This is a genomic window from Companilactobacillus mindensis DSM 14500 (assembly GCF_001434275.1).
Classification (GTDB): Bacteria; Bacillota; Bacilli; order Lactobacillales; family Lactobacillaceae; genus Companilactobacillus; species Companilactobacillus mindensis.
The window spans coordinates 1-49589 of the sequence record NZ_AZEZ01000008.1; the positions used below are offsets into that span (position 1 = coordinate 1).

Consider the following 49589-nt stretch of genomic DNA (forward strand, 5'->3'; position numbering starts at 1 on the left):
AAACTTTGTTCAGTTTTCAAAGGTCTACCAGCTAATTAAGTGTTTACACTTATTAGTACTTAAACATTTTATCAAGCCGACAATTTAATGTCAAGAACTTTTTTTAAATGTTTCTTCTAAGTATTTAATAAATAAATTCATTAAATACTTAGAAGTTGTCTCAAGAGACAACTAGATAATCATATCAAGTTCAAAACATAATGTCAAGAAAATATTATAATTATCTTTTCATTAATTTAACGATCTTACTCGCTGAATTAATGATTTGTTTGTTTCTTTGTGACAACAGGTAATATCATACCGTTAATGGCAAACCAATGCTAGTACTTTTTCACTTTTTTTTGAAAAAGATCAATTTTCTTTTATCTTTTCAATATCTAAGACCTTATCGATCCAATCACTACTATAGAAATCCTCTTCGTGGGTAACAAGAATCATTGATCCATCATAGTTCTTCAAACCTTTACGCAAAGCGGCCTTTGATTCATCATCCAAATGGTTAGTTGGCTCATCCATGAATAAGAAGTTCGTCGTATCAAACATCAGATCAGCAATCTTAACCTTAGTCTGCTCTCCACCAGACAGAGACTTCATAGGCGACATGATCTGTTGATTAGTCAATCCTGTTCTGGCTAATACTCGTCTGACTTCTTTACCATCCTTGTCAGGGTGTTCGCCACTAATGTAGTGGAATGGTGTCTCCATGTTGTTTTTCCAAACTAGATCCTGCTTAAAGTAACCAATCTTGACTGTCTCTGAGAAATCATAGTTTCCGTCGATTGGTTTAAGGATACCTAGCAAAGTCTTAATCAAAGTAGATTTACCGATACCATTGAATCCTTTAATAACCATCTTTTCGCCGCTGACGATTGAGAAGTTCAAAGCTTTATCAAATAGAGCTTTCCCATCATAACCGACTTTAAGATCATTGACTTCCAAAAGCATCCTTGAACTTGGTACTTCGACATATGGGAAACCGAAACTTGCGGCAGTCTTGTTCCCTGGAGGCGTGAGAACTTCCATATGTGATAGTTGTTTTTCCCTACTCTTGGCACTCTTCGAACGTGAACCAGCCTTGAACTTTCTAATATAAGCCTTAGTCTTTGAGATTTGTTCTTGTTGCTTGACGTAGGCCTTCATATAAGTTTCTTTGTTAGCAGCCTTTTGCTTGAGAGCTTGATTCAAAGTACCAGTGTACTTAGTGATCTTACCGAACTCGAAATCAGCCACACAGTTAATAATGCGGTCTAAGAAGTTATAATCATGGGAAATAACGATAAAGGCACCGGCAAAGTTATTCAAATAGTCGGCCAGCCAGTCAATATGGTTCGTATCTAGGTAGTTAGTAGGTTCATCTAGAAGGATCATATCTGGATGTTCCAAAAGAATTTTAGCCAAAATAATCTTTGAACGTTGACCACCACTTAGTTTGGAAACATCGTGTTCATATCCAATCGCATCGAGACCTAAACCTGTTGCTACTTGCTGAATCTTAGTATCCAATTCATAAAAGTCGTTGGCATCCAAGATTTCTTGAAGCTTTCCAGCTTTTTCAAGGTCTTCATCCGTAGGGTTATTCATGTAAATCTCATTTAGTTTGTCGCTTGTTTCATATAACTTTGAAAATGCTGTTTGAAGGTACTCGTAAATCGTCAATCCGGGAGCTAATTTAGCTTGTTGATCCAAATAACCAACTGTTAAATGCTTCTTCCATGAAATTTTTCCTTCATCAGGTTCAATTTGGCCAGTCAAAATCTTGATGAAAGTTGATTTACCCACACCATTTTGACCAATGATACCTAAATGGTCTTCTTTGTTAACTTGTAAATTGGCTGAATCATACAGCTTTTTATCCAAAAACTGCTGTGATAAGTCGTGTACTTCTAAAACACTCATGTCTTTCTCCTTTTATACATAAGAAAAGACTGAAACAAATTCGTCCCAGTCTTTATTATTCAAAATCTTATTCAGACGTTTGATTTCTGGTAAAGATTGTATAGATTTGATTGGAATTCTCTGACTTAAATGAGAATCCACGATCTTCATTCAATGTATTTAATCTTGTCTCTTCATTATCCACTTCTTCTTGCGATAAACCTAATTGTTTGCGTAATTTATCTGAAGCACGTTGGATCTCCTTAGTTGGTACGACTTCATATGAAGAACCGTTGATCATTGAACCGTATCCTTGAACGTGATTGGAATCAATACTCTTAGCTGCACCACGATAATTAAAGAAGATCGATTGCATATCGTTGAAACTTAAATTAGTTGTCATTGAACTAGATATACTATCTAACACTTTTTGATAGTGAGTAAACGTATTGGCACTTGCTGCACTCTTAATGATTGCTGTGATAACTTGACGCTGACGTAATTGTCGACCGTAGTCACCTTTAGGATCTTCATAACGCATTCGTGAGTAATCCAAAGCTTGTTTACCATTCAAGTGCATCTTACCTTTGGTAAAGTGAGACTCTTTCTCACCTGTATCACCATATGAGAAACTGAATGGAACGTTGACATCTACACCACCAACGGCATTTACGATCTGTTTCAGTGAATTAAAATCAACTTTAACATAATAATCGATCGGTATGTTCAAGAACTTCTCGGTTGTTGCAACGGCACTCTCTTCATTACCGATATTATAAGCTGAATTTATTTTTTGAATCTTCTTCGTATTATTAGTGCTGCTCTTCCAAATTTGGGCCATTGAATCTCTAGGTACGGAAACCATCGTTGTCTTATTAGTCTTGGGATTGACTGTTACGACGATCATTGTATCCGAATTACCACGATAATCCGTCTCAGTATCTCTGACACCATTATCAGTAGTATCGACACCTAGTAATAAGATGGAGATTGGCTTTTTATCGCTGATACGCGTTGAAACCTTTTTGCCATCCAAAGCTCTATAAGTCTTGCCCAAAGAATTCTGAGCTTGAGCATAAAGTCTAAAACCATAAGCGCCGGTCACAAAAATCATAACTAAAAACACTAAGCCGATGATCTTCAAAAACGGACGTTTGATCTTTCCACTGTTATTTGAAGCTAAGGCGTTGTTACGAGTTCTTTGACGACGCTCTCTAGTATTATTATTATTGTTATTCATAAATTAACTCCAATTAATTTGCCATCTACGTTTAAATTAAATCTCTCTATCATTATATAGTAGACAGAATGCAATTATACATCTTGATTTTATCGATTCAAATTCTTCTTTTATAAGACTGTATTCCTAAATTATAATTTTTTGCTGACATCTGTCAATTTTATCAAAAAAATTTTACCTAAATATAATCTCCAATATAATCAGAAAACTATCTTATTATTTCGAAGTTTTACTGAAAATTTTCCTGTATAATCACTTTCGTAGGAGGATTTGAATATGTCAGATGCAAGCAACGCTAAGACATTCAGGTGGTGGAACATTGCCTTATTAGGTTTTACCACCGTTTGGGGCCTTAACAATGTTATTAACAACTTTGCCAATCAAGGCTTAGCCGTTGTAACTTCATGGATTTTAATCATGATTCTATACTTTGTTCCTTACACTTTGATGGTAGGACAGTTAGGATCAGCGTTTCAAGAGGAAGGTGGGGGAGTTAGTTCTTGGGTCAAAATGTTATCCAACAACAAACTAGCCTACTTTGCAGCGTGGACTTACTGGGTTGTTCACGTGCCATATCTTGCTCAAAAACCACAGATCATTATGGTCAGTTTGAGTTGGTTGTTCAAGGGAAATGGTTCATTCATTAAAACGGCATCCCCTCTAGTAGTTCAAGGTGCCAGTTTGATTATCTTTTTAGCCTTTGTTTGGTTAGCCAGCAAAGGAACGGCAACTTTGAATAATCTCGGTAGTATTGCTGGTATTGCAATGTTTACTATGTCAATGCTCTTCATTATTCTTGGTGTCAGTGCTCCATTTATCACTCATGTGCAAATTGCTACACCAAACATGACTGATATTCACACATACATTCCGAAATTCGACTTTCAATATTTCACGACAATCTCGATGTTAGTCTTCGCCGTTGGTGGTTCCGAAAAGATCTCCCCATACGTTAACAAGACTAAGAATGCTTCCAAAGAGTTCCCACTTGGTATGATCATCTTGGCCGTTATGGTTGCTGTGTCAGCCATCCTAGGATCATTTGCTATTGGTATGATTGTTAACTCAAATCATATTCCAGCTGATCTTATGGCCAACGGTGCTTATCAAGCTTTCCAATTCCTAGGTAACAGTTTCCACGTCGGTAACTTGTTCGTCTGGGCCTTTGCTATCACTAACACGATTGCTTCAGCCGCTGCTCTTGCTATTTCTATCGATGCTCCACTGCGTATGCTTTTGGGTGACGCCGATAAGAAATTCATCCCTAAGAGTTTGTTGAAGAAAAACAAACGTGGCGTTAATATCAATGGTTACAAGATGACTGCTATTCTTGTTTCAATCTTGATCGTTGTTCCTGCCCTTGGTATCAATGGTATGAATGACCTTTACAACTGGTTGTTGAACTTGAATTCAATCGTTATGCCTATGCGTTACCTTTGGGTATTCTTCGCCTATATGATGCTTGCCAAACAAATGGACAAGTTCAAGTCAGATTACATGTTCGTTAAGAACAAGTATGTCGGCTTTGGTTTCGGTCTCTGGACTTTCTTCTTAACTGCCTTCGCATGTATTTTGGGAATGTTACCTAAGATGAACATGGCTCAAGACCCATCATCATGGTGGTTCCAATTAGCACTTAACATCATCACGCCACTTGCTTTACTCGCACTTGGTTTGATTTTACCTGCTATTGCTAAACGTACTAATGGCGACATGGATGAAGCCTAAACTTTAATTATCTTCTGCACAGATAATTATCAAAATACCCCTCGACGACTGTCGAGGGGTATTTTTGTACTCATTTTAATCATCATCAGTTGATGAATTAGCTGAACTATTATTATTTGAACCAGAACTAGTACCGGAATTATTCGAACTAGAACTAGAATTCGTGCCAGAGCCTGTCGTTGACGACCCTGAATTTGAACTCGAATCAGAACCAGTTGAATTAGAACTAGAAGTGGAGCTCGAATTGCCACCTGAACTCGAATTTGAGCTAGTTGAGCCAGTCGAACCTGAGGAGCTCGAACTACTGCTGTTGCCACTATTGGAAGAGGTTGAACTGCCAGTAGCAATTTTTACATCAGGAACATTTCCACCATAGCTACGAATCTCATTCATAATGTCGATCAATTTTTGTCTTTGATCAGCTTTATCGGAATCATTATTCTTATAGGCTGATTTAACTTTCTGTAATTGTGAATTGTACTGTGGCATCAATTTGTCGACCATTGCTTGACGTTTCTTAGCCCGCTGCGTCTCAATTGCTTCCTTTTCGGACTCATACTTAGCCACTTTCTTGTTATCTTTAGCGGCTTGGAACATAGCCTGACTCATATTGAGATCCTTTTGAAGTTGCAAGATCTGGCGGTTGAAACGAATCTTAGCACTCTGGCGTTTGACATTAGCGTTCAAATAACGAATCTTCTGCAAAGCGCTGAGTTTCTTATCATACTGTGACTCCTTGATGATCGGCTTCTCATTGTACTTATCGATTGCTTTTTGAACTTTATCCTCACGACTGAATTCTTCTTTCTTAGTCAAATGATAGATAATTCGATAATCCAAATTATAGAGACGGTTGGTATTCTTGTTTTCCTGGTCGGTATTGTACTTGTTAAAGTTCAAATCGATGACATCTTGAATACTTGGTTTTTCATTTTTGGAATTGACAGAAAGATTGCTGCCACTGACCGTTACCGTACTTGGTTTTTTAAAGTTAGTTTCTTTCTGCTTAGTATAGTCAACTAAATATTGACCCTCAGCCTTGAAAGCCTGCATAGTCAAGGCATCCTCACTCGCTGTCAAAGTAGATGGTTGATCATTACCAGTCCAGTTGGCGATGGTAAAGTTAGGCGTCATCCCAACAAAGTAAGAATCCTTAGTATCATCAGTCGTACCAGTTTTACCAGCAGTATATTTGTAATTATCTAACGCCGCTGCCTTCCCTAGTCCATCACTAACAACTGACTGCATAGTATTCAGCATCATATAACTGGCATTTTTCGTATAAACGTCTTTTTTCATATGGGTATTTTGATAAATGTAACGACCATTGTCATTATCATAAATACTCGACAAATTACTTGGATGGATAAATTGTCCCCCACGTGAGAATGAACTGTAAGCCGAGGCCATCTCCGTCGTTGTGACACCATATGTAAATGAACCCATAGCTAAACGTGGATCATCCTTTTGTGTCGGATCCAAACGGGCAAATTCCATTTTGACCATATCGTCGTAATAAGTATGTTTCGTATCTTGAGCTGCTAATTTATAAGCAACTGTATTGATCGAGTTTTCCAGCGCATGTCTAACTGTAGTACTACCAATGTAGCCACTGTACCAGTTAGGAATAACCGGGGTTCCCACAGCAGAATCGACGACTGTACTCTGTGGCAAATACCCCCGTTCAAACGCTGGTGCATAAGCTACGATTGGCTTAGCAGTTGACCCTGGTTGACGGTAGCCACTGATAGCTCGATTAACTTGGTCGCCTTCAGTTGTCCGACCACCAACAATAGCAATAACGTTACCAGTCTTATTGTCGATAACAGTACTAGAAACTTGCGGTGCCAACTTACCATGAGCATCCCTACCGGTGTAAGACTTATAAGTGTTGTTGACCAATTCTTCAATTTTATTTTGCAAGTCCATATCGATCGTCGTTCTGATCGTATAGCCACCATCCATCAACTGACCATGAGCCCGTTCATAAGCTTGTTCATAACGAGCACCGTATTCTTTTTGATCAGCTTTATTTTTGAAATCGTAACGCATCGTAAAGCCAGATGACTTCATCAACTCTTCAGTCGCATTAAAGACGGCATAGCTTAGAGCATAGTTATTCGATACATCGTTATCATAACGTTTCTCATTGATTTTTAATCCTAAAGGTCGTTTCCGAGCTGTTAAATAAATCTTTTCGGAAATCAAACCTTGTTGATGGAAAATGTACAAGATCATGTTACGGCGTTTTATTGTTCGATCAGGACTAGCAACTGGATCATAGTAGACCGGATTGTTGGGAATACCAACTAGCACCGCTAATTTATCGATTGATAAATCCTTTTGATCTTGGGAAAAATAGTAGTTAGCTGCGGCACTGAATCCATATGACCCGTGTCCCATATAGACATTGTTGATATAAAATTCCAAAATTTGTTGCTTAGTAAACTTCTTCTCAAGTTGTTGAGCAATTACCATTTCTTTTAACTTACGCGTCATATTCTGTGACTGATCTTTCAGAATAACGTTCTTCACCAATTGTTGCGTTAAAGTCGAACCACCTTCGGTCCTACGATGAAGCAGTTTGGAACCGATCGAACGCAATATGGCGTACATATCGACACCGTGATGAATGTAAAAACGTTGATCTTCAACATCGACCAATCCCTTACGTATCTTAGGATTGATTTCTTTTATCGGCGTATAATTGGAACTCGATTGCGAGAGCTTTTTTATTTCTTTACCGTTACGATCATATATAACGGTTGAATTTCGGGGATGAAAGTCTGACTTCTTCAATCCCTGACTGTAAGAATAGCCATCAGCAATCGTATTTCTAATATCATAGCCATATTTCCACCAGAAGGCTCCGACGCTCAAAACGATTAGGAGCACAATGGTCAATAGGATCCACGGCCACTTTTTTCTTTTTTTGATTAACTTGTGTTCTAATTTTTTCTTACGCATATTAGCCCCTAATTAACATAGAATGTTATTCCAGAAGAGATTTGTGACATCAAATTAGACAAGTCTGATGAACTAATTTGCATACCATTATTGTAACTTGAACCTCCAGCATAAATAAATCCAATATTAGAGCCATCGCTGAAGTAAATCGACCGATTCAAAGCTGAATTATTTTTAAGCCAGAATACTGGTGTAGCGGAATTGAAGTTGGCCGTAGAATTCTGTGGATTAGAAATTCCCATCGAACTCAATTCACTCTCACTGGCATTAGTTACGTATTGACCAAAGTTGTCGCTGCTGCTGTCGGTAATTACTGCATCTGAACTGCCAGAACTAACAACCTTCTTGATCGTGTATCGACCTGAACTGACTTGTGAGTCGATGACATTGATATAGCCGTCTTCTGCCACATATTGACCGCTTGTTCTCGTCATCAGAGCAAGGTCATTACTATTGGAATCATAGTAAAGCACATACTTGCTAGTTATCCCTGCTTGACTGAGAACATCTGTTGCATCGCCTGACTGATTAAGACTAGAGACGATATCCACATTAGCCGGTGTATACTTTTGCGTTAATGGCGAATTCTTCAAAGCTTCCAGCTCTTCTTTAACTGCTGCTACTCGCGAACTCTCACCTTTATTGTTAGCAAAGTATTGGTCCATCTTAGCCACGGCACTTTTCCACCGCTTATCAACAGTCTTATTCTTAATTAATTTGTAATACGTATTGACCATTGAGATCTTCTTGAAACTTAAACTGCTATTATCAGCAGTAAAGCCACTCCAAGTTTTACTCAAATATTTATCAGCATCTTGAGTCTGTTCATACCAAATTTGGATCGTATCTAATTTGTTACGTTGTTTTTGGTAGACATCTTGATTCTTTTCTTTTAATAACGTCTTATCAAGTTGATTGATCTTTTCACTCGTCACATCATCTCGATAATATTTTTTGCCATCATAAAGCGAATTGACTTCTTTAGTTCGATTCTTTCGAGCTTGAATATATTGTTCCAACTCATCGTACTTTTTAACATTGCTAGCTGATACGACGTATCCATCGCTGACATCGATCAATTTACCGATAAAATCCAGCGACTTGTAATTCAAATCAGTTTTTAATACTTCCAATTCTTTGTCTTGATACTGACTAGATATTTTGGAAGTCACGACCGCATTGACGACGCCACGTGAAAGCATCAGAAAAAAGATGATGGCAGTGATTACGCCGACAACACCTGCACTCAATAATAAATAGTGCTCTGATTTGGTACTACTCTTTAAATCTTTCTTATCTTTCATCATTTTCCCCAAAAATCTAGTTCATCTTGTTATTATATATAGTAAATTATCCTGCAAATAAAGGGTGGAAATTTTGAAAAAATTAAACAAAAAATATATTAAGTGGCTCGTTATCCTGCTCTTATTGATAATAATTATTTCTTCGTATGCCCTTAATTTGGGAAAGATCAAGGATAAAACTATCGACAGTATCGCGCAGATAACGATTCCTTTTTCTTTGATCGTCAATCCTAAAAATATCGACGAGGATATCGCTCCAAAATCAGTCAACATCAACGATGGCGATTTGACTAAAGCTAAACAGCAAGCTCTCAACTTAGTCAGCACTATCAATGAAGACTATGATAATACAAAAGAATTATCATTTTTATCCAATGACCAAGAGAAATCTTTGTTGAAAAAGGTTCACAAAGAACCCCACCGCTATATCGCCAAAATGACCTTACTCAATTTTGGAAAAGACAATCATGGTACTTATATTACCATCAGCTGCAACCGATATGATGATACCAAAAACATCGTCAGTTATCGCTACCGTCTCTATCACAAGGGCGATTCGATCCATTCAGCCAAATTTCTCAACACGAAAACCAATAAATATCCACCAAGATATGTCCTAGATGGCGTACTGATGGGCAAATCAGGTACCGATCAGGCCAAAGCCTTCATGCAACGTCTAAAGACCGCTATCATCAACTCCAATTTGACTGCCACCAATGCCACTGATCCAGGTAATTTCAACCAAATATCAATCAACTTGGGCTTGAACCCCGACAAGAGCAACAGTGGTCTCTATGCTTTAGCCAAGAATTCTAACTCTCGCGTCAGCAACTCCAGCATCGTCGGTTATCAAGTTTCCGATGTTCCTCGATATACGCGAGTTTATATCAAGCAGTTGAGTAAAAACAATAGCTATTACTATACCTTAACTTTCAGCCGCAATAGTGGACGTTTCATCAATTTTCAAAAGGGAATTATTTCCACCGATACTAAGAATTAATGCACATGTATCAATGTAATATTTCAGTTTTTTTATTTGATTGCATAAAAAAAGGCCATCCATAAGCTGGATGACCTTTTTTTAGAATCTAAATATTTTTAATATAACTAATAGAAAAATAAAAAAACTGTTTAGTCTGGAATGAAAAACGGGAAGCAAAAGCAGCCTCCTTTATTTAATATCCTAATTATCCTTTTTATTATCCTCTTTTACCAAAATATCATCGATGATACTTTGCAAAGTCACTTTGGCCATACTTTGTTCGGCTTCATTCTGAATGTTTTGATAAATTCCCCGCAATGTATCTTGAATGCTTCCACCGACAATACACTTGGGATTAGTTTTCTCATCAACATGCAGCAAATTTTGATTATCCTCGATAGCTTTATACACATCTAACAAAGTAATTTCATTAGCTGGACGACCGAGCTTTGGTGCAACAACGCCTGGTTGACTTTCCAACAGGCCAAATTTTTTCAATCGGGCCATCATTCTACGTACCAAACTAGGATTCGATTCGATACTACTGGCAATGGCGTTACTCGACAGGTCACCGTCTTTACAAATATCAACGTAAGCCAAGATATGCACCCCATCGCTTAATTTATTGGAATATTTCATAATTGCCCTCCTAGTAACACTTCTTAATATCATAAAGCATTCCGAGAGCGGATAACAATTTTTATTTGGCAAGTACCAACTTAATTGCTTCAGCTAATGGCGTCAATTCACGACCTAAAACGTCGCTTAAATCAGTCGTATTTTCTTTTAACTGGTCGTTAGCAATCAAATCTTGGATCGACAAGATGATTCCAATTGTACCTTCATCCATACCAGCAGCCTTGAGAACTTTTCCATATTCAGCATCGCTTAAAGATTCAACTTTAAAATCGCCTGCAATCGCATTTGCCAATTCTTGATAAGTCCGACTCTCACCTGCAAATTCATAAACTTCTTTAGGATCTTTCGTAACTAAAACTTTGGCAGCAGCTTCAGAATATTCACTCTCCAAAGCCCAACCAACTTGACCATTCCCGGCTGAATAAATAAAGTCGTTACCATTTGCGGCACCTTTTAAAGAAGTAAGTTCATTTTCAAGATACCAGTTATTCCGCAAGAAGGAATGTTTTAAACCTGAATCCACGATAAATTTTTCAGTTGCCTTGTGGTCAGCTGCCAATGGAGCAGTTGCGATATCCGCATGTGGAAAACTTGTGTATAAAATTAAATCGACTCCGGCCTTTTTGGCAGCCTTCACGACATTTTCATGTTGAGTTAAACGTGGCACTGGACCACCAGGTTGAGATGACACTAATAATAGCCGATCGATTCCTTGCAAAGATTTTTCTAGTCCATCGATATCAGTGTAATCGCCAACACGAACCTCTACTCCATTTGGTACGATTTTCTCAGCTTTTTTGATGTTTCTAGCCAAAGCCACAACGTCTTCTGCAGGTACTAATTTAACTAATTCCTTAATAGCATTGCTGCCAAAATGGCCAGTAACGCCAGTAATTGCATATTTTGTCATAAAAATATCCTTCTCTCTTTTAAATGTTACTTTATTATTAACTTGTTATTTATATAATAACACCATTTTTCTAAGAGACAATTATTTAGTCTTGGAAGATAAAAAAACAGCCACCGTGAAGTTTATCCACAGTGGCTGTTCATAATTGTTGAATTCAGTTAAATTATTTTATATATGCAGTTTGATTGAAAAGAGCTAACCGTCACTTTCCACTCTCTTTGTTCTCTAGTTTTTCCAAACGTCGTTTACTTCAATTGTTTGTTCTCTATCAGGACCAACTGAAACAGTGGCATATTCAACGCCTAATTGGTCTTTGATGAAGTCAAGATAATCTCTGGCTGCTTGTGGCAATTCTTCTAAGCTCTTAGCTTGAGTCATATCTTCAGTCCAGCCTGGGAATGTCTTGTAAACTGGCTTGCATTTAGCTAAAACGTTCAAGTTAGCTGGGTATTCATCGATGATCTTGCCATTCAAATCGTAGCCTGTGCAGACTTTGATTTCTTTGAGACCAGTCAAAACATCCAAACAGTTTAGTGACAAGTGAGTTACCCCTGAAACGTTACATGAGTGTTTAAGCACAACAAGGTCCAACCAGCCAACACGACGAGGACGGTGTGTAACTGTACCATATTCGTGGCCAGCTTCACGCAAGAAATCTCCAGTGTCATTTAATTGTTCAGTTGGGAATGGACCGGCACCAACACGTGATGTATAAGCTTTAACAACTCCAATCACGTTGTCGATCAATGGAGCACCGACACCGGCTCCAGTAGTTACACCACCAGCAGGATTTGAAGAAGTTACGTATGGGTAAGTACCGTGGTCGATATCAAGCATGATACCTTGGGCACCTTCGAATAATACGTTCTTGCCATTCTTTAATTCTTTGTTCAAATATGCAGATGTGTCGATAACACGGTCTTTAAGATCTTGGCCAATTTGATAATATTTTTCAAAAATATCATCGAAGTTCATTGGTTGTGCATCGTAGATCTTTGTAAATAGTTCATTCTTTTGTTTAAGATTTTCTGTCAATAATTCTTTGAACAAGTCTTTATCAAGGATATCAGCCATTCTGATACCAACACGTGAAGCTTTGTCAGTATAAGCAGGTCCAATACCACGGTTAGTTGTACCAACTTTAGAGTCGCCTTTAGCAGCTTCTTGAAGTTTGTCCAATTCGATATGGTAAGGAAGAATCAACTGTGCGCGATTAGAAATCTTTAGGTTAGTTGTATCGACCCCTTGTTCGTGAAGACGACCAAGTTCTTCTTGAAGAGATTCGAGGTTTAAAACAACCCCATTTCCAATAACACTAGTCTTATCTGAATACAAAATACCTGAAGGAACGGATCTTAATTTGTAAACGTGGTTATCGATGTTTAGTGTGTGACCTGCATTATCTCCACCTTGGTAACGTGCAATAATGTTAGCTTCACCACTGAAATAATCGGTAATCTTACCTTTACCTTCATCGCCCCATTGGGTACCTACTACAACAACTGTCGTCATTTCTTCTACACCTACACTATTTAATTTTCTGGAATATTCGCTATCGATGAAAACTTATTATAAGATTTCACGAACAATAACTTAGCTGTACCACGCGGACCCGAACGGTTCTTACTGATGATGACTTCTACTTCACCAACATCTTGATCCTCCGGTTCCTCTTGGTCATTGTTATCGCCATCGCCATCTTCATCACGATAATAATCATCACGATAAAGGAAAGCTACGATATCCGCATCCTGTTCAATTGAACCAGATTCACGGATATCTGACAACATCGGACGTTTGTCCTGACGCGCTTCAACACCACGAGAAAGCTGTGATAGCGCGATTACGGGAACATGAAGTTCCTTTGCTAATTTTTTTAGATTACGAGAAATAACTGAAACTTCTTGTTGTCTATTTTCTTGACCAGTACCTTCGATCAATTGCAAATAATCGATGATAATGAGATCCAAATGACCACTTTCCTTCAAAAGACGACGGCACTTGGATCTGATTTCAGCTACTTTGATACCGGGAGTATCGTCAATATAGACGTTCGTCCGTGATAAACTTCCCATCGCTACAACTAGACTGTTCCACTGATTTTCATCAAGCTTACCAGTTCTCAGAGCGTTAGCATCAATACTTCCTTCTGAACAAAGCATACGATTGACCAATGATTCAGCACCCATTTCAAGTGAAAAGATTGCTACAGTCGCATTTGATTTAGTGGCTGCATTTTGAGCCAAATTAAGGGCGAAAGCTGTTTTACCAACACCAGGACGAGCTGCCAAAATGACTAATTCATCTTCATGCAAACCAGTCGTCATCGCATCGAGGTCCTTGTAACCTGTGGAAAGTCCGGTAACATCACTATCTTGATCATATAACTTGTCGATTTCTTCAAAAGAAGACTTAACGACATCAGAAATTCTTCGGAAACCTTTGTGATTACGATTTTCGGAGACTTCCATGATATCTTTTTCAGATTGGTCGATAATATTGTCTACTGGTTCATCTTCTTCAAAACTTCGCGTAACAATATCAGAGGCCGCATTGATCAGACGTCTCAAGATGGATTTATCCTTAACGATCTTAGCATAGTAAGACGTATTGGCCGCCGTTGGCACAGCACTAGCTAGTTCAGCTAAGTAACTTACGCCACCGATATCTTCGATCTGATTGGCACGATCAAGTTCATTTTGAACCGTCACTACATCGACTGGTTCTTCTTCATCGTTTAAATTCAACATAGCTTGGAAAATCAGTTGATTGGCATGTTGATAAAAATCATCTGCATCAACGTATTCCATGGCTTCAATTAAAGCATCTTGACTTAGAAAAACCGCTCCTAATACGGCTTGCTCGGCATCCTTATCATTGGGCGGTATTCTTGAAGTTATATCATTATTCATTTATATCCTACTTCTTTTCAACAACATGAACTCTAATCGTAGCTTCAACGCCTTCGAACAACTTAACTGGAACGTTAATGTATCCTAGGGCCTTGATGCCATCAGATAGCACCATCTTGTGCTTATCTACTTTGATTTCATATTGCTTGTTAAGTTCATCTGCAATTTTTTTAGTTGTTACGGAACCGAAGAGACGACCATCAGCACCTGATTTGGCAGAAATTTCAACGACTGTCTTGTCATCTTCGATTTGTGTCTTGAGTACTTTGGCCTCTTCTTTTTCGGCTGCATAATCTTTGGCTTCACGGTTTTGTTCAGCCTTTAGTTTAGCAATATTAGCCTTAGTAGCTTCGATTGCTTGCTTGTTTTTAATTAAGAAGTTTTGAGCATATCCTGCTGCAACATTCTTAACCTCACCTTTTTTACCTTTACCTCTTACATCTTCTAGGAAAATAACTTTCATAATCTAATGATCCTCCTCTTAGCTCTTCTTTTTAGAATCAGTCAATACAGCAATCAATTGATTTTTGACATCTTCCACCGTTGAATCAGAAATTTGAGTTGCAGCGTCAGACAAGTGTCCACCACCACCAAGTTTCTCCATGATTACTTGAACGTTAACATTACCCAAACTACGTGCTGAAATACCTACACGACCATCTGGACGTTTGCTAATTACAAATGATGCTTCAACATTATCTAATGATAACAATGTATCGGCCGCTTGGGCAACAATAACTGGATCGTAACTCTTATCTTCTTCACCAAAGCAGACTGCCATATTGCCGTTGATCATCGTAATTGTTTCGATCAAATGACTCTTTTGAATAAATGAATCGATATTCTCTTTCAAAACATTTTGGATGACCGCTTCGTCAGCCCCCACCGAACGCAAGTAACTAGCTGCGTCAAAAGTTCTCGTACCAGTTCTGAGTGAGAATGACTTCGTATCGACTGTAATACCAGCCAACAAAGCTGTAGCTTCGATTTTTTCGATGGCTTTTTTGTTCTTAGGTTGATATTCAAGCATTTCGGTAATCAATTCACTGGTTGACGATGCGTATGGTTCAATGTAGATCAACATTGGATTCTCAGGGAATTCCTCACCACGTCTGTGGTGATCGATAACAACAACTTTATTATTATCGCCTCTAAAGAGATCCGGATTGATCGAGATACTTTGTTTAGAATGGTCGACCATCACGATCAAAGTCTTAGGAGTTTTGATCTCCTCCGACTCAGCTGGTGAAATAATATCCTTTTTAATATCAGGATCTTCATCGATCATGCCTAATAGTCGACTGACATCTGAATGCAAGGTATTGGGATTGATAACGATCTTACATGAGGTGTTGTTCATCATTGCGATTCGTCTAATACCTAGGGATGACCCCAAAACATCCATATCGGGATGTGAGTGCCCCATAACGATAACTTGGTCGCTATCCTTCAATAGTTCTTGAAGTGCTTCACTGATCATTCTGGCACGGACACGAGTTCTCTTTTCCATTGGGTCAGTATTGCCACCGTAGAAACGAGCCTTTTCACCAATTTCCTTAACAACAACTTGATCGCCACCACGACCTAAAGCCAAATTGAGGTTCTTTTGCGCCTCATCATTCAACTTGTGCAAATCATCAACACCGTATGAGAATCCCATACTCAAGGTCAATGGAACGTTTTGCTGCGAAGTATATTCACGAATGACATCCAAAATCTTGAAGCCATTCTTTTCCATATCAAAAATTTTTCCAGTGTAAGCCATGATGAAGAAGTGATCATCGTCGATCCGTTTCAAGAACATCTGTTGCTCAGAAGCCCAATTCGATAATTCATTAGTAATGTAATTATCCAAATTAGAAATATCCCGGTCACTCATCGATTGAGTGATTTCGGCATAATTATCCAAATAAACTTGTCCGATAACGGAACAATTGCCTTCATATCTTTTTTCAATTTTTGAATAGTGCGTAATATCCATCAAATAAATAACTTTGAGTTCTGTTTGAACTTGAACTAAATAATACTTGTCATCAATTTGAATCGTTTTATTGCCAGCATGCTCTTCATCATCAATCAAACTAGATAGTTCTGATGATATATCTCCGATAGTCATACTGTTGGATGGATTGAATCCTGTCTCTTCAACAAAATAAGGATTTACCCATTGGACTTGTTTGTCAGTATCGTAAAGTAAAATACCCAATGGATACTCAACAAAACTATTGTCCGTTCCCCGATCAATTCGATATTGTAAATTATTCGTATACTTCCCGGCTTTTTCACCTAATAGCAAGAATAAGTATACGAACAAGATCAACGAAATTATTATCAAAATAGCTTGGATATACCCCGCAACGGAACCGCGGATCAAACCTACTATTAATATAGATAACAACATAACAATCAAAGAGACCGCTGTAAGTTGAGTTGAATGGTCAACTCGTGAAAGGAAGAATTTCAGATTAGCTTTTATCTTTTTCATATTAGTCCCCTCTTAGATATACCCCTTAATTTTATCACAGCCGAATTGTTCTTTCCGCATATTATCGGCCTGAAAAAATTCAAATGATAGCGATAACAAAAATATAATCCATAAAGCTTAAAAACACTAACATAATTTCCTATCGTTGGAAAATGTTAGTGTCTTTTTTGTTTATATTAAGTTGTTGTAAAAACAGTTGTTATCATACAACTTTATTTAGTAAATGAAAAATTAAAATGATTGGATTTTCATAATGCTTAGTTTTGAGAACTTTCTATTTTCAGAAATTATTTCAAAATAAGCATCAGTTTTAATTATCTTTTTTCATAAAAATACATTGTCGAATAGAAGAATAAATCGATGATCAAGACACTCGTATTTGTTTTACCACAGCCTGTTGATTACCTGTGGATATTTTATTTGAAACGATCGATAGCAATGAACTAAGTAATAGTTCAAAAATAACCGCTCCTATCGATTCTTTAGTTGATGTTCATTCCATTTGTTCTTTAGCTTTTTCTCTCCAAAATAATGTATTCAAATCCGTCTCTAAATTCCAAGCAATTTTTAAACATAGATCCAACGATGGATTGTATTTATTATTCTCAATCAAATTAATTGTTTGGCGGGCCACTCCAACTTTATTTGCTAAAGCCATTTGTGATAACTCTTTGGCTCGGCGATACTCTCGAACTCGATTCATATTGTAACCTGCTTTTTATGTGTCATATATATATTACATGCAGAGTATAAAATAATTAATATATTATGTCAATTATATATGACATTTAATTATTTTTTAGAAAGCGCTGTCAAGATAGTTTTGCACATGTTATCCACAACTGTTCTTATCTCGTTTTCTAAAATATTTATGGAAATAAAAAATCCGATGAATGACCTTCATCGAATTTTTATTTGAATGGTTTAATAATTTTATAGTAGTTTTTAAGTAATCTAGTTACGGTTATGGTTCGTGATTATCCTTTCGGATAATCGCATAATGCTCTCTAATCGCTAAAACCACTTAATGGTTCGCAGTTATCCTCCGGATAACTGCATAATACGTTCTAACTGCTAATGCAGTAAGAACGCATAAAAAAAAGACCACCTGAATGTGATCTTTAATATGAAGAATTAGTCTTCAGCAACGAATGGTAATAGAGCCATGATTCTTGCACGCTTGATAGCGATTGTAAGTTTACGTTGGTTCTTAGCACTTGTACCTGTAACACGTCTAGGTAGAATCTTACCACGTTCTGAGATAAATCTCTTTAGTAATTCTGTATCTTTGTAATCGATGTATTCGATGTGGTTAGCAGCGATGAAGTCAACTTTACGTCTTCTACGTCCGCCTCTTCTTTGTTGGGCCATTATTAATTGCTCCCTTCTATTTTAAAATGGTAGATCATCATCAGATATGTCGATTGGTTTACTGTTGTCAGCAAATGGATCGCTCATATTGGTGTTGGAACTGTTAGATTGATTGTTGTTATTGTTACTATTTGAATTGTTACTGTTATTACTATTATTGTTGTAATTGTTACCGTTACTTCCATTATTGGAGTAACTGTTGTTATTACTGTTATTGTTTCCGTAAGAAGACGAATTAGATTGGTTTGAATTATTGTAGCTAGGTGCTTGATTTGAATTATTGTTGCCTTCAGAAGAATTTCGTCTTTCACTTTCAGCACGAGATTCAAGCAATGAGAAGTTCTCAACTACTACGTCTGTTCTGTAAACTCTTTGACCTTGTTGGTTGTCGTATGAACTTGTTTGAATACGTCCATCGATACCTACAAGAGAGCCCTTCTTAGTGAAATTAGCGAAGTTCTCGGCAGCTTTTCTCCAAATAGTACAACCGATAAAATCGGCATCACGTTCACCATTTGAATTGGTAAATTGACGGTTTACAGCAACTGTAAAACTGGCAACCGCTGCACCATTGGCAGTGTATCTCAATTCAGGATCACGTGTCAGGCGTCCAACTAAAACTACTCGATTAATCATTTATCTGCCTCCTTATAATGTTTCACGTGAAACAAGTCTAGTCTTCACGTCTAACGATCATGTGACGAAGAATGTTATCGTCGATCTTTGAAAGACGGTCGAATTCGTTAATTGCTGCATCATCGTTTGAAGTTGCGTTTACAATGTGGTAAATACCTTCTTTGTAGTTTGCAATTTCATATGCTAAACGTTTCTTTTCCCAGTCTTTTGAGTCGATTACTTTGGCGCCGTTGTCAGTAAGAATCTTATCGTAACGATCGATCAATACTTTCTTTGCGTCTTCTTCCATATCAGGTTTAATGATATATGTGATTTCGTAATGTGCTTCAGCCATTGACTGTACACCTCCTTATGGTCTAATGGTTCCAATTGAGGAACAAGGAGCATAAATTAACTACATTTTATACTCACGGCTTATTAGTTTATCATAAATTCTGTCTAATTACTAGAACAAATCAAAATAAAAATCGTTTCTGCCTGACACGTATCCCTTTTGGGTTACAGATTAAAATACGCAGAAACGATTATTTTTATTTACTCTTCGTTATTTTCATTGTCTGAAGGTTCTTTAGCTTCATCAGTTGAGTCTGCTTCATCATCTTCATGGGCAACCTTTGTCATTGTTGAAACGATTGAATCGTCATCAACCTTGATCAATCTGACACCAAGAGTAGCACGGCCGGTTTGCGATACACTCTGTACCTCGAAACGGATCATGACACCTTTGTCAGTGATCAACATAATATCTTCAGTTCCATCAACCACACTCAAGCCGGCGATAGGACCATTCTTTTCAGTAACGTTAGCAGTCTTGATACCTTTACCGCCACGTCCCTTTACAGGATATTCTTCAACAGCAGTTCTCTTACCATAACCCTTTTCAGAGATAGTTAAGATTTCTTGGCCTTCTTTGGCAATTGATGAACCGATAACATAATCTTCATCACGAAGTTTGATACCACGAACACCGGCCGCAGTTCTTCCCATAGGACGAACATCGGATTCGCTGAACGTTACGGCATAACCTTTGTGAGTACCGATAATGATAACTTTACTGCCATCAGTTAAGAAGACGTTGTTGAGTTCATCTTCATCCTTCAAAGTAATGGCACGCAAACCTGAATGTCTAATATTCGCAAAGTCATTAACTGGTGTACGTTTAACCGTACCGTATTTAGTTACGAAGAATAAGAAGGAGCTGTCACGATCGACATCTTTATCAACATTGATAACTGTTTCGATCTTTTCACCCTTTTCAATATTCAACAAGTTAATAACCGGGATTCCTTTGGCTGTACGGCCATATTCAGGAACCTCGTAACCTTTGATCCGGTAAACTTTACCAGCGTTGGTAAAGAACAAGAGACGGTCATGGGTTGATGTGTAGATCATTTGTTCAATGAAATCATCATCATGAATTCCCATTCCTTGAACACCACGACCACCACGATTTTGAACACGGAATTCATCCGCAGATAAACGTTTGATGTAGCCATTGTGCGTCAAGACGATCAAGATATTTTCTTCTTCGATCAAGTCTTCATCTTCGATGTTAGCAACTTCACTAGCACGAATTTCCGTTCTTCTGGCATCCCCGAATTTCTCTTGAATTTCCAGCAATTCATCATAAATGATCTTATCAACACGTTCTGGTTTAGCCAAAATATCTTCGAAGTCAGCAATTTTAACTAACAAGTCTTGATACTCTGCTTCGACCTTTTCACGTTCCAAACCTGTCAAACGAACCAAACGCATATCAAGGATAGCTTGAGATTGTTTGTCAGATAACTTGTAGTTATCCATCAAGGTTTGTTTAGCAACAGCAGAAGTCTCTGAACTACGAATGATCTTGATGATTTCATCGATGTGATCCAAAGCAATTCTCAAACCTTCAAGGATGTGAGCTCGAGCTTTGGCACGTTTCAATTCAAATTCAGTTCTTCTTCTGATAACAATTTCTTGGTGCTTCAAGTATTCAACTAAGATGCCTTTCAATGAGAAGACCTTAGGCGTCTTACCCACGATAGCAACCATGTTGATACCATAAGAAATTTGAAGTTGTGTCAACTTATAAAGGTTGTTCAAAACAACCGAAGCACTCATATCACGACGAAGATCAATGACGATACGCATACCTTCACGGTCAGATTCATCGTTTAGATCAGTAATACCTTCAAGCTTCTTTTCACGAGCCAATTCAGCAATTCTTTCCACAAGACGAGCTTTATTAACCATGTATGGAAGTTCAGTAATAATGATTTGTTCAGCGCCACTCTTTTTAGTAACAACGTCAACTTTAGCCCGAAGAATGATCGTACCTTTACCAGTTTCATAGGCTTTTCTAATACCTGAACGGCCCATGATGATACCACCAGTTGGGAAATCAGGTCCGGGAACAACTTTCATCAAATCAGCGACAGTTGCATCTTTATCTCTCATCAAGATGTGAAGCGCATCGATAATTTCTTTTAAGTTGTGCGATGGAATATTGGTTGTCATACCAACGGCGATACCAGTTGCTCCATTGACCAAAAGGTTTGGGAAACGAGCAGGAAGTACCATTGGTTCTTTTTCTTCACCATCATAGTTAGGCACAAGGTCAACTGTGTCCTTGTTGATATCTCGCAACATTTCCACAGCCATCTTGCTCATACGTGCTTCGGTATAACGCATAGCAGCAGGTGGATCACCATCGATTGATCCAAAGTTACCGTGTCCATCAACTAGTGGATAACGATAACTGAAATCCTGCGCCATTCTAACCATTGATTCATAAATAGCCGAATCCCCGTGGGGGTGGAACTTACCCATGATATCCCCAACGAAACGGGCACTCTTCTTGTATGGCTTGTCAGGTGTAACACCCAACTCGTTCATACCATAAAGAATACGGCGATGAACTGGTTTGAGACCATCACGGACGTCAGGTAACGCACGTGACACGATAACACTGGCAGCGTAGTCAACGAAAGAGTTCTTCATGACTTCTGTCAAGTTAACATTTTCTATTCTGTGATCTGCCATTAAATTGCCATCCTCCCTAATAATCTACTTCTGCATAACGCGCATTAGCTTCAATGAATTCACGTCTAGGTTCAACTTTGTCACCCATCAACATGGAGAAGATCTTGTTAGCTTCAATCGCATCATCGAGATTTACTCGATCCAATCTTCTCTTGTCAGGATCCATAGTAGTTTCCCACAATTGATCCGCATCCATTTCACCAAGACCCTTGTAACGTTGGATCTTTGGTTCTGGCTTAGGTGGTAGTTGTTCCACAAAGTCATCTTTTTCTTTATCTGTATCGAAGTATCTCATCATCTTACCTTGACGCACTTGATACAAAGGTGGCTTGGCGATATAAACGTATCCTGCATCAACAACCGGACGCATATATCTGTAAAGCAATGTTAATAACAATGTTCGAATGTGAGCACCATCGACATCGGCATCGGTCATGATAATAACCTTGTGATAACGAGCTTTGGAAATATCAAAGTCCTCACCGAAGCCAGTCCCCATCGCTGTGAACAAAGTTCTAATTTCTTCGTTAGCCAAAATCTTGTCCATTGAAGCTTTTTCAACGTTCAAGATCTTACCTCTAATTGGCAAGATGGCTTGGGTCAAACGTGAACGACCAGTCTTTGCGGAACCACCGGCTGAATCACCCTCGACGATAAATAATTCTGAAATTTCAGGATCTTTACTGGCATTGTCAGCTAACTTACCAGGCAAGTTACTGATTTCCAAACCGTTTTGTTTTCTCGTAACTTCACGGGCACGCTTAGCAGCTAAACGCGCCTTAGTTGCTAGAGAACCTTTTTCAACAATCTTTTTAGCAACGTCAGGATTTTCCATCAAGAATTTACTGAAATGTTCACTGAACAATCTATCCGTAATAGTTCTGGCATCACTGTTACCAAGTTTTGTCTTCGTTTGACCTTCAAATTGTGGATCTGGATGCTTGATCGAAACAACGGCTGTCATTCCTTCACGAACATCTTCACCAGATAATTTTTCAGTATCTTTTAATAGTTTATTTTTGTGAGCGTAATCGTTAATAACTCTTGTCAAAGCCGTCTTGAAACCAACTTCGTGCGTTCCACCTTCATAGGTGTGGATATTATTAGCGAAAGTCATCAAATTAGTGTGATATTCATCAGTATATTGGAGTGAAACTTCAACTGTGATACCGTCTTGAACACCTTCAAGATAAATTGGTTGATCGAACAGAACTTCCTTGTCCTTGTCCATGAACTCAACATAACTCTTGATTCCACCTTCATAGTGGAAAACTAATTTTTCAGCTGTATCTGCTCTTTTATCTGTAAATGTTAATTTTAAGCCCTTATTTAAGAAAGCTAGTTCACGAATTCTAGTTGTTAACACTTTGTCATCGTAAACTGTGGTTTCGGTAAAGATATCTGGATCGGGCACAAAGTGAACTCTAGTTCCATGTTCAAATTCACCCGCATCACCGATGATGTGCATAGCGTGATTGACTTTGCCACGTTTGAAGTCAATACCGTAACGTTTACCGGCACGAACAACTTCAACGTCCAATTCACTACTTAAAGCATTAACAACCGACGCACCAACACCGTGAAGTCCACCAGATACTTTATAACCGCCACCGCCGAATTTTCCACCGGCGTGCAAAATTGTATAAACTGTTTCCAAAGCTGGCTTGCCTGTTTTCTTTTGGATATCCACAGGAATTCCACGGCCATCATCAGTAACAGTAATGGAGTTATCTGGTTCAACAGTAACTTCGATCTTCGTAGCGAAACCAGCTAGAGCTTCATCAATACCATTATCAATAATTTCCCAAACAAGATGGTGTAAACCTTGCTTGCTAGTAGACCCAATATACATACCAGGACGTTTACGAACAGCCTCTAGTCCTTCAAGAACTTGAATTTGACTCGCGTCATATTCTTCGACTTTTTCTTCTTTCTTTTCCAGCTCAGCTTTTCTGTCTTCAGCCATTAAATCTCCTCCTGTTGAACTTTGCCATTATTTATAATTAAGATATTAGGATTTTTAACTAATTCAGGATCCACATCGTCGATTGACGTTGTTGTAATGAAGGTCTGAATTCCATGCTTGATCGATGACAATAAATGGGTTTGTCTTTTGTGATCCAATTCGGATAAAACATCATCCAATAAAAGTATCGGATAATCGCCAACCTGATCTTTGATCAACTCAACTTCTGCCAGTTTCAAACTCAAAGCCACTGAACGTTGCTGACCTTGAGAGCCAAAATCTTGTACATTCTTACCATTCACTAGAAATTTAATATCGTCACGATGAGGCCCATAGAGCGTCACGCCACGTTGAATTTCTTTTTGAACATTTTTAGTGAAATTATCTTTGAAAACGTCATAGATATTTTCAAGAGTTTTCCCATCAGTTTTGAAAAATGTATTGTAAACAATTTTTAATTTTTCATTGCCTTCAGTTATGTTTTCATGAATGGTTTCAATATGTTCTTGCAGCTTTTGTAAAAATTGCAAACGCGAAAAAACAACTTCCGCACAAAAAGCTGAAAACTGATCGGATAAAACATCCAAGTAGATCATATCGGTAGCTTGACGATGCTGAAGTTTTTTTAAGTATGCATTCCGTTGTTTTAAAACTGACCGAAATTGACTCATTGTCTTCAAATATTGTGAAGACATCTGGCCAAATTCCATATCAATGAATTTGCGGCGAATACCGGGGTTTCCTTTCACGATCGAAAGGTCTTCTGGCGAAAAAAGAACAACATTTAAATTACCGATATAACTGGATAATTTACGTTGTTCTAAATTATTCAATTTAGCTTTTTTACCAGACTTGCTAATGACCAAAGATAATTTCAGACGACTGGAATTATCTTTGATCACTGTGCCGGAGATTCTTGCAAAATCACTGCCCCACTTAATTAAATCCTTGTCATTTGATGTCCGATGGCTTCGAGTTAACGCTAAAAAGTACATAGCCTCTAATAAATTAGTCTTGCCTTGAGCATTCTCCCCTAAAAATACGTTGATACTTGGGGAAAAATCGACGTTTAAGGATTCGTAGTTGCGATAATTTTGAAGTTTGAGTTCTTTGACGTACATCTAATTATTCAATTTCAAAAGATTGATCACCGACAACAACTACATCACCTGTGCGTAATTTCTTACCACGACGATCCTCAGGACTGCCATTAACTAGCACTGAATTCTCACGTAAGAACCACTTGGCTTGTCCACCAGTTGCGATGACACCTTCGTCTTTTAATAATTGACCTAACGTAATAAATTCAGTTTCTAGTTTGATTTTTTCAGACATTTTCAACACCCTATTTATTAGATTTATCCATTAATGACATACTAATATTATAGTTGTTTTCACAATGAAAAACAACTCAGAACCAAATATCGTACGATTTGAGCGATTTTAGCTGATATGAGTATCCACCCACTAAAATCACTTCTAAAAAGTCCCAGCGCAAATTTCTCGCTTTCAAGCAAATAAAGCAAAAAAAATAGACTGAACCGAAAAGTCAGTCTATTTTTGCTATTTCACATTAAAATGTCCGGACTGGAGTGATTAATTGTACAAAATTATCACTATCTTCCACTGGTCTCAAAGTAAATGGGTGAAGTGGCGATGTGAAACTCATTTCAATCATGGTATTGCTGCCGAATGATCTCAATGCATCTTTTAGATAATCAGGGTTGAAGGAAATTTCCAAATCGTCCCCTTCGATGCTTTCACAGTCGAGAACTTCTTCAACAGTACCAACTTCTGGTGAATTACCGTAAAGAGTAGCTTTTTTATCAACAGCCTTAATTTCAAGTTTGATAACGTTGTTGCGACTTTCATGTGAAAGAAGTGAAGCACGTTCAACTGAAGATAACATCTTTGATGAATCGAATGTCAAACGAGTATTTGATTCGTCTGGAATCAAACGATCAGTTTCAGGATATCTTCCGTCTAGCAATCTTGAGTAGAACATGATGTTGTCAAAACTGAAGAGTACTTGGTTTTCAGAGATGGACATTGAAACTTCTTTGACAGAATCGTTAAGCGTTCTAACTAATTCAGTCAAACTCTTACCAGGAATAATTAAATTATAATCTTCGTCACTTGTAAGGTTGATCTTACGTTGTGATAAACGGTGACTGTCGGTAGCAACGGCTGTAAGACCTTCACTGGTGATCAAGAAATTAACACCTGTTAATACTGGACGGCTTTCTTGTGTAGAAACAGCGATAACTGTTTGGTTAACAACTTCTTTGAACACATCTGTGGGTAAAACTAATTGATTGTCAGTTTCAACATCCGGTAAATGTGGATAATTAACGGCATCTAATCCGTTGATAGTAAATTCAGATACACCGGATGTGATCAAAGTTTGATTGTTGTCTAAAACTTCGAGCTTAAAGTTATCCCCAGGAAGCTTTTTAATAATTTCGTTAAAGAATCTAGCTGGTAAAACAATTGAACCAACACTTTCAATCTTCAAATCGTTATCTGCATCGTCTTTAGAAATAAATGATGTGATTGAAATATCAGAATTGCTACCAGTAATTGTTAGACCTGTTTCCGTAAGGTCCAATTTCATACCTGTCAAAATAGGAATAGTAGTCTTAGTAGAGATTGCTCTTTGAACATTACTTGTTTGATTTATGAATCTAGCACGGTCAATAGAAAATTTCATTTGGTAACTCCCTTTTTTAATTAATTAATATAAAGATAGAAGTAGTAATAGGCTCTGTTAATTCTGTGGAAAACTGCTGTGAGCCTAGAGAGGCTTTGAAAAAAAGATGTTATTAACAATTGTGGATAACTGTGGAAAAGTTCTGAGTTATTCACATGTTAATTTCTGAGGTCATCTTTCAGTTCATTGATGGATCGTTTCAGATCGACATCTTTTATGAGCAACTCGGATATTTTATCACAAGAATGCATCACAGTGGTGTGATCTTTTCCACCAAATTCCATGCCAATCTGTGGAAGAGACCGATCAGTCATCTCTCGCGACAAGTACATGGCGATTTGCCGAGGGACAACGATCGATTTAACCCGTTTCTTTCCTTTGAGATCTTGGACGGAAACGTGATAGAACTTAGCAACTTTGCTTTGGATCTTAGAAATCGATAAGCCCTTCTTGTCGTTGGATAATTTGAAAGCCTTCAAAGCATCTGCCGCGACTGACTTAGTAATATCGGTATTTTTGGTTGTGGAATAAGCTTGGACCCGGATCAAGGCGCCTTCTAATTCACGCACGTTAGTGTCGATCTGGGCTGCAATATAGGATAAAGTGTCATTTGGAATTTCGAGATGTTCGGCTTTAGCTTTATTGCGTAAAATAGCGATTCGGGTCTCCAAATCAGGTGCAGTGATGTCAGCAGACAAACCGCTAGTGAATCTGGAAACCAATCTAGCTTGTAATTCAGGGATTTCATTAGGTAAACGGTCGGAAGTCATTACGATTTGCTTGCCGTTTTCGTAAAGTTCATTGAAGGTATTGAAAAACTCTTGTTGAGTCCCCTCTTTTTTGGCAAAGAACTGAATGTCATCTATTAATAGTAGATCGACGTTGCGATATTCTTGGCGAAAGGCCTCTTGAGTCCCCATCTGAATAGCATTGATGAAGTCATTCGTGAAGGTCTCACTGGTAACGTATTTAACTTTAGCCAATGGATCAAGTTTGATCATTTGGTGTCCGATAGCTTGCATCAAATGTGTCTTACCAAGACCAACGCCACCGTAGATAAATAATGGATTATAGACGCCACCTGGATCTTCGGCCGCAGCCAAAGCTGCCGCATGTGCCATTTGATTGCCACTACCGACAATAAATGATGAGAAAGTATACTTAGGATTCAAGTGTGAGTTATGAAAGACGTGCTTTGGCACACCGGAGTCAGAAGAATTCTTTACTTGAGGAGTGATTTCTTGCTCCTCTTTTTTTGTGTTGTCTTCATCGTTTTCAATGATGGGATTTAATTCAAGACCATTGAATTCATATGAATAGATAGCAATTTTTTCCGTATAATTTCGTTCCCAATAGTCCTTATGGAGCTTAGTAGGTACGGAAATATAAATATTGTTGCCTTCAATATGCAAAGGATTGGCACTTTCAACCCAAGTTGAGTAGCTGACAGATGTCAATTCGGATCTGAGCTTGTTTGTAAAATAATCCCAAAATTCAGTTAGTTTTGGATCAGTAGAATTATTTATATTTTGCATTATTTCCCCCCAATCTGTGGTTGTGGATAATTTTTTCCCTAAAATGACATTTTATAGTCTATCATTTTATCAATCAGTTTTCCACAGAACACATGTTTATTTTTGAGAGAAATAACAGCTGGTGATTAGTAAATACACAGCCCTGTGGATAATATGAAGAGGTAAAATCCGTCCACAAAGTTATCAACAATTCACAAGTATGTAGAATCCTTTGTTATCAAGTGTTACAAAGAAAAAACAAGATATCCACTGCCCTGTGGAAAACAAAATCACAGTAAAACTTTTTGTTGGAAAAGTTTGTTAATAGCCCTGTGGATAATGTGAGTTATTAAATTGATTAACTTTTTTCCACAATAATTTTGCGAAAAACTTCTTCAAAGAAAATTACATTAATAGGGAAATAGTTATTTAAAAATTTGCAATAACATGATATTATAGTTAAGCAATTGTCTGAAGAAGTGTAAGAAATTTAATATAAAAAAGAGTCAGGAGGTTTATTGATGACTACAAAGAGAACATTCCAACCTAAGAAACGCCATCGTGAACGCGTCCATGGTTTCATGAAGAGAATGAGTACTAGCAATGGTCGCAAGGTTCTAGCAAGACGTCGCAGAAAAGGTAGAAAAGTATTATCAGCTTAGTTTTGAAGGATCACTGAACATTTTGGTGGTCTTTTTTTATTACAAAGCAAAGGTAGTCTGGTGACATATGAGAAAAAGTTATCGTATTAAAAAAGAAAATGAGTTTCAATATGTCTATTCCAACGGGGATTCCGTTGCTAATCGCAACTTTGTTCTATATAAGATGCCTAAGGATGATCAAAAGCATTGGCGTGTAGGACTTTCAGTCGGGAAGAAAGTTTCGCATACAGCGGTAGGCCGTAATCGTATCAAACGATACGTGCGTCAATCACTCTTGGAATTGAAACCTGAGATCCCAGCCGAATTGGATTTTTTGATCATTGCAAGAAAGCCATCTGTCGATTTAGATATGTTTGAGACAAAAAAGAACATCGTGCATTTATTGAAATTAGGTAATGTATTAGAATAGAGTAGTAACTTAATAAAAAACTATAAGGTGCAAAAGTGAATAAAAAAAGCTTAAAGAAATACATAGGTATCGCGCTGCTACTTAGTGTTGTCTTGGTTTTGAGTGGATGTTCCAACTTAAATGAGCCGATCACAAGCAGTAGTACAGGATTCTGGGATCACTATATTCTGTATAGTTTTTCGAGATTTATCCTCTGGTTGGCTTCATTAGTTAATAATAGCTATGGTTGGGCCATCATTATCTTTACTCTAATTATTAGAGTTATCTTGTTGCCACTTAACTGGTTGCAAATCAGAAGTATGAATAAGCAAATGAAGATCCAACCACAAATGAAGGCTCTTCAAGACAAATATTCTGCTAAAGATACTGACACTCAACAAAAACTACGTGAAGAAACGCAAAAGCTATACAGTGAAGCTGGAGTAAATCCGGTTGCTGGATGTTTACCATTAGTCGTTCAGTTGCCAGTTATGTTTGCTTTGTATCAAGCCATTTACAAGACTACGCAATTGCGTAATGGTACTTTCTTGTGGATGCAACTTGGTAAAGCTGATCCATATTACATCATGGCTATCCTAGCGGCTGTATTTACTTTCTTGAGTACATACATCTCCAGCTACTCACAGCCAACTCAAAATGCTACAACGAAGATCATGACTTGGGTTATGCCGATTTTTATCTTCGTGCCAGCGTTGACATTCCCATCAGCGATTACTATTTACTGGGTAATCACTAATGCGTTCCAAGTTCTTCAGACATTGGCTTTCCAAAATCCGTTCAAGTATCGTCGTGAACAACGTGAAGCTGCTGAAGCTGAGAAAGAAAAAGAACGTCGACTTAGAAAAGCTAAGAAACGCGTATATAAGAAACGTAAATAATTGACAATTAACTAAAATGCCGTTAAGATATTTTAGAAATTAATTGCTCATAGTATATAGAAAAGTAGTCAAGGTGCTTTTCCGTCAAATAATTGGCGGATTATGCACTTTTTTTATGCTCAAAAATAGAGAAGGGAGCTTATTATGCCAAGTTCAGTAACTGAATATGACACGATTGCAGCTATTTCGACTCCTCCTGGGGAAGGTGCTATTTCCATCGTCCGCTTATCCGGAGATCAGGCGATAACAGTTGCTAAAAAGATTTTTAAAGGACGTGACTTAGCTAAAGTAGCTAGCCATACAATAAATTACGGACACATTATCGATCCTGCTGATAATACTTTAGTTGATGAGGTAATGGTCTCAGTAATGCGGGCACCAAAGACTTTTACCTGCGAAGATGTTGTGGAAATAAATACCCATGGGGGTATAGTTGCAACTAATAAAGTTCTCCAACTTTTGCTTGGATATGGAGCAAGAATGGCCGAACCAGGTGAATTTACCAAACGTGCCTTCTTAAATGGGCGAATCGATTTGACTGAAGCTGAATCGGTTATGGATTTGATCCGTGCCAAAACTGACAAAGCTATGCAAGTTGCTGTCAATCAATTGGATGGAAATCTACACCATTTGATTTCTAATTTGCGTCAAGAGATCCTAGATTCTTTGGCTCAAGTGGAAGTTAACATTGATTATCCTGAATACGATACTGACCAAATGACTACGAAGATGCTCTTAGAAAAGGCCAAAACAGTCAGCACAAGTATCGACAGCCTGTTGAAAACTGCTGACAGTGGGGAAATCTTGCAGCATGGGTTAGCCACAGCCATTGTGGGTAAACCAAACGTAGGTAAATCTAGTCTTTTGAACCGTCTTTTGGATGAGGATAAAGCTATCGTAACTGATGTCGCTGGAACGACCCGGGATGTGGTCGAACAATATGTCAATATCGACGGTGTACCTTTGAAATTGATCGATACAGCCGGAATTCGTGATACAGATGACAAAGTCGAAAAAATTGGGGTTGAACGTTCGAAGAAAGCTTTGAATGGAGCTGATTTAGTGATCCTAGTTTTGGATTCCAGTCGCGAATTGGAAGATGACGATATCGAATTGCTCGATGCAACAGCTGATAAACGTCGAATCGTTATTTTCAACAAGAATGATTTGATGCCAATGATCACACCTAATTCAGTTGTGCAATTAAAGGCTGACGATATCATTTTGCAAACTTCGGCTATTAAAAATGATGGCATCGAGTTGATCAAACAGACGATCAGTAAAATATTCAATGCTGGTATTGAAGAAAACAGCAGTACTAACGTCATTATTACAAGTGCTCGTCAAGCAGGCTTGCTTCGTAAGGCTAAAAATAGCCTCAATGACGTTATTTCAGGAATTGAAGCAGGAATGCCTATCGATCTCGTACAAATCGATATGACGGCTTGCTGGGACACTCTAGGAGAGATTACTGGTGAAAGTTATCAAGATGAATTGATCACACAGTTATTCTCGCAATTCTGTTTAGGAAAATAGGTATAGGTGAAAAGATGGAAATTAAGGAATTTGATTCAGAGACTTATGACGTCATCGTTGTAGGTGCTGGTCACGCGGGTTCAGAAGCTGCTTTGGCATCTGCTCGTATGGGCCAAAAGACATTATTAGTAACAATCAATTTGGATATGGTAGCTTTCATGCCATGTAACCCTTCAGTTGGTGGACCAGCCAAAGGAATCGTTGTCCGTGAAATCGATGCTCTTGGTGGCGAAATGGGTCGCAATATCGATAAGACATACATTCAAATGCGGATGTTGAATACTGGTAAAGGCCCTGCTGTTCGTGCATTGCGTGCCCAAGCTGATAAAAACATGTACCACCGTGTAATGAAAGATGTTTTGGAAAACGAACCTAATTTGACTCTTCGTCAAGGTATGGCTGAAAAGTTGATCGTTGAAGATGGCGTCTGCAAAGGTATCGTAACGGCTACAGGGGCTAAATATCACGCTAAATCAGTTGTTTTGACAGCTGGAACATCATCACGTGGCAAGATCATCATCGGTGAATTGATGTATTCATCAGGTCCTAACAACAGTATCCCTTCAATCAAGTTGTCAGAAGATTTGGAAAAGCATGGTTTTAAACTTACTCGTTTCAAGACTGGTACGCCTCCACGTGTTAACAAGAACACGATCAACTTTGATGATACGATCGAACAACCTGGTGACAAGGAACCAAATCACTTCTCGTTCGAAACACCAGATTCAAGTTATCTTCAACACCAAATTTCATGTTGGATGACTTACACCAACGCTGAAACCCACAAGATCATCCGTGAAAACCTTAACCGCGCTCCAATGTTCTCCGGTGTTATCAAGGGTGTTGGTCCAAGATACTGTCCTTCAATCGAAGATAAGGTTGTTCGTTTTGCTGACAAGCCAAGACACCAAATCTTCCTTGAACCAGAAGGCAAGGATACTCAAGAGTATTACGTTGGTGATTTCTCGACTTCAATGCCTGAGGAAATCCAATTGAAGATGTTGCACTCTGTTGCTGGTTTGGAGAATGCCAAATTGATGCGTCCTGGATATGCGATTGAATATGATGTCATCGAACCATGGCAATTGAAGTCAAATCTTGAAACAAAAATCGTTAAGAATCTCTTTACCGCTGGTCAAATGAACGGAACATCCGGCTATGAAGAAGCTGCTGGCCAAGGTATTATGGCTGGTATCAACGCCGCTTTACGTGCCCAAGGCAAAGATCCATTCGTATTGCGCCGTGATGAAGCTTATATCGGTGTTTTGATCGATGACCTTGTTACTAAGGGTACTAACGAACCATACCGTCTCTTAACAAGTCGTGCTGAATATCGCTTGATCTTGCGTCACGATAACGCTGATCTTCGTTTGACTGACAAAGGTTATGAATTAGGTTTGATCAGCCAAGAGCGTTATGACGCCTTTAACAAGAAACGTGAGACTATCAAAAAGGAACTTGACCGTTTAGCACACAAGATGATCACACCAAAACAAGCCTTGCCATTCTTAAAGGCACATGACTTGAAACCATTGAAAGATGGTATTTTGGCCGATCACTTCTTGAGAAGACCTGAAGTACACTATGCTGATATCATTGATATGGTAGGCGAAGCAGACTATCCAGTTGACAACCGTGTCGCTGAGCAAGTTGAAATTGCTACGAAGTATGACGGTTATATCAAGAAGGAAAAGATGCGTATCGAACGTCTCAAGAAGATGGAAGCTAAGAAGATCCCTGATCGTATCGACTATACAAAGATCGATAGTTTAGCTACCGAAGCGGTTCAAAAGTTGACGAAGATCAATCCTTCAACTATCGCCCAAGCAAGTCGTATCAGTGGAGTCAATCCAGCTGACCTTGGTATTTTAAGCGTCTATATCGAACGTGGTAAAATTGCTAAATTACCTGAAGCAAAATAATAAATAATTTGAAAACTTGTATTAAAACAGCTTATCCAGTTTTTTTGGATGAGCTATTTTTTTGTCCATTTTTACTGTGGTAATTTTGGAAATATGATAGTCTGATGGAAAAGAGAGCAACAACAAGGGGAGAACTCATTATGACATCAAAAAGGCAGCACAAGAATAGCGTTATAACGATTGTAGCAACCACAATTATTGTATTTATTCTCGCCAGCATAATTATTGTCAGTGCTGTTGCTAAACGGGGGCCACAATTAACTGTCGTCACAGCAGAAAGTTCTAAAGCAAAGCTGGGTGAAAATGTTTGGAATCCGTTTGAAAAGAAGACCAAAATAAAAATAAATGGGATCATTGAACCCAAGCTATCGTTACAAAATAACTTTAAAATTTCTTCCAAAAAAGCTGATGTGATTGAATTTTTGCAGAGTAACGCCGTTACAAATAATGACGATGGCAAGTTAGAAAAATTAGATTTTAAAAAGTTACGGAATTTCAAATATTTATCAAGTGATAATCAAAAATTAGCTAGAAAAACTAATAGTATTCCTTATATGGTAGAAGCCACTAATATAATTTACGATCCAGAAACGGCTAGTGCAGTCGACTTCTTAGGCGAGTTGTGGGACCAAGCAAACTTTCAAAAGATAGCTCTTCCGGACAGTACGTTGCCTTTGGAATCAGCAATGATCTACATGGGGGATGACTATGTAAAATATAAAAGTACCAGTTCCTATGTTGGCCACTCTATTGAAGATGATGGAAATCCAGCTTTTGGGGCTTTGAAGTTATTGCAACCCAATGCAAAACTTTATCGAAATATGGCAGATTTAAAGAAACAATTCGAGACTAAGCAAATTAATATGGCAATTGTTGATAGTACAACCGCTATAACGATGAGACAAGATAATCCTAAATTAAAATTATCCGTCTGGGGTCCTGACAATTATGCAAATTATCGGATGCTCTCAATTGTAAAAGGAACTAAGAATAAGGCCGCAGCTTACAAGTATTTGGATAATCGTATTGCCCAATCAGTACAGAGCCGGGTTTCTAAAACGATGAATGAGTTGCCAGTCAATCAAGAAGCACAAAAGAGTGACGCCAATTTTTCTACATATGGATTGGATGCGCTTGTGACGCTTGATTACAGTTATTTGAATGAACATCGGACGACTTTTAATAAACGTTGGAATGAAATTTTTGTATAAAAAATCGGAAGGGCCGTGTCGCTTGCGACACGGCCCTTCTTTACCCTGAACAACTTAAAAAGAATCGATATTCCGCCGTTTATCGATTGATAAACAATTTGTAAAAATCCAATGATAGCAAATGGTTGAACATAGAATGGCCTCTGGACAATGTTATAATCGACCTATTATTTGGAAGGGAGAAATTATGACAATTAGACATAAAAATTATATTCCTGATGATATTGAAGTTATCGGTGCTAATGCCAACAATCTCAAGAATATCAACGTGAATATTCCATTGAACTCATTTGTAGCGATAACAGGTGTTTCGGGATCAGGCAAGTCGTCTCTGGCAATGGATACGATTTATGCAGAAGGTGCTCGCAAGTATCTCAATGCTTTATCGACTTACACTAGAAGAAGGATTACCCAAATCGGACGTTCTGATGTCAAAAATATCAAAAATCTACCCTCAACAATTGCTTTACGTCAGCGCCCAACTGTTCCTAGTGTTCGTTCTACTGTGGGGACAATGACGGAGAGTTTGAATATTTTAAGATTGATGTATTCAAGATTAGCATCGATCGTTTGTCCAAATGGTCATCGTTTAGACCCAACGCTTAAAATCTCTGAAGTTATGGATCTGCCGACTTCAGATGAAGAAATGGGCATGATGACTTGTCCAGTCTGTAACGCTAAATTTATGGCTTTCAGTGCCGAAGATTTTGCCTTTAACTCTGAAGGGGCTTGTCCAACTTGCCAAGGAACTGGATTTTTGAAGGAAATCGAATTAGATAAAATTATTCCCGATAAGACGTTATCGATCGATGAAGGAGCCATCAAATCTTGGGGTTTACCAGGAAGAACTTTGCAGCGTGACATTATTAAAGAATTAGGTGTCCGAACCGATGTCCCATATCAAGATCTAACTGCCAAAGAAAAAGATATTATTGTCAACGGTAAAGAGCAGAAAAAAGAGATCTTGGTTCCAACTAAAACGGGACGTTCCTTTAGACTGAACGCTTTGTATGAGAATGCCGTTACAGCGGTTAAAAATAGTTTAAAGAGTACGAAAAATGAAAATACTTTAGTTCGTTTGGAGCGATTTTATTCGGAGAAAGTTTGTCCAGATTGTCACGGTAGTCGATTCAATCCTAAGTTGTTTAGCAATGAATTAGTTGGCAAAAATATTGCTGAAGTTTCACAATTTACGATTTCAGAATTGCAAAGCTTTTGTAAAGACGTCATGAATTGGTTGCCAGCAAATATGCAAGCCTTAGGTAAAAATTTAACCAATGAATTGTTGGATCTTTTATCACCAATCGTCGATTTAGGTTTGAACTATTTGTCGATCTCACGAGCTGGCAATACGCTCTCAACTGGCGAATTGCAACGGATTCAGTTAGCTCGAACGATTCGCAATCAGATGACTGGCGTCTTGTATGTGTTGGACGAACCCAGTGTCGGCTTGCACGCTGCCAATGTTTCTGGATTAATCAAGATATTGCATGAATTAGTGCAACTGGGCAATTCATTAGTCGTTGTTGATCACGATACAAGTATCATTGCTGCAGCTGATTATGTGATTGAAATTGGTCCTGATTCTGGTAAAGATGGTGGTCAAGTCATCAGTCAAGGAACGGTTGAGGAGATCAAGAAGAATCAAAAATCAGTTATTCAGCCATATCTCACAGGCCAAGCCAAAATCATTCAGCATAAGCAAACTGAACCTTTTCAAAAAGGCACGATCGACGTTAAAATCAGTGACCGCTATAACATCCACAATATGACGGCTAAGTTTAGTAAGGAATCTTTGAACGTGGTGTCGGGAATGTCTGGTTCTGGAAAGACTACTTTGATTTTTGATAGTCTTTTGCCAGCCCTGATGGCTAAGATCGAAAATGAACCATTGCCAAAATTTGTCAAATCGGTGGATACGGCTGACATTAAAAATATCGTCAAAGTTGACTCCGTACCGATAGGTAAAAATGTTCGCTCAACAGTTGGAACTTATACGAAAATTTTGGACCACTTACGAAAAATCTTTGCCGAAACACCGGCCGCAAAAGCCCAAAAGTTTACACCAACTTATTTCTCATATAACAACAAACAAGGTGCTTGTCCAAACTGTGGCGGTACCGGAGTGATCACATTGGATATTCAATATTTACCGGATATGGTACAGACTTGTCCGGTTTGTCACGGCAATCGTTATAAGAAAGATATTTTGGATATTACATGGCACGGTAAGAATATTGCTGAAATTTTAGATATGTCGGTTAAAGAGGCGGATGAATTCTTCAGTGATGTACCTAATATCAAAGGGACCTTGGACGTTTTGATCAATATTGGTCTCAGCTATCTCAAATTAGGCGAGAGTACGCCAACTTTATCTGGTGGTGAAGCTCAACGACTTAAATTAGTGACCTACATGAAACGTAGTCAAAAGAATCAATTATTCGTCTTTGATGAGCCCAGTGTCGGTTTGCACCCTAAAGATGTGGGAGTTTTACTAGATGTCTTTAATAAGTTGCTCAAGCGCCATGCGACAATCATTGTGATCGAACATGACCTCGACATTATTGCCAATGCGGATTATATAAATGATCTCGGTCCCGAAGGTGGAGTTAATGGTGGTAAAATTGTTGCAACGGGAACTCCGAAAGCGGTTGCGGAAAATCAAAACAGTTTGACCGGAGAATACCTAAAACAACATTTACAATTGTTCAACGAAATTTAATTTGAGGTGAAACTATGGAAAAAATTGGAGTAATCGGTTTAGGAAATATTGCCCAGAAAGCTTATTTACCAGTCATGGCCACGTTACAAGATCAATATGAATGGCACTTGACGACGCGTAATGAAGCTAAAGGCGAGATGCTGGAGAAGAAATATGGATTCAAGCATTTCCATCAAACATTGACTGAATTGATTGCAGAAAAACCTTTAGCAGTCTTTGTACACACGCCAACACCAACTCATTTTGAGATCATCAAACAATTATTAACAGCTGGTATCAATGTATACGTGGATAAACCAATTTCCACACAAATATCTGAAGTTGAAAGCTTGTACGAGTTGGCTGAAAAAAATCACTTGTTATTAACTTGTGGATTCAATCGTCGCTTTGCACCGTTCAATCAAGATTTGAAGAAGATCACTAATAAGAGAACGATCGTTGCTGAAAAAATCCGGGAAAAAGCACTTCAAAAGGCTGATTTTGCAATTTTTGATTTGATGATCCATTCAGTTGATACGGCCGTTTATTTGATGGATGAACCGGTCAATAAGGTAGATAATTTTGCCGTAACCAATGATGGCAACTTGGAACAAGGCTATATTACCTTGACAGGTGAAAAGAGCCGCGCTCAAATAATTACCAATATGATTGGTGGCAGTAATTTGGAATTAGCTACTGTTCAAGGAGATCAAACACGTCAGACGGTAACTAATTTGAGTAATTTAACTACTTATCAGACAAGTACCGTAACGCAAAGTTCACGCCCTGATTGGGAGACAACCTTAGTAACACGCGGCTTTGATCCCATCATCAAGAACTTTTTAAAGGCGGTTTCTGAAGGTCTTCCTAACCCAGTAAGTCCGGAATCATCCATTTTAAGTCACAAATTGTGTTATGACTTAGTTCAAACTTTGAAATAAAGAATACAATATCTTGTGACGAACGTACGTTTTTGACACAAGATGTTCCATGTGAAACATTTATATGCCAAAAGATAAAATCACATTTATTTCAGCGTGGTAGGTCAACTCTTGGGTTAATTAAGATTGACTTGCGATGGTCTAACGTGCGATACTACCTGTGGTGCCAAACCGAGGTAAGGGCAAGAGGTTGGCGCGAAAGCGTTTGGAAAATCACACTACACCTTACCACCTAAGAAGTCATGCAGACATGCAGGACTTCTTTTTTTATGCATTTAACCGTTTAGAGCATATTTTTACCATGCTATAATTTTGATAGATTTCATAAAGAGGGTGATGGTGGTCAAAGCCATTTTATTATTTTTATACGGACTATTGTTAAGTGCAGTTATCGGCGTAATAGCAGCTGCTTTTTTGATTTTAGAAGGAGCGATGACTGGGTTAGTTTGGACCAGCGACAATCAAGTCATTCAAACTATTTTGATAATTGCTGGTAGTGTAATTTTGTACTATTTGTTGAAACGTTGGCCAGAGTTGCCTCAGACAGCTCATGATTCGATCAGTGAATTGAAAGCAAACCAAACAATCGATTATCAAGACGTGTTTTATAACTTATTGATCACATTAGTGATTTTGATCTTAGGTGCTGGAGTTGGTCCAGAAGCGGCCTTGCTGAGTACGATTATTTCATTGTCGATTTGGCAAGCAGATAATTTACGGTATTTTTATTTTCATTATGATGAATTGAAAGAATTATCGATAAAAACTGCTTTGGCACAACTTCTAAATCCTTTTAAATATCGTCAAAGATATGATGAAACAAAAGCAGTTAAAATTCCTACAATCGTAAGATTGAAAAAATTACTTTATTTAGTCTTTATCATCAATGGCTTAGTCGCTTTTAGCATATTGCTGAAACAGACTGATCAACCGTCATTTATTTTGAAACTTGGTCAATCACATTGGCAGCTGGCCCAGTTGAAGATTTTGCCAGTGTTGGTAATTGGTAGTTATTTGTTAGCCTTGGCATGTAAAGTTATTTATAATTTCTTCTGTCAATTTATGAATAAAATAAATTTATCTTTAATGACACGCGTGTTTTTAGGTGCTTTAGGAATAATTATTGTAATGTGGATCGAACCGGATTTATTATTCTCAGGTCAACACAGTTTGCATTTGTTAATTGGTGCTTGGTCAAATAAGTCGCCGTTATTTTTAACGGGGATGGCTATTTTAAAATTGGCTCTATTAGCTTGGTGCTTGAACTTCAATTGGCGTGGTGGGGACATTTTTCCAATCACTTTTGCCACGATGACTTTAGGTTTTGCAGCGGCAGCGGTTTTGCCCCAGTATGACAATTTGTTCGTCGTTACGATCGTCGCTACGGCCGTAATGAGTGAATTATCATCGCCAATTGTTGCGGGGATATTCTTATTATTTTTCTTCCCCCTAAATTTGAGCCCAATCATTGTTCTGGTGGCAGCTTTGTTCTTCTTGAAGAATAAATACATGCCTAAATTAAATTTGAAAATAAACAATGAAGTTTAAATATGAAAAAAGTCGGCAACTCAAAGAGTTGCCGACTTTTTAGTTAACTTTTTTATATCCATACAGGAAGTAAACGACTACGCCGATAGCGAACCAACATAAGAAGGCAATCCAAGAATTAAGACTGACTTGAGTCATCAAGAGAAGACAAAGGATGACCGAAATTATTGGTAGCCAAGGATAAAAGGGAACTTTGAAATCACTGTGAGGGACATCGGTCCGGTGACGTAATTTGATGATACCAGAGGCAACGAAGGTGAATGAGACTAAGGTTCCGATATTGACCAAGCTAGTCAATTCTTTCAAAGAAACGAAGCCACCTAGCAATACGGCCAATATGGTGATCATGTTCAATGATGAGATCGGCATTTTTGCTTTAGGATCGATTTTACCAAAAGTATTTGGAATCATACCGTCGCGACCTAGTGCATAAATCAATCTAGAGCCACCATAGACGGTATTGAGCATCATGGTGAACATTCCTGCCAAAGCTCCAATCGTAATGAGAAAGGCTATTTTGCCCATTTTGACGTAATTTAACGCGTAGACAACTGGATCAGCAAAGTTGAGATCCTTATAATTGACCATTCCAGTTAGAACGGCCGATAAAATGACGTAAAGAAAAGCACAGATTGCCAGTGAAACCATAATACTGATGGGGATGTTCTTTTGGGGATCTTTGACCTCAGGAGCGGATGAAGGAATGACGTCGAAGCCTAAATAGGCAAAGAAGACTAAGGCAGCTCCTTTAACGACTCCAAAACCGCCCATTGGAAAATAAGGATGATAGTTTTCTGGTTTGATGTAGAAGGCACCAACGACGATGAAGGTAATTACGACGGCCAATTTGACAAAAACCATCACGGTATTCATGCGAGTTGAAGCCTGAATGCCACGTCGTAAAAGAAGGTAAATCAAGACTAAAACGATTACGGATGGCAGGTTGATAAAAGTCCCATTAGAAGGGTCTAAAGGCCCCACAAAAGCTCGAGGCAAGATAACCCCAAAACTATTAAAGAGACTGACGAAATAGGCTGAGAAACCAGATGAAACGGCTGAAACGCCTAATACGTATTCTAAACACAATGCCCAACCGATCAACCAACCTGGGAATTGCCCGAAAATAATGCTGCCATACGAATAAGTACTGCCAGCGACCGGAAAAGTTGACGATAGTTCCGCAAAGCACATAGCTGTTAAGATGCAGACGATAGCTGCTAAAATAAAGGATATAGTGATACCAGGGCCTGCAGTCCCATAAGCGACAATACCAGGTAGGATGAAGATCCCCGTTCCGATAATGGCTCCGATACCCATGGAGATTAGATTTCCTCGGGTCAAAACTTTCTCAAAGTGAGAGTCTCCGGCCACGAATTGATTGAAATCTGCTTTTTTGAATAATTTTTCTTTCATAATTAACCACCTAAACACAACTTATCTAGGTTACTGTTTATTGAAATATTTTGTCAATAAAAAAATAGCCCTTAAAAGTCTCCCTTCAAGGACTATCGATTATTATCGAGATTTAATTACTTTAATTTTGATGCAGCAGCTTCATCAATGATAAGAGTTACATCAGGGTGGTTTTGCAATGCACTTGCTGGGCAGTCTTCTGTAACAGGACCGTCAACTGTAGCGGCAATAGCGTCAGCTTTAGCTTCACCGTAAGCTAGAAGGATGATCTTCTTGGCTTTCATGATTGAACCGATACCCATTGAGTAAGCAAAACGTGGAACGTCTTTTTCATCTTCGAAGAAACGTGTGTTAGCTTCGATTGTTGATTCTGTCAAACTAACTTTTCTTGTCTTGCCATCAAGTGGTGAACCTGGTTCGTTGAAACCGATGTGGCCATTTCTACCGATACCAAGAATTTGAAGGTCAATAGGGTTGTCTTCAATAATCTTGTCGTAAGCTGATGTAGCAGCTTCTGCATCAGGATTTGAACCATCAGGAACGTATGAATTCTTGAAAGGCTTCTTGTTGAATAAGTGTTCTTTCATGAAGTAGTGGTAACTTTGTTCGTTATCAGCTTGTAAACCAACATATTCATCCAAGTTAACTGATGTCATGTTTGAGAAATCAATATCGCTGCTTGTCATTTCATTGTAAAGTGTAATTGGACTACTACCAGTAGCAAGGCCTAAAACCTTAGCACCATTTTCAATATCGTGTTTAACAAGGTTGAAAGCTTCTTTGCCACCCATTTTTGTGTCTGTTACTTTAATAATGTTCATCTTATTAATCTCCCATCTCTATCTTTCTGGTCTAGTCCAATATAGTTCGTTTTGAATAAATTGTCAATCAATTACAGTCATTAAATAAAAAAAAATTAAAAATCTTCAGAAACAATGCAAAATCTTCACAAGTTAGGTATATTTTTTAATATAGAGTAAAAACTAAAGAGGCAGAATAAATTTGGAAAAAATATTATCGACGTCTGAGGGCAGTGTAAATACAAATTTAATCGGGGATATCGACAAAGAGAATATCATCGTTCTTGTGCCTGGACTTAATGGGTCAGTTGAGTATTTCAAAGAGATAATTCCCTATTTAAAAGACAAATATACAGTCGTTACGTTAGATTTGCTTGGACAAGGCAAGTCAACTAAGGCTAAAAACAATCATTATACAATCGATTCAGAAGCATGGAATCTACTTGAAGCGATCGCACGTCTTAAAATAACCAATCAATTGGTTGTCTTTGGTTACGGCGTCGGTGGTTTGATTGCTGTCAATATGGCAGAATTACGTGGATTTACTATCTCGAAGTTGATTCTATTAAACACGCCAGCTAATGACAAGTACGCTGACATGGACGCTTCGTCTACAATGGCTAATATTCCACTATTGGGTCATTTTGCTAAATCTCCAGTTAAAGCTGGCTTATTTTTCAATAAGGGCTTTGACCGCAGTACTTTAAAAGATCCTAAAGTCGTTGATGAAGCAGCTAACAGCGTTGACCGTAAGACTAGCAAGATGCTCCAAAAAATGCCTACTGAGTATTTAGGCGAAAGAGCATTGAACAAGCGTCTGCGGGCAATTTCAATCCCTGTTTTGGCTTTGTACGCTGATGGGGATCAAATCCTTACAGACAAAGGTATCAATGATGCCAAGGCTACAATCGGCCGTGTACCTGACCTTCAAATTGAAGACATCAAGGGTGCTGGCCACTTGGCAATGATGGAGAAACCTGAAGAAGTTGCTAAGAGTATCATCAAATTTGACGAATCAACTACTAAAGTTGAGGAAGCTGAATAATCCAAAATATTTAAAGCTCAATAACCTCTGATTCTAAATTTTGAATCAGAGGTTATTTTTTCCTTTACTGGGGAATTTATAGTGTTAAAGTCTAGTCATATAGCAATTTAGGGGAGATAAATATGTGGAAAATCAGACGTTTGATGTGTGTTGGCGATGATGAAAGTACCCAGATTGCGGCAGTTTATTAGGACCAAATCTACAGAGAGTTTCACAAAGCGAACGTTACCTAAAAGCGATGGATCATCAATCGATATCTAATATATTGGGGATAGGTATTTTTATTGCAGTAATCTGGCTGATGGTGATGTACCTTGTATACTTTGGCAGCGACAGTCACAGTGGTGGACAAATTTCTGAAGATAATTCCGAATACGATGCAGGATTTGATGAAGGGACATATTATGGCAGTCATAACAAATATTAAAAGAAAAAATCTCCGAGCATTGCTACTTTTCCTAGCAATGTTATTAGGCGTTATAACGACTCAAAATACTGTTCAAGCTGGTGGCATGGGCGGTCCCAATACAGGGGATTATGTTTATGAAGATCGTGAATATGTAACCAATGGGCAATACGATCAATTGGAAAATATCAATGACAATATCGATACAGGCGTCAATCCCCAGAAGCTGTATATCATTATTTTTGACAATGCGGATGATGAACATATCTTTGCCAAGAAGACCGGGACTTATCTCGATAGTACGAATAATGAAGCCAGAATCGTTGATAATACTGGTTGGGCTTTGTATGGTTTCAATGATTTTTATGATATGGAGCTGGATAATGAAGATCTCACGTTAACGAATAATTATTTGATCATGGATATGCGCAATAATATGGTTTATTTGAATCCTAGTTTATCTGGTTGTCTGTATTTGACTGATCTAATGTTCATGAAAATGCGTTGGGGGTTGAATTCAGAATTAAATTCGACTGATCCTAATGTGAGAGTAGCGGCGTTATTCAAATTGGCCCAAAAATTGGAACCAAAAATGTTAGATGTTTCACGCACTAATAAAATGTTGAAGTCGACCGATATTAGTGACGTTAAACAAGTAATCAATTATTTGGAACTCATAGGTTCGGCACTTTTGATCATTATTATCTTACTTATCATTCATAAGCGAAACAAGAACAAGCCACATCATGGCAGCGGTCCAGATGAACCAGGGAATTCGGAATATGACGCTGGCTTTGATGAAGGTTATTACATGGGAAGCAATGATTCATTTATGTAAAATTATAGAGAGCAAAACGAACCTATTTATTTATATCGACAATATTAAAAGGCCATCTAGTTTTTCTAGATGGCCTTTTAAATCATGCTGCTGCAGTTGTACTTTTCTTAGATGGTTGTATGACTTTCACAGGTTTGATCAAGTATTTATTCTTTTGCGAACTGGCGACAGGGACGAATTTCTTGCCGTCCTTATAGACGAATTGAATCACATCATAATTGTTGTCCAATTTCTTGGCTTCGTTGGCGATAATTTTTTGAATTGAGTAAATATAATTCTTTTGGTCCGCAGTGCCTTGATTATTTTGGACGGCTTCGAAAGATGTCTTGAGATATTTTTGAGTTTGTTTGTCGGTCAATTTCACAATGATAACTGTGTGGGGATGTTTGCTGGTACTGTCGTTGATATCGTGTTCCTCTTTGATAGTCGCAACGTGGCCATTTTGGTTGAATTGTTGATTGAGTGATTCTTTGATGGCCTTGTATTCAGTCTTGGGTTTATTGGCGACTTTTGAAGTCGTTTTAACCGGCGTTTTGAGCGTGAAAACTGATAAGAGTATGGCAAAGATAACCACGCCGATAATTGAGATGATCAGATATTTTTGATTGATAGGTTCCCTTTGATTTTTCCGCATATAAAAGCCCCGATAATTTGATAGGGAGATTATAACATAAGAGAAATTGTCATCTTGAAGAAATAAAGACGATTTGTCTAGTATAGTGACAGTTGTGTTAGAAAATCTGAGTATTCTTTCCGTGATATAACGATGAAATATAACTGCAAATCATGTATATAATTATGATTATTAGAATAATGTTTATATGCAAATGAATTGACTGATTTTGATTGTTCATAATAATCTTTAGTTAAGCAAATAAGAAGAAAGTAGGAAATTACTATGTCTTCAAAACAAGCATTATTAATAATCGATTATACGAATGATTTTGTTGATGATAAAGGTGCTCTGACTTGTGGCAAACCGGGCCAAGACCTTGAAGGAGAGATCTTTAACTTAGCAGAAAAGATGTATCAAAATGGCGATCGAGTTTGGTTCCCAACTGACGTTCACAAACCCAACGATCCTTATCATCCTGAAACAAAACTTTTCCCACCACACAATGTACGTGGCACTTGGGGCCGGGAATTGTATGGTGGCTTACAGGATTGGTACAATGATCATAACGATGGTGAAACGGTTAAACTGTTTGATAAGACTCGTTACAGTGCCTTTGCTGGAACTGATCTAGATCTACGCTTGCGCGAAAGGAACATCGATACTTTGCATTTAGTCGGCGTCTGTACTGACATTTGCGTTCTGCATACGGCAGTTGATGCCTATAATTTGAATTACAACTTAGTTATTCATGAGAATGGAGTAGCATCGTTTGACCAAAAGGGTCACGAATGGGCTTTGGGTCACTTTAAGAATTGCTTAGGTGCGGAAATGGTTAAATAGTAATAACCAAAAAACATCGGTATGACAAAATCATACCGATGTTTTTTATTTTTTAAGAGTAGTTGGGGAATCCTTTTTGGGAATCAGAGTGTTCTTAACGGTGTCTTCAGTTAAATACTGATCCGTGTGGCTGCCAAGAAAGAGCGGAACTTTTTCTTCAACAACATCACTGAACTCCAAGCCATACCAAAGAGCTGGTGGAATGGTGATATTTTGTAGGACGAGTCGACCGCCAATCAAAAGTCGATCGATACTGCCCATAAATTCTTGAGCGCCTAAATCTTGGAACTGTTGATTCTGAATGACGAATTTAAAGGAACCAACGTGACGATTTGGCACCATTGAATAATTTGGCGTTTGATCATCGATGATGTGTTGTTTCAAGAGACTATTGATGATCTGGCGGATATAAATATTCACGTGTTGCGATTTTTTGAAACCTAAATTCAGATGCACGTCGACAACATTTCTAGTATTCAGCATGTCGACCGTATAGTTGCATTCATACGGTGCACTTGTCTGATGTACAGTGATGAACCAATAAACTTTGGCCCGTTTAGGTTCTTGATCGAGAATCGAGTAAATAACTGAACGTTTGAGCGAGTAATCTTTACCCATATTGACCATATAGACCAAATTAGTAGCGTAAGTAGGGATTGAATCATCGGCGCTCAGTTTCTCCAATTGGGGAACAAAATCCTTCAACGAAACGTTCTCGCTTTCAGCCATATAAGCGTCACGGCGTTTGTTACCAAAGAACCAGATTACCATGATAGCTAAAATAGCCAATGTCAAAATGACTGTAACGTAGCCTCCATGAATAAATTTGATCATGCTGGAAATGAAGAACAAACTCTCCAGCGGAACAAAGATGGCTACAAAGATATTAGCGGCTAAACGATGATTTTTCATAATTAAGAATTGGTGAAGCAAAAGGGTCGTCATTAGCATGGTCATCGTTATAGCAAGACCGTAAGCAGCTTCCATATGTTCGGAGGTACCAAAGCCCCAGACAATTCCTATCGTTACAGCACAAAGCATCCAGTTGATTGTTTCAATATAAAGTTGACTTTGAACTTTACCGGGAAACTTAACTTTCAGACGTGGCAAAATTTTTAAGCCAATGGCTTCTTGAACTAAGGTAAATGAACCAGTTATCAAGGCTTGAGACGCGATGATAGCAGCCATAGTAGCGATGATGATGGCAAAAATCTTGAAGCCACTTGGCAACATTTCGTAAAAGGGATTGATGCCCGAAAGGGTATTGAATTTTTGATTTTGATAGTTGGCAATGACCCAAGCAGCTTGACCTAGATAATTGAGCATCAACATCGAATAAACGAAAGGCCAAGTAGCGTAAATATTGTGTTTACCCACTTGTCCCATATCGGAATAAAGGGCCTCAGCACCAGTTGTAGCTAGAAAAACACTGCCGAGGATGAAGATACCTACTTTATTGACGGGACTGAATAAAACTTTAATTGCGTAGATGGGCGAGAGAGCTCTCAGGACGCTGAAATCATTAGCTAGGTTAAATAGTCCAGCTATACCGATAAAACTGAACCAGACGAGCATAATGGGCCCAAAAGAGCGTCCTATCGTTTCAGTACCAAATTTTTGAATGATAAAGATCGTCAGCAAAATTGCAGTTACGATAACTAAAATCACCGATTGATTGTTTGAAAAGACAAGCTTGCCAAACTGTTGGCCTTTGATCCCTTCGATCGCTGACGTAACAGTAACGGCTGGTGTCAAAGTACCATCGGCTAAAAGGGCTGATCCACCAATGAGGGCCGGAATGATCAACCATTTACCTCTCTTACGAACGAGGGCATAGAGCGCAAAGATACCACCTTCGTTGTTGTTGTCGGCTTTCATAGCAATCATGACATATTTGATGGTAGTAATAAGCATCAACGTCCAAAAAATCAAAGAAACGCTCCCCAGAATATATTCTGGTTCGGCATTTTTCATCGTGACTACGTTGTTAATGATCGCATTCATAACATAGAGTGGTGAAGTCCCGATGTCGCCATAAACGATGCCTAAGGTTATCAGCATTCCTAAAATAGAAAACGTTGATCTTCTTTTTTCCATAGTAACCCCCTTTAAAAAACGGATTAATATTTGTTTATACAATCACTATTATAGATTGTTCGACATTTTTTAAAAATATTTATGATTTTAACAATTCTAATTGTTATACATGAAATCAAAAAAGTGATACAATATCGAAAATAAAAAGAAAACTTCATCGCGAAAGAATGTGATTGTTATGAATGTGGTATTTATGATGCTTTCAGCAATATTAGTTTGGTTAATGGTCCCCGGGATCGCCGTTTTTTACAGTGGTTTCGTGCCCAAGCGCGATGTGACGCGTATTTTATTCGATAGTTTTCTAATGTTCGGTGTAGCAGGTCTGTTATGGATTGCAATAGGTTTTCCTATTTCATTTGAGGGTAATAATTTCGGATTTATTGGTAATTTTAAACATCTGTTTCTGTCAGGGATAGACTTATCGTCTACTTATGGCACAACAGGATTGCCAACGTCTGTGTATTTCCTATTTCAAATGATGTTTGCAATCTTAACGCCTGCTCTTTTTTTAGGGGCGATTGCTAGTCGAGTTAGGATTAGATTCTTAGTTATGTTCGTTATTTTGTGGTCCGTTTTGATCTACTATCCTTTGGCTCATATCGTATGGTCTTCAACTGGATTCCTAGCTCAAATGGGCGTCTTGGATTTTGCCGGTGGGACAGTTATTCATATCAATGCCGGAATCACAGCCTTAATTCTGGCAATAACTTTGCGTCAACCATACAAATATACTCACGAGCAAGTTAAAGGTAATCCTTTGTGGATCTTAATGGGTACCGTTTTATTGTGGATCGGCTGGTATGGATTCAATGCCGGCAGTGCTTTGGCTATTAACAATCAAGCTATCAATGCCTTTGTTACAACGACGATTTCTGCATGTACTGGTTTGGTTACTTGGATGTTTTTGGAAATGCATTTCAAAAACAAAACGACATTGAGCGGTATTTGTACCGGCAGTATTTGTGGATTAGTTGGCATCACGCCAGGAACCGGCTACGTTACGATCTTTGGTTCCTTTATTATCGGAATCATATCGGCTATCGGCAGTTTTTATTTCATGAATTATTTGAAGTATAAATTAAATTTGAATGACTATTTGGATATCTTCGGATGCCATGGCGTTAGTGGAATTATCGGTTCGATCTGTGTCGGTTTGTTCGCTACTAAATCAGTTGATAAAAGTGTTATCAACAACGGTTTGTTCTACGGCGGTGGATTGAAACAATTGGGACTGCAACTCTTTGGCGTTATCTTTACAATTATTTTTGTTTCAATCGTTGGCGTGGTAATTGTAACGGTTCTGAAAAAAGTTCTCAGCAATGATATTAGTATTGAACCCGATGAATTGAATATGATTTAAATGGAAAAGAGTCTGTGACACAACTATATTTTTCATTAAATATGCAACATAAACGTGCAACAGAACTCAACTTCTTCCGCATAATAGCAAAAATCTCAATATT

General features: G+C 38.1%; 40 protein-coding genes. 16 read left to right on the forward strand and 24 right to left on the reverse strand.

Annotation, left to right across the window (positions count from 1 at the left end; translation table 11 throughout):
* Positions 1–351: 351 nt before the first annotated feature.
* Together FD29_RS01555 and FD29_RS01560 are read right to left on the reverse strand one after the other, a co-directional pair.
* The gene (locus tag FD29_RS01555; RefSeq protein ID WP_057887231.1) at positions 352–1896 is read right to left on the reverse strand and encodes an ABC-F family ATP-binding cassette domain-containing protein; all 1545 of its coding nucleotides are present in this window, start codon (positions 1894–1896) and stop codon (positions 352–354) included.
* 67 nt (positions 1897–1963) lie between these two features.
* Positions 1964–3115, reverse strand: a complete 1152-nt coding sequence (locus tag FD29_RS01560; protein WP_057887232.1) for an LCP family glycopolymer transferase — start codon at positions 3113–3115, stop codon at positions 1964–1966.
* Positions 3116–3391: 276 nt separating this feature from the next.
* On the opposite strand from FD29_RS01560, the gene FD29_RS01565 reads away from it, so the two are divergent.
* Positions 3392–4843, forward strand: a complete 1452-nt coding sequence (locus tag FD29_RS01565) for an amino acid permease (RefSeq protein WP_057887233.1) — start codon at positions 3392–3394, stop codon at positions 4841–4843.
* A gap of 75 nt (positions 4844–4918) precedes the next feature.
* On the opposite strand, the gene FD29_RS01570 is transcribed toward FD29_RS01565, so the two are convergent.
* Together FD29_RS01570 and FD29_RS01575 are read right to left on the reverse strand one after the other, a co-directional pair.
* Complete coding sequence (locus FD29_RS01570; protein WP_235804243.1) at positions 4919–7810, reverse strand: transglycosylase domain-containing protein; 2892 nt, start codon at positions 7808–7810, stop codon at positions 4919–4921.
* A gap of 8 nt (positions 7811–7818) precedes the next feature.
* Complete coding sequence (locus FD29_RS01575) at positions 7819–9117, reverse strand: hypothetical protein (protein WP_235804244.1); 1299 nt, start codon at positions 9115–9117, stop codon at positions 7819–7821.
* Between the two features lie 70 nt (positions 9118–9187).
* Between FD29_RS01575 and FD29_RS01580 the strand changes: the two genes are divergently transcribed.
* Positions 9188–10114, forward strand: coding sequence for a hypothetical protein (locus FD29_RS01580; protein ID WP_057887235.1), 927 nt, complete (start codon positions 9188–9190; stop codon positions 10112–10114).
* A 183-nt stretch (positions 10115–10297) separates the two neighbouring features.
* Here the strand turns inward: FD29_RS01580 and FD29_RS01585 are convergent, their stop codons facing one another.
* From FD29_RS01585 to dnaA, 16 genes are all read right to left on the reverse strand, one after another.
* Positions 10298–10735, reverse strand: a complete 438-nt coding sequence (locus FD29_RS01585; protein ID WP_057887236.1) for an Rrf2 family transcriptional regulator — start codon at positions 10733–10735, stop codon at positions 10298–10300.
* Between the two features lie 61 nt (positions 10736–10796).
* Entirely contained in the window at positions 10797–11645 is an 849-nt protein-coding gene (locus tag FD29_RS01590; RefSeq protein ID WP_057887237.1) for an NAD(P)H-binding protein, read from the reverse strand.
* A 225-nt stretch (positions 11646–11870) separates the two neighbouring features.
* The gene (locus tag FD29_RS01595; protein WP_057887238.1) at positions 11871–13157 is read right to left on the reverse strand and encodes an adenylosuccinate synthase; all 1287 of its coding nucleotides are present in this window, start codon (positions 13155–13157) and stop codon (positions 11871–11873) included.
* Positions 13158–13177: 20 nt separating this feature from the next.
* The gene (dnaB, locus tag FD29_RS01600; protein ID WP_057887239.1) at positions 13178–14557 is read right to left on the reverse strand and encodes a replicative DNA helicase; all 1380 of its coding nucleotides are present in this window, start codon (positions 14555–14557) and stop codon (positions 13178–13180) included.
* Between the two features lie 7 nt (positions 14558–14564).
* Positions 14565–15020, reverse strand: a complete 456-nt coding sequence (gene rplI / locus FD29_RS01605) for a 50S ribosomal protein L9 (RefSeq protein ID WP_057887240.1) — start codon at positions 15018–15020, stop codon at positions 14565–14567.
* Positions 15021–15038: 18 nt separating this feature from the next.
* Positions 15039–17042, reverse strand: a complete 2004-nt coding sequence (locus FD29_RS01610) for a DHH family phosphoesterase (RefSeq protein ID WP_057887241.1) — start codon at positions 17040–17042, stop codon at positions 15039–15041.
* Positions 17043–17535: 493 nt separating this feature from the next.
* On the reverse strand, positions 17536–17745 hold the full coding sequence (locus FD29_RS01615) for a helix-turn-helix transcriptional regulator (protein ID WP_057887242.1): 210 nt from the start codon (positions 17743–17745) through the stop codon (positions 17536–17538).
* A gap of 431 nt (positions 17746–18176) precedes the next feature.
* Positions 18177–18413 carry a 30S ribosomal protein S18 gene (gene rpsR / locus FD29_RS01620; protein WP_057766455.1) on the reverse strand — a complete coding sequence of 79 codons (237 nt, stop codon included), beginning with the start codon at positions 18411–18413 and terminating at the stop codon, positions 18177–18179.
* A gap of 21 nt (positions 18414–18434) precedes the next feature.
* The gene (gene ssb, locus FD29_RS01625) at positions 18435–19049 is read right to left on the reverse strand and encodes a single-stranded DNA-binding protein (protein WP_057887243.1); all 615 of its coding nucleotides are present in this window, start codon (positions 19047–19049) and stop codon (positions 18435–18437) included.
* A 37-nt stretch (positions 19050–19086) separates the two neighbouring features.
* On the reverse strand, positions 19087–19383 hold the full coding sequence (gene rpsF, locus FD29_RS01630; protein WP_057887244.1) for a 30S ribosomal protein S6: 297 nt from the start codon (positions 19381–19383) through the stop codon (positions 19087–19089).
* 200 nt (positions 19384–19583) lie between these two features.
* Positions 19584–22073, reverse strand: coding sequence for a DNA gyrase subunit A (gyrA, locus tag FD29_RS01635; protein ID WP_057887245.1), 2490 nt, complete (start codon positions 22071–22073; stop codon positions 19584–19586).
* Between the two features lie 16 nt (positions 22074–22089).
* A complete protein-coding gene (gyrB, locus tag FD29_RS01640; RefSeq protein ID WP_057887246.1) occupies positions 22090–24039 on the reverse strand; it encodes a DNA topoisomerase (ATP-hydrolyzing) subunit B in 1950 nt (649 codons plus the stop codon).
* Positions 24039–25160: a DNA replication/repair protein RecF gene (gene recF, locus FD29_RS01645; RefSeq protein WP_057887247.1), complete on the reverse strand. Its 1122-nt coding sequence runs from the start codon at positions 25158–25160 to the stop codon at positions 24039–24041. The genes gyrB and recF overlap by 1 nt, the downstream gene beginning before the upstream one ends.
* 4 nt (positions 25161–25164) lie before the next feature.
* On the reverse strand, positions 25165–25374 hold the full coding sequence (gene yaaA, locus FD29_RS01650) for a S4 domain-containing protein YaaA (RefSeq protein WP_057887248.1): 210 nt from the start codon (positions 25372–25374) through the stop codon (positions 25165–25167).
* A gap of 238 nt (positions 25375–25612) precedes the next feature.
* Positions 25613–26749 carry a DNA polymerase III subunit beta gene (gene dnaN, locus FD29_RS01655; protein ID WP_057887249.1) on the reverse strand — a complete coding sequence of 379 codons (1137 nt, stop codon included), beginning with the start codon at positions 26747–26749 and terminating at the stop codon, positions 25613–25615.
* A 158-nt stretch (positions 26750–26907) separates the two neighbouring features.
* Positions 26908–28284: a chromosomal replication initiator protein DnaA gene (gene dnaA / locus FD29_RS01660; protein ID WP_057887250.1), complete on the reverse strand. Its 1377-nt coding sequence runs from the start codon at positions 28282–28284 to the stop codon at positions 26908–26910.
* A 500-nt stretch (positions 28285–28784) separates the two neighbouring features.
* Between dnaA and rpmH the strand changes: the two genes are divergently transcribed.
* From rpmH to FD29_RS01705, 9 genes are all read left to right on the forward strand, one after another.
* Positions 28785–28925 carry a 50S ribosomal protein L34 gene (rpmH, locus tag FD29_RS01665; RefSeq protein ID WP_057887251.1) on the forward strand — a complete coding sequence of 47 codons (141 nt, stop codon included), beginning with the start codon at positions 28785–28787 and terminating at the stop codon, positions 28923–28925.
* A 67-nt stretch (positions 28926–28992) separates the two neighbouring features.
* On the forward strand, positions 28993–29334 hold the full coding sequence (gene rnpA, locus FD29_RS01670) for a ribonuclease P protein component (protein ID WP_057887252.1): 342 nt from the start codon (positions 28993–28995) through the stop codon (positions 29332–29334).
* Between the two features lie 35 nt (positions 29335–29369).
* The gene (gene yidC / locus FD29_RS01675; RefSeq protein ID WP_057887253.1) at positions 29370–30212 is read left to right on the forward strand and encodes a membrane protein insertase YidC; all 843 of its coding nucleotides are present in this window, start codon (positions 29370–29372) and stop codon (positions 30210–30212) included.
* A 144-nt stretch (positions 30213–30356) separates the two neighbouring features.
* Entirely contained in the window at positions 30357–31748 is a 1392-nt protein-coding gene (gene mnmE, locus FD29_RS01680; RefSeq protein ID WP_057887254.1) for a tRNA uridine-5-carboxymethylaminomethyl(34) synthesis GTPase MnmE, read from the forward strand.
* A 14-nt stretch (positions 31749–31762) separates the two neighbouring features.
* A complete protein-coding gene (mnmG, locus tag FD29_RS01685) occupies positions 31763–33670 on the forward strand; it encodes a tRNA uridine-5-carboxymethylaminomethyl(34) synthesis enzyme MnmG (RefSeq protein WP_057887255.1) in 1908 nt (635 codons plus the stop codon).
* A 140-nt stretch (positions 33671–33810) separates the two neighbouring features.
* Positions 33811–34881, forward strand: a complete 1071-nt coding sequence (locus tag FD29_RS01690) for an extracellular solute-binding protein (RefSeq protein WP_057887256.1) — start codon at positions 33811–33813, stop codon at positions 34879–34881.
* Between the two features lie 187 nt (positions 34882–35068).
* Complete coding sequence (locus tag FD29_RS01695; RefSeq protein WP_057887257.1) at positions 35069–37603, forward strand: excinuclease ABC subunit UvrA; 2535 nt, start codon at positions 35069–35071, stop codon at positions 37601–37603.
* Between the two features lie 14 nt (positions 37604–37617).
* Positions 37618–38523 carry a Gfo/Idh/MocA family protein gene (locus FD29_RS01700; RefSeq protein WP_057887258.1) on the forward strand — a complete coding sequence of 302 codons (906 nt, stop codon included), beginning with the start codon at positions 37618–37620 and terminating at the stop codon, positions 38521–38523.
* Positions 38524–38862: 339 nt separating this feature from the next.
* A complete protein-coding gene (locus FD29_RS01705; RefSeq protein ID WP_057887259.1) occupies positions 38863–40071 on the forward strand; it encodes a voltage-gated chloride channel family protein in 1209 nt (402 codons plus the stop codon).
* A 39-nt stretch (positions 40072–40110) separates the two neighbouring features.
* Here FD29_RS01705 and FD29_RS01710 read toward each other — a convergent pair whose 3' ends face one another.
* Both FD29_RS01710 and FD29_RS01715 read right to left on the reverse strand, forming a co-directional pair.
* Positions 40111–41484, reverse strand: coding sequence for an APC family permease (locus tag FD29_RS01710; protein ID WP_057887260.1), 1374 nt, complete (start codon positions 41482–41484; stop codon positions 40111–40113).
* Between the two features lie 116 nt (positions 41485–41600).
* Complete coding sequence (locus tag FD29_RS01715) at positions 41601–42305, reverse strand: glucosamine-6-phosphate deaminase (protein WP_057887261.1); 705 nt, start codon at positions 42303–42305, stop codon at positions 41601–41603.
* Between the two features lie 181 nt (positions 42306–42486).
* Here FD29_RS01715 and FD29_RS01720 point away from each other — a divergent pair, with 181 nt between their 5' ends.
* The 3 genes from FD29_RS01720 to FD29_RS01725 all read left to right on the forward strand — a co-directional run bounded on the left by FD29_RS01720 (position 42487) and on the right by FD29_RS01725 (position 44573).
* The gene (locus FD29_RS01720; protein WP_057887262.1) at positions 42487–43329 is read left to right on the forward strand and encodes an alpha/beta fold hydrolase; all 843 of its coding nucleotides are present in this window, start codon (positions 42487–42489) and stop codon (positions 43327–43329) included.
* A 301-nt stretch (positions 43330–43630) separates the two neighbouring features.
* Positions 43631–43756: a hypothetical protein gene (locus FD29_RS11720; protein WP_268871993.1), complete on the forward strand. Its 126-nt coding sequence runs from the start codon at positions 43631–43633 to the stop codon at positions 43754–43756.
* Complete coding sequence (locus FD29_RS01725) at positions 43734–44573, forward strand: hypothetical protein (protein ID WP_057887263.1); 840 nt, start codon at positions 43734–43736, stop codon at positions 44571–44573. The genes FD29_RS11720 and FD29_RS01725 overlap by 23 nt, the downstream gene beginning before the upstream one ends.
* A gap of 82 nt (positions 44574–44655) precedes the next feature.
* Here the strand turns inward: FD29_RS01725 and FD29_RS01730 are convergent, their stop codons facing one another.
* Entirely contained in the window at positions 44656–45207 is a 552-nt protein-coding gene (locus FD29_RS01730) for a hypothetical protein (RefSeq protein ID WP_057887264.1), read from the reverse strand.
* A 264-nt stretch (positions 45208–45471) separates the two neighbouring features.
* Here FD29_RS01730 and FD29_RS01735 point away from each other — a divergent pair, with 264 nt between their 5' ends.
* Positions 45472–46029: a cysteine hydrolase family protein gene (locus FD29_RS01735; protein ID WP_057887265.1), complete on the forward strand. Its 558-nt coding sequence runs from the start codon at positions 45472–45474 to the stop codon at positions 46027–46029.
* Between the two features lie 45 nt (positions 46030–46074).
* Here the strand turns inward: FD29_RS01735 and FD29_RS01740 are convergent, their stop codons facing one another.
* Positions 46075–48126, reverse strand: a complete 2052-nt coding sequence (locus FD29_RS01740) for a KUP/HAK/KT family potassium transporter (RefSeq protein WP_057887266.1) — start codon at positions 48124–48126, stop codon at positions 46075–46077.
* Positions 48127–48304: 178 nt separating this feature from the next.
* Here FD29_RS01740 and FD29_RS01745 point away from each other — a divergent pair, with 178 nt between their 5' ends.
* Positions 48305–49486, forward strand: a complete 1182-nt coding sequence (locus FD29_RS01745; RefSeq protein WP_057887267.1) for an ammonium transporter — start codon at positions 48305–48307, stop codon at positions 49484–49486.
* Positions 49487–49589: the final 103 nt, after the last annotated feature.

Bases quoted from the DNA above. Each gene is read 5' to 3' on its own strand.
- FD29_RS01730 (WP_057887264.1), bottom strand. From the start codon at position 45,207: ATGCGGAAAAATCAAAGGGAACCTATCAATCAAAAATATCTGATCATC.
- FD29_RS01725 (WP_057887263.1), top strand. From the start codon at position 43,734: ATGGCAGTCATAACAAATATTAAAAGAAAAAATCTCCGAGCATTGCTA.
- FD29_RS01585 (WP_057887236.1), bottom strand. From the start codon at position 10,735: ATGAAATATTCCAATAAATTAAGCGATGGGGTGCATATCTTGGCTTAC.
- dnaB (WP_057887239.1), bottom strand. From the start codon at position 14,557: ATGAATAATGATATAACTTCAAGAATACCGCCCAATGATAAGGATGCC.
- rpsR (WP_057766455.1), bottom strand. From the start codon at position 18,413: ATGGCCCAACAAAGAAGAGGCGGACGTAGAAGACGTAAAGTTGACTTC.
- FD29_RS01745 (WP_057887267.1), top strand. From the start codon at position 48,305: ATGAATGTGGTATTTATGATGCTTTCAGCAATATTAGTTTGGTTAATG.
- rnpA (WP_057887252.1), top strand. From the start codon at position 28,993: ATGAGAAAAAGTTATCGTATTAAAAAAGAAAATGAGTTTCAATATGTC.
- FD29_RS01565 (WP_057887233.1), top strand. From the start codon at position 3,392: ATGTCAGATGCAAGCAACGCTAAGACATTCAGGTGGTGGAACATTGCC.
- gyrB (WP_057887246.1), bottom strand. From the start codon at position 24,039: ATGGCTGAAGACAGAAAAGCTGAGCTGGAAAAGAAAGAAGAAAAAGTC.
- FD29_RS01615 (WP_057887242.1), bottom strand. From the start codon at position 17,745: ATGAATCGAGTTCGAGAGTATCGCCGAGCCAAAGAGTTATCACAAATG.
- FD29_RS01715 (WP_057887261.1), bottom strand. From the start codon at position 42,305: ATGAACATTATTAAAGTAACAGACACAAAAATGGGTGGCAAAGAAGCT.
- rpsF (WP_057887244.1), bottom strand. From the start codon at position 19,383: ATGGCTGAAGCACATTACGAAATCACATATATCATTAAACCTGATATG.
- FD29_RS01740 (WP_057887266.1), bottom strand. From the start codon at position 48,126: ATGGAAAAAAGAAGATCAACGTTTTCTATTTTAGGAATGCTGATAACC.
- yaaA (WP_057887248.1), bottom strand. From the start codon at position 25,374: ATGTCTGAAAAAATCAAACTAGAAACTGAATTTATTACGTTAGGTCAA.
- FD29_RS01735 (WP_057887265.1), top strand. From the start codon at position 45,472: ATGTCTTCAAAACAAGCATTATTAATAATCGATTATACGAATGATTTT.
- dnaA (WP_057887250.1), bottom strand. From the start codon at position 28,284: ATGCAAAATATAAATAATTCTACTGATCCAAAACTAACTGAATTTTGG.
- dnaN (WP_057887249.1), bottom strand. From the start codon at position 26,749: ATGAAATTTTCTATTGACCGTGCTAGATTCATAAATCAAACAAGTAAT.
- rpmH (WP_057887251.1), top strand. From the start codon at position 28,785: ATGACTACAAAGAGAACATTCCAACCTAAGAAACGCCATCGTGAACGC.
- FD29_RS01610 (WP_057887241.1), bottom strand. From the start codon at position 17,042: ATGAAAAAGATAAAAGCTAATCTGAAATTCTTCCTTTCACGAGTTGAC.
- FD29_RS01570 (WP_235804243.1), bottom strand. From the start codon at position 7,810: ATGCGTAAGAAAAAATTAGAACACAAGTTAATCAAAAAAAGAAAAAAG.
- FD29_RS01695 (WP_057887257.1), top strand. From the start codon at position 35,069: ATGACAATTAGACATAAAAATTATATTCCTGATGATATTGAAGTTATC.
- FD29_RS01710 (WP_057887260.1), bottom strand. From the start codon at position 41,484: ATGAAAGAAAAATTATTCAAAAAAGCAGATTTCAATCAATTCGTGGCC.
- mnmE (WP_057887254.1), top strand. From the start codon at position 30,357: ATGCCAAGTTCAGTAACTGAATATGACACGATTGCAGCTATTTCGACT.
- mnmG (WP_057887255.1), top strand. From the start codon at position 31,763: ATGGAAATTAAGGAATTTGATTCAGAGACTTATGACGTCATCGTTGTA.
- FD29_RS01590 (WP_057887237.1), bottom strand. From the start codon at position 11,645: ATGACAAAATATGCAATTACTGGCGTTACTGGCCATTTTGGCAGCAAT.
- FD29_RS01595 (WP_057887238.1), bottom strand. From the start codon at position 13,157: ATGACGACAGTTGTTGTAGTAGGTACCCAATGGGGCGATGAAGGTAAA.
- FD29_RS01700 (WP_057887258.1), top strand. From the start codon at position 37,618: ATGGAAAAAATTGGAGTAATCGGTTTAGGAAATATTGCCCAGAAAGCT.
- rplI (WP_057887240.1), bottom strand. From the start codon at position 15,020: ATGAAAGTTATTTTCCTAGAAGATGTAAGAGGTAAAGGTAAAAAAGGT.
- FD29_RS01575 (WP_235804244.1), bottom strand. From the start codon at position 9,117: ATGATGAAAGATAAGAAAGATTTAAAGAGTAGTACCAAATCAGAGCAC.
- FD29_RS01560 (WP_057887232.1), bottom strand. From the start codon at position 3,115: ATGAATAACAATAATAATAATACTAGAGAGCGTCGTCAAAGAACTCGT.
- recF (WP_057887247.1), bottom strand. From the start codon at position 25,160: ATGTACGTCAAAGAACTCAAACTTCAAAATTATCGCAACTACGAATCC.
- FD29_RS11720 (WP_268871993.1), top strand. From the start codon at position 43,631: ATGGTGATGTACCTTGTATACTTTGGCAGCGACAGTCACAGTGGTGGA.
- ssb (WP_057887243.1), bottom strand. From the start codon at position 19,049: ATGATTAATCGAGTAGTTTTAGTTGGACGCCTGACACGTGATCCTGAA.
- gyrA (WP_057887245.1), bottom strand. From the start codon at position 22,073: ATGGCAGATCACAGAATAGAAAATGTTAACTTGACAGAAGTCATGAAG.
- FD29_RS01690 (WP_057887256.1), top strand. From the start codon at position 33,811: ATGACATCAAAAAGGCAGCACAAGAATAGCGTTATAACGATTGTAGCA.
- FD29_RS01555 (WP_057887231.1), bottom strand. From the start codon at position 1,896: ATGAGTGTTTTAGAAGTACACGACTTATCACAGCAGTTTTTGGATAAA.